This window comes from Ruegeria sp. BHSC029 (assembly GCF_059613085.1).
This window is the reverse complement of record NZ_JBXWRU010000002.1, coordinates 610,040-667,710: the sequence shown is the minus strand read 5'-3', so window position 1 is coordinate 667,710 and position 57,671 is coordinate 610,040. Positions and strand designations below refer to the sequence as shown.

Below are 57,671 nucleotides of genomic sequence, written 5' to 3'. Positions count from 1 at the left end.
TTGTAGCCCGTGGCGTGTTCAAATTTCACGTCCGGGAATTTCTTGGCCACGTTGATGGTCGGGTCCATGTAGCCGAACGAGGTGGTGAAGATCAGGTCAGCGCCTTCCAGCGCCATCTGGGTCATGACGCGCTCGGCATCCGGGCCTTCGGGCACCGATTCCACGTACACGGTTTCGACCTTGTCGCCAAAGTGCTTCTCGACGGCCTGACGGCCCTTGTCGTGTTCATAGGTCCAGCCGCCGTCGCCCACCGGGCCGACATAGACGAAACCGACCTTTGTCTTGTCCTCGGCCACGGCGCCCGTGGCAAGGCCAAGTGCCATGGCGGCGCTTGCCAGAAGTGAAGTGAATTTCATTTAGTTACTCCCCAAGTTGGTACAGTTGGCCTCTAGTGCGAGGCGTGGAAGGTCCGGCCCAGTGAGGCAGGTGCGCTGCTCTTGTCGGCCGAAAGGATCACAAGCACAAGGATCGTGATGATGTAGGGCGACATTGCCAGATACTCGACAGGTATGGCAACGCCCGCTGCCTGCAGATTAAGCTGCAAGACCGTGATTCCGCCAAACAAATAGGCACCCAGCAAGGCACGCCACGGTTTCCAGCTGGCAAACACCACCAGAGCCAGAGCAATCCAGCCGACTCCGGCGGTCATGCCTTCGGTCCACTGAGGGACCCGGATCAGGCTGATATATGCACCGCCAAGCCCCGCACAGGCCCCGCCGAACAGGATCGCCATAATGCGGATCTTGATGACCTTGTAGCCGAGAGCATGCGCGGCATCGTGGTTCTCACCCACCGCACGAAGGATCAGCCCGACGCGGGTGTATTTCAGAGTGGCCCATACCGCTGCCGTCAACGCGATCCCGACATAGAGGATCGGATCATGTTGGAACAGGATCGGGCCGATGACCGGAATATCGCTGAGCAGCGGGATATGGATGTCCCCCATGCTGGGCGGTTTGATGCCCACATAGCTTTGGCCCAGAAGTGCACTGAAGCCCAAGCCAAACAGCGTCAGCGCAAGACCGCTGGCCACCTGGTTCGCCAGCGCGAACTGGGTCAGCAGAACGAACAGCAACGACAGCAGTGCACCGCCAACGGCCGCCGCGACGAAACCCAGCCATGGCGAGCCTGTCTCGACCGAGATCGCAAATCCGCTGATTGCGCCCACGATCATCATGCCTTCGACGCCGAGGTTCAGAACGCCGGCCTTTTCGACGACAAGCTCTCCGATCGCCGCAAGCAGAAGCGGTGTTGCGGCAACCATCAATGAGGCCAGCAAAAGAACAGGATTAATTTCTCCAAGGTCCATGGTCACGCCACCTCGCTACGGGCCGCACGGATGCGGTAGTTGGTCAAAAGATCGAAGGCCAGCAGGAAGAACAGAAGCATTCCCTGGAACACCTGGATGGCCGCAGCGGGCAGCCCCAGCTGGGATTGTGCGATTTCGCCACCGATATAGGTCAGCGCCATCAGGCCGCCGGCCAGCAGGATGCCCACCGGGTGCAGACGGCCCAGAAACGCCACGATGATCGCGGTAAAGCCGTAGCCCACGTTGAAGTCGATGCTGACCACGCCGGACGGGCCCGAGACCTCGAACATTCCGGCAAGACCGGCCAACGCGCCCGACAGCCCCAGGCAAAACAGGATCAGCCGGGGGGGATTCACGCCGGCAAATCGTGCCGCGCGCGGAGCTTCGCCTGTAAGGCGGATGTGAAACCCCAGCATGTGCCGGTTCAGCAGGACATAGGCAAAGATCACCGCGACAAAGGCCGCGACGACGCCCCAGTGCATGCCTGTTCCGGCAAACAGTTCGGCATTGTGGGCACTTTCATAGGACTGCAGGTTGCGCGAGCCGGGAAATCCGAATCCTTCGGGGTTTTTCAGCAGACCCAGCGACATCGAGGCCAGAAACTGCTCGGCCACGTAAACCAACATCAGGGAAACGAGAATCTCGTTGGTGCCGAACCGAACCTTGAGCAAGGCGGGGATCATCGCCCAGATCCAGCCGCCGAACGCGCCGGCGATCACCATGATTGGAAAGACGTACCACGCATCCAGCGGGTAGAAGGCCAAGCCGGCCGCGGCGCCGAAGATAGCGCCCATGATGTACTGGCCCTCGGCGCCGATATTCCAGATGCCGGCGCGGAAGCCCAGCGACAGACCGATGGCGATCAGAACCAACGGTGCGCCCTTCACCAGAAGTTGCGGTCGGTAGTAGAATGAGAACTCGCCGAACAGGGGTTCCCAGAAGATGGTTCCGATTGCTTCGACCGGGTTCTTGCCCAGAATTGCAAACAGCAACCCGCCGAAGACCATGGTCGCCAGCACTGCGACCAGAGGGGTGGCATAAGACCACGCTTTGGACGGCTGTGGCCGTTTCTCCAACACTATCATTTGCTCATCCCCCCAAAGTCTTCGTCTTTTTTGGATTCTTGCGCCAGAGGCGGCAGTGTAGGCTACACATGGGCCACCTCCATCCCATGCGCGCCGCCCATCATCAGACCGATTTCTTCGACGGTCAGGCCCGTTGTGGGTCGCGGAGCGCTGAGGCGCCCTTCGTTCAAGGCGGCGAAACTGTCGGAAATTTCCATCAGTTCATCCAGATCCTGGCTGATGCAGACCACCGCCGTTCCCTTGGCCGCAAGGTCCAGAATGGCCTGACGGATCGCAGCGGCTGCGGCGGCGTCGACGCCCCAGGTCGGCTGGTTCACGACCAGCACTTCGGGGTTTTGCAGGACTTCCCGGCCGATGACGAATTTCTGCAGGTTGCCGCCCGACAGCGACCGCGCGGCGTTTTCCGGCCCCGGGGTCCGCACGTCGAATGCCTGAATGATCTTCTCCGCAAACACGCGGGTGTCGGCCCATTTCAAAAAACCGTTCTTCTCCAGAGACTCGCGCACCGAGCCGGTCAGCAGAGCGTTTTCCGTCAGGCTCATGTCCGGCGCCGCGGCATGTCCCAACCGCTCTTCTGGGGCCGTCAGCACACCCAATCTGCGCCGGGCCGTCGGGCCCAGTTTGCCGATCGGCTGGCCGTTGAAGCGGATCGCATCAGCGTCCGTCAGGATTTCACCGGACAAAACGCCCAGCAGTTCGTCCTGACCGTTGCCGGCCACGCCGCCGATGCCAAGGACTTCGCCCTTGCGGACGGTCAGGTGCACGTTCTTCAGCGCGGTCCCGAATTCGGAAGGGGACGGAACCGAAAGCCCGGAAACATCCAGCGCGACGGGTCCGAACTCGCGCCCGGACCGTTCAGGAGTTTGAAGGGCTGATCCCACCATCATTTCGGCCATGTCGCGGGCGGATGTTTCGCTGGGTGTGCATTCACCCACGTTCTTGCCCAGCCGCAGAATGGTGGCGTGGTCGCACAGCGTGCGGATTTCTTCCAGCTTGTGCGAGATGTACAGGATCGAAGTTCCCTCCGACCGCAGTTTTTTCAGTGTTTCGAACAGGATATCTACCTCCTGCGGGGTCAGGACCGAGGTCGGTTCGTCCATGATCAGCAGCTTTGGGTCCTGCAGCAGGCAGCGGATGATCTCGACCCGCTGGCGTTCACCGGCGGACAGGTCACCAACCCGACGATACGGATCCAGCGGCAGGCCATAGGTCTCCGAGACCTCGCGAATGCGCGATGCCAGATCACCCATCGGCGGCGGGCTTTCCATACCAAGGGCGATGTTTTCGGCCACGTTGAGCGCGTCAAACAGCGAAAAATGCTGGAACACCATGGCGATGCCGTCGGCACGGGCCGCGCGCGGCTCGGCCGGCGCATAGGGTTGGCCGCGCAACAGCATCGTGCCGCTGTCCGGCTTGACCAGCCCGTAGATCATCTTCACCAGCGTGGATTTTCCCGCGCCGTTTTCGCCCAGCAGGGCGTGAACTTCGCCCTCACCGATGTCAAAGGACACGTGGTCGTTGGCCACGACGCCGGGATAGGCCTTTGTCAGCCCCTGCAAGCTCAGTAGTGGAGTGGTCACGCGCTCTGGTCCTTCTTCAAGTCGTTCTGTCGGGCGGGGCGCAGGATTTGCGCTGCCACACCAACTGCGATCATCTGCGGGTGCTTGCCCAACGATGGGTCACCGATCGGGCAGGTGATCCGGGCGATCTGAGCCGGTGAGTGACCCAGCGCAGCCAGGCGCGAGCGGAATCGCGCCCATTTCGTAGCCGAGCCGATCAGCCCGGCAAAGTGAAAACCGTGCTTCAATAGCCGGTCGCACAGTTCCAGATCCAGATTGTGTGAATAAGTCAGCACCAAGTGCTCGGCTTGAACCGGTGCGTGGTGCACGAGGTCGGCCGGGTTTGCTGCCGGAACCACGGTTACACCTGCTGGGATGTCAGCCGGAAACCGGTCGGCGGCGGTGTCCACCCAGGTGACGGCAAGATCGGGGAGAGGCGACAGCACATCCACAAGCGCCCGTCCGACATGACCGGCCCCCCAGATCCACAATTGGCGGGTCGGTGCGTGCACCGGCTCGATCATCCAGCCGTCAAGCAATTGGGGTTCAGGCGCAATACCCTGTGCGCGTGCGGTTGCCAGTAGCCGCTTGACCGACAATGGCATGTCACCACCGGCAGTCGGGCGTGCGATGACGGTATCGCCCAGGGCCTCGATGGATTTCAGGTCATAGACCTCGCTCAACAGCGTTACGGCGCCGCCGCAGCATTGCCCGAGGTCGGGACCCAGCGCATGGCGGGACAAGCAGGTTGGGCTTTGCTGGACCCGGGCGGCCTCAGTCGCCTGATACTCCAGCGTGCCGCCCCCGATCGTGCCGGATTGCCCGCCCTTCCAGACCAGCATCGCGGCGCCGACCTCGCGCGGGGACGAGCCTCGGATTGCGGCAATGACCACGCGGGTCACCTTGCCATGCGTCTTGACCGCCTCCCTCAAAGTCTCCCGGTCAAATCCCATCAGGTACCTCCACGCATGCGTTGAATGGCGGTCCAGACCTCTTCGGCGGTGGCTGGGGCATTGATCGCCGGATACCCGTCACCACAGGCCGCAACCGCGTTCGACAGCGCCAGCCAGGCCGAGATGCCCAGCATGAAAGGCGGCTCGCCCACTGCTTTTGAGCGATAGATGGTGTCTTCGCGGTTCTGACCATCCCAAAGCGCAACGTTGAACACACCCGGTCGGTCCGAACAGGCGGGGATCTTGTAGGTCGATGGCGCATGGGTGCGCAGCCGGCCTTTGTCGTCCCAGACCAGTTCCTCGGTCGTCAGCCAGCCCGCACCTTGCACATAGCCGCCCTCGACCTGCCCGATATCCAGCGCAGGGTTCAGCGAAGCACCCGCATCATGCAGGATATCCGTCCGAAGGATGCGGTTCTCGCCGGTCAGAGTGTCCACGGCGACTTCGGTCACCGAAGCTCCATAGGCGAAATAGAAGAACGGGCGCCCGCGTCCGGCGATCCGGTCCCACTCGATCTTGGGGGTCTTGTAGAACCCGGTTGCCGACAGGCTGACACGCCCCTGATAGGCCAGCGCCGCGGCTTCGGCAAAGCTGTAGCTTTCCTCGCCCAGGCTGACCTGGCCATCGGCAAAGACGACCGCCGATGGATCGGTCTGATGCCGCTCGGCCAGATAGGCGGCCATCCGGTCGCGGATCGTGTCGCAGGCGGCCTTGACCGCCATCCCGTTCAGATCGCTGCCGGACGAGGCCGCCGTGGCCGAGGTGTTGGGCACTTTGGCGGTATCGGTCGCGGTGATCTTGACCATCTCCAGCGGAATGCCGAACCGCGCGGCCGCCACCTGCGCCACTTTCTGGAACAGGCCCTGGCCCATCTCGGTGCCGCCATGGTTCAGATGGACCGAGCCGTCCTGATAGACATGCACCAGCGCCCCGGCCTGGTTCAGGTGGGTGAGCGTGAAGGAAATCCCGAACTTGACCGGCGAAAAGGCGATGCCTTTCTTGATCACGCGGTTCTGGGCATTCCACGTCTCGACCGCCGCCTTACGGGTTGCGTAATCGCAGGACTCCAGCAAGGCTTCGGTCATGGGATGCAGCTCGAAATCGGTGACTTCCATGCCGTAGGGGGTGGTGTTGCCACCCGCGGGGACGGGGCGCAGCACCGAGCGGCCGGTTTCGACCGCGCCGCGGCTGGTCAGGTCTTCATGCGGATCTGGGTGGCCCAGCGGCTTGTCCCGCACCGGTTCTTCAACGCTTGCGTGCGCCGGTTCATAGTAATTCCGCCGCCGCAGCTCGACCGGGTCCAGCCCCAGCACATGCGCCGCGTGATCCATCACCCGCTCGATCCCCACCATGCCCTGCGGTCCGCCAAAGCCGCGATAGGCGGTTGCGGACTGCGTGTTGGTCTTCAGCCGATGGCTCTCGATCCGCGCATTGGGCAGCAGGTAGGCGTTGTCGGAATGCAGCATCGCCCGGTCGGCGACCGGCAGCGACAGGTCCTGCGCCCAACCGCAGATGGCGTAGTGCAGGAAAGAAACACCCTGAATGTGGCCGTTTTCGTCAAAGCCGACCTTGTAGCTGATGCGGAAGGCGTGGCGCTTGCCGGTGATGGTCATGTCATCATCCCGGTCATAGCGCATCTTGCAGGCTCGACCGGTTGCCCGTGCCGCAACTGCGCAGGCCACGGCCAGCGCGTTGCCCTGGCTTTCCTTGCCACCGAACCCGCCGCCCATCCGCCGGGTTTCGACCCGTACCGCGTGCATGGGAACGCCCAAAGCGTCGGCCACCTTGTGTTGAATCTCGGTCGGGTGCTGGGTCGAGGAATGCACCAGCATGTCGCTGCCTTCATTCGGCACCGCCAACGCGGCCTGACCTTCCAGATAGAAATGCTCCTGCCCGCCGATCTCGAACGTGCCTTCGACCACATGCGACGCCTGCGCGATGGCGGCTTCTGCATCGCCTTTCGCATAGATGCGGGGGCCGTCCTCGAACCGGCTGTCTGCGGCCAGAGCCTCTTCGATCGTCAGGATCGGCGTTTCCTCGGCATAGCCGATTCTGCCCAACCGCGCGGCCTTGCGGGCGGCCAAGTGGCTGGTGGCGACAACCAGAAACACGGGCTGGCCCACGTAATTCACGGTGCCGTCGGACAGCAATGGTTCGTCATGGATCGAGGGCGAGACGTCATTGGCAAAGGGCAGGTCCTCAGCGGTTATCACCATCACGACCCCCGGGGCCGCGCGGACATCTGACAGGTCCATCGCCGTTATCCGGCCCTTGGCGATCGGGCTCAGGCCGAACGCCAGATGCAACGTGCCCTTGGGCGTCGGAATGTCGTCAACATAACGGGCGACGCCGGACACATGCAGGGGTGCGGCGTCATGGGACAGCGGCTTGGTCACGCTCATGCCGACACCTCCAGCACATTGGTCAGCTCGCCCTGATCTTCCAGGAAATAGCGTTCGAGCATGGCCTTTGCGGTCTCCAGCCGGTAGCGGGCCGAGGCACGCATGTCGCTCATCGGGGAATAGTCCTCGGCAAAGGCCGGCAAAGCGCTTTGAACGGTTTCCGCCGTCCACGGGCGACCGGTTAGCGCGGCCTCAACCTGAGTCGCGCGTTTCGGCACACCGGCCATTCCGCCAAAGGCGATCCGGGCTTGCGAGACGACGCCGTCAGAAACGGTAATGTTGAAACAGCCGCATACGGCCGAAATATCCTGATCGAACCGTTTGCTCAGCTTGTAGCATTTCAGCCGATCGGGTTGACGCAGAAAGCTGACCGCTTCCACGAACTCGCCGGGCGCGCGATCCTGCTTTCCATAGTCAATGAAGAAATCTTCAAGAGGGATCGACCGGCGCTCGTCGCCCTTGCGCAGATGCAGCGTGGCCCCCAGCGCGATCAGCGCGGGCGGGTTGTCCCCGATGGGCGAGCCGTTGGCGATGTTGCCGCCCACCGTGGCCGCATGGCGCACTTGAACGCTGGCATAGCGCCGGATCATCTCGGCATAGGACGGATGCAGATCGGCCATCGCCGCGCCCAGGCGGTTCATGTCCACCATCGCGCCGATGTGGACCTCGTCTTCGGTGATCGAAATTTCCTTCAGATCGTCGCAGCCGCCCAGAAAGATCACCGGGTCAAGGTTCCGCAGCTGTTTGGTGACCCAAAGGCCGACATCGGTGGCGCCCGCGATCAAAGTTGCAACGGGATGGGCGGCAAATACTTTGGCCAATTCGTCGGATGACTTCGGCAGAAGGGGCGAGGCCGGCTTGGCCGCAACCGGCTTGTCCTTGACCCAGACCGGCACCGGCTGGTCTTCGACGGCCTTTGCCGCGCGGATGATCGGCGCATAGCCGGTGCAGCGGCACAGGTTGCCGGCCAGTTGCGTGTCATGATCCGTCGCGCCATTCGTGTGGCTGGCGACCATCGACATCACGAAACCGGGTGTGCAGAATCCACATTGCGAGCCATGAAGGTCCACCATCGCCTGCTGCACGGGATGCGGCTCGCCGTCGGGCCCGCTCGCCCCCTCGACCGTGCGCACTGCCTTGCCGTGCAGTTGAGGCAGAAAAAGAATGCAGGAATTCAGCGCCTTGGCGCCGGCCTCATCCGTCACCATGACGGTGCAGGCCCCGCAATCGCCCTCGTTGCAGCCTTCCTTCGTGCCGGTCAGACCGCGATCCTCGCGCAGCCAATCCAGCAATGTGGCCGTCGGATCGACATCCGCCAGCTCCACTGTCTCTCCGTTCAGAAGAAACGTGATGTTCATTCTTGAAACCCGTCGCCTTACCCGGTTGCGCCCATGGGTGCTCCTGTCTCGATGCGACGTAGAGAAAGAAGCGGGCTTGTAGCTTGCCTGAAGATGTTAGAAACAGCCTGTGCGCGCTGGCAAGAAAAACTGCCTGCCGAATGTACCATTCCCGATCCCATGCCTTGATATGCACCACGTCATTATTATCTAGGCATCTGAATTGAAAGAGATTTTGGTGTAACTCCGGCGGCGTCGACTGAAGCACCTTCTGGAATCTCCGAATAATGCGCGACTATTTTTTCAGCAATCAGCCCTAACTGTTCCGGCTTTTTCCCGGGTCGCGAGTGCGATAGCCTGCCTCGTATGAGCAGTACTCCTCGATTCATCCACCTCCGAGTTCACACCGAATACTCCCTTCTTGAGGGGGCGGTGCGCCTGAAGAAACTGCCAACGCTGTGCGAGCAGATGGACATGCCCGCAGTTGCGGTGACAGACACCAACAACATGTTCGCGGCGCTGGAATTCTCGGTCACCGCAAGCGGTGCGGGTGTGCAGCCGATCATGGGCTGCCAGGTTGATCTGGCGTATGTTCAGGCGCAGCCGGGGGAAAAACCCAAGCCCCCTGCGCCGATTGTACTGCTGGCACAGTCTGAGACGGGGTACGAGCATCTGATGAAGCTCAGCTCTTGCCTGTATGTGGACAAGGGCGGGCAGTTGCCGCAGGTCACGCTTGAGGAGTTGGCTGCGCATTCCGATGGGCTGATCTGCTTGACCGGCGGACCGGACGGCCCCGTTGGCCGCCTGTTGCAGCAGGGCCAGCGTCCGGCGGCCGAGTTGCTGGTAGATCGGTTGGCCGCGATGTTCCCCGATCGGCTTTATATCGAACTGCAACGTCATCCCGGCGAGGATGGCCAGCCCGAGGCCGAGCGCCTGACCGAGCGCGGCCATGTGGAAATGGCCTATGCCAAGAACCTGCCTCTGGTGGCCACGAATGACGTCTATTTCCCGACCTCGGATATGTATGAGGCGCATGATGCGCTGATCTGCATTGCCGAGGGTGCCTATGTCGACCAGCAGGAAGGTCGTCGCCGCCTGACCGCGCAGCATTACTTCAAATCTCCGCAGGAAATGGCCACGCTCTTTGCCGATCTGCCCGAGGCGATCGCAAACACGGTCGAGATTGCCAAACGTTGCGCCTTCATGGCCTACAAACGGGATCCGATCCTGCCGAAATTCGCCGATGACGAGGTCGAGGAGCTACGCCGCCAGGCCAACGAGGGTCTGCAGGCCCGACTGGCGGTGATCCCGCACGCTGTCCCACCTGAGGAATACCAGAAGCGTCTGGATTTCGAATTGGACATCATCGAGGGCATGGGGTTCCCCGGTTACTTCCTGATCGTTGCGGACTTCATCAAATGGGCCAAGGATCATGACATCCCCGTCGGTCCGGGCCGTGGCTCGGGCGCGGGTTCGCTGGTGGCCTATGCGCTGACGATTACCGACCTTGACCCGTTGCGTTACAGCCTGCTGTTCGAACGCTTCCTGAACCCCGAACGGGTGTCGATGCCCGACTTTGACATCGACTTCTGCATGGACCGCCGCGAAGAGGTGATCCGGTATGTTCAGCAGAAATACGGCCGCGACAAGGTTGGCCAGATCATCACCTTCGGCGCGCTCTTGTCCAAGGCCGCGGTGCGCGACATCGGGCGGGTGCTGCAGATGCCTTACGGCCAGGTGGATCGCCTGTCCAAGATGATCCCGGTCGAAGGCGTCAAGCCGGTGTCGATCGAGAAGGCCCTGAAAGACGAACCGCGTCTGCGCGAAGAAGCCCGCAACGAAGAGGTGGTCGACCGCCTTCTGACTTATGGCCAGCAGGTCGAGGGGCTGCTGCGCAACGCTTCGACCCACGCCGCTGGCGTGGTGATCGGCGACCGGCCGCTGGACGAGCTGGTGCCGCTCTATCAGGACCCCCGCTCGGACATGCCTGCCACCCAGTTCAATATGAAGTGGGTCGAACAGGCCGGCCTGGTGAAATTCGACTTTCTGGGCCTCAAGACTCTGACGGTCATCCAGAACGCCATGGACCTGATCTTCAAGTCCGGACGGCCATTGCACGTGGCGGCCGACGGTCGGCAGCTTTATGAGCCGGCCGAGGGGGCCGAGAACCAGATCAACGCCATCCCGCTGGATGACCCGGCCACCTACAAGCTCTATTCCGCTGCCAAGACCGTGGCGGTGTTCCAGGTTGAAAGCTCGGGCATGATGGATGCGCTCAAGCGCATGAAACCCACCTGCATCGAGGACATCGTGGCGCTGGTCGCGCTCTACCGTCCCGGCCCGATGGAGAACATCCCGACCTATTGCGAGGTCAAGAATGGCCAGCGCAAGATCACCTCGGTCCACCCGCTGATCGACCACATTCTGGAAGAAACGCAAGGCATCATCGTCTACCAGGAGCAGGTGATGCAGATCGCGCAGGTCATGGCGGGCTACAGCCTCGGCGGCGCCGACCTGCTGCGCCGCGCGATGGGTAAAAAAATCAAAGAGGCGATGGACGCCGAGCGCCCGAAATTCGAGGCCGGGGCAGCCGCGAACGGGGTAGATGCCAAGAAGGCGTCCGAGGTGTTCGACCTGCTGGAGAAATTCGCCAACTACGGCTTCAACAAATCTCACGCGGCGGCCTACGCGGTGGTCAGCTATCAGACCGGCTGGCTGAAGGCGAACCACCCGGTCGAATTCATGGCCGGTGTCATGAACTGCGATATCCATCTGACCGACAAGCTGGCGATCTATTTCGAGGAGGTCCGCAAGGGTTTGGAACTGCCCTACGTGCCGCCTTGCATAAACCGGTCGCAGGCAACGTTTGATGTGGTGGATGGCAAGCTGGTCTATGCGCTGGGCGCGCTCAAGAACGTGGGCGTCGAGGCGATGAACCTCGTGGTGCAGGGCAGGGGCGACAAGCCGTTCGTCAACCTCTTTGACTTTGCCCGCCGGGTCGATCTGAAGAAGGTCGGCAAACGGCCGCTGGAGATGCTGGCGCGCGCGGGGGCCTTTGACGAACTGGACAAGAACCGCCGCCGGGTCTTCGAAAGCCTCGAACAGCTGGTGCAGTATTCCGCCGCGATCCACGAGCAGAAGAATTCGAACCAGGTGTCGCTGTTCGGCGAGGCGGGCGACGATCTGCCCGAACCGCGCCTGTCGAAATCGCCCGACTGGCTGCCCGCCGAACGGCTGAGCGAAGAGTTCAAGGCGATAGGGTTCTACCTGTCCGGGCACCCGCTGGACGACTATATGCCCGCGCTGAAACGCAAGCAGGTGATGACGCTGGACGAGGTCACCGAAAAGGCACGCTCGGGTCCGTTGATCGCCAAGATGGCCGGTGTGGTCGCCGGGCGACAGGAGAGGAAATCGGCCAAGGGGAACCGTTTCGCCTTTGCACAGCTGTCCGACCCGACGGGGGCGTACGAGGTGACGCTGTTCTCGGAAACCCTCGAGAAATCACGCGAATACCTGGAAACCGGCGCGCAGGTCGTGCTGACGGCCGAAGCCACGATGGAGGCCGACCAGCTGAAGCTGCTGGCGCGCTCGGTCGGGCCGGCGGATTCAGTCGTGGCCGAGGCCGGCGCGACCGGGCTTCGCATCTTTTTGGACCAATCACAGGCGCTGTCGACGGTCGCCAGCGTTCTTGCGGATGCTGCGGGAGCGGCCAAGAACGCCTCGAAAGGGCCGATCCATTTGTGTCTGCTGAATCCGGGCTTGCCGGGAGAGGTCGAGATGGACTTGGGGCAGGAATTCCCGATCAATCCCCAGATCAAGGGTGCCATCAAATCACTGGATGGGGTCTTGTCCGTCGAAGAGGTCTAGGGTGGCGGTCCCGCCCAACCCTAGTAGTCACGCTCGAAGAAAATCCCGATGCCGGTATCGCCGCGCCCATCTACGGTGCCGCGCACCGTCACGCTGTCGCTGACGTCCAGGTTCAGGTTCACCTCGGTGTCGCCTTCGGTGTTCACGGTGAAATCGGTGTACAGGTTGTCGCTCAGATAAGCGCCGGCGCCCAGACGCCCGCCGCCGCCCTCGGTCGCGCCGACGTCGACGGTATCTACGCCCGTGGCGTCCCGAACGCCCTTGGTGGCATCGCCACCGGCACCGCTCAGTTGGGCCAGCGACGCGGCCATCTGGGCGATGACAAACGGGGACAGTTCGGAAAAGCGGTTGCCGAACAGCAGCATGGCCAGCGCCTCTTCGGCGGGGCGTTCGGGGTCCGAGAACACATCGACTGTCGGAGAATCCAGAGGGCCCGCGATTTCCAACGTTGCGGTTCCATCCGAAGTGCTGGCCGAGGATTCGAATTCGATATACGGCGTCAGGTCGCCCTGCAGGCTGACCACGCCTTTGGTCAGCGCCAGCCTCCGGCCAAGGATGTCCAGATTGCCGCGGATCAGTTCGATCTGGCCCGATGGGATGACGGATTTGGTGGTGCCCTTGATGAAGATCGCACCGCCCAATTCAGCATTCACACCGCGACCTCGCACGAAAACCGCCTTGGGGGCCAACAGGCTGATGTCGAGAGATATGCGAGAGTCCGATTGCGACGTTTTCTCTTTTTCTACCAGCTGCGCCCGTTCCCGAGTGACGTAGCTGGCATTGCTTTCGTTCACGTGTTCGATCTTCGGGATCGGCGCGGCCCCCACCGCGCCTGATGCCGCGGCCAGGTTGATATTGGTCTCGCCAAACGTGATCTGCCCGGCCAGCGAACTGTTCCCTGCCAGGGCGCCCGTCATTGCGATCTGGCCGTTCAACGTGGTCTCGTACAGAAGATTGTCGGTCAGGACGAGATTGTTGATTGCAGTTGTGATCTGCGCGTTGAAAGGCGGTGTCAGGTCGACCGGGCCACTGACCGTAAATCCGCCTCCGGCGCGCATGCCGCCGCGCATCGAAATCGTTGCTCGGCTGTTGGCAAGGTCTACAGTTCCGCCGATATCGGTGATGGTCTGCCCAACGCTGGGGATCGCCATCGACGTGCCTGAGGTGGTGATCCGACCACTCAGCGACTCCAGCGCCGGCTTGCCCTTCAACGCCAGGTCGAACCGGGCCGATCCGTCGATCTTGTTGGGCGTGATGAAGATGTTTGCAATGCCCAAATTGACGCCGCCCTGTGCGGAGATGTCGGCATTGCCCGAGGCTTCGTCGTAGGTTCCCTTGACTGCACTGCTGATCTCGGCCGGTCCGGCGGCATTGGCATCAATGGTCCACACGCCGTTCTGGCGCGTTGCATTGCCTTTCGCCGTCAAGCTGCCCGGAAACTCGGGCGCAAAACGTTCGACCCGATCAAACTTGGCGTCAAAGTCCAGGTCGGCCGAGCCATCCGTATTTACGCTGCCGACAAGATTGGCATAGGACGTCTCCGGGCCGGTCACTCTGACCGTGCCCTCGACACCGCTGGATGTGGGGGCCACATTCCCGTTCACCTTCAGCGGTCCCGTCAGGGTCTGTGAAACCCGGGCGAGGTCGTCCAACGCGGCGGAGAAGCTCAGCCCTCCGCTTTCGCGGCTCAAGATGCCGGATGCGTTAGCGGACAAGGCTGTCCCTGCAAGCCGGAAGTTGCGAATGTTCAACCCTTCGTCGCCGTTCGATGCGTCGACTGTCAGTGTCGTCTGTCCGGGGATCAGCGCATCCACGGCATCGATTCCGGTCAAGATGTCCTCTGCATTGATTTTGCCCTGCACGTCGAAGACTTTGCTGCCACGGGCCCCTCGACCGGTCACATCCGCCGTGACCGCGCCCGCCAACGTACGGCCTGCCAGTCCGGAAAAGACGGACAGGTCGGGGGCATTGACCTGCGCCTGACCGTCAAAGGCCAGGTTTCCGGTCGGATCGTCGATGGTTGCCGCGACTTGGGCACTCAGCGCGGCTGCGTCAACGGTTGCTTTTCGGATTTCGATCCGGTCGCCGGTGCGGGCCCCGTCGAAGTTCAGGACAACGCGGCCGGTCACAAGCGGATCCACCTGATCCAGCCCGGTTTGCAGGTCTGTAGTCGTCACCTGCGCAGTGCCATCAAACTCTAGGGTCTGCACGGTGCCTTTTCCATCCGCTTGGGCTTGAACGGCCCCCGCAAGGTCGCGCTTGGCAAGGCCGGAGAATACAGAGAGGTCCGAGGCATTGACGCGGGCCTGGCCGTCGATGGTCAGATTGCCGTTCGGAGTTGTGACCGCGCCATCCGCCTGTGCGTTCAGGGTTTCGCCGTCGATGGTGAAAGCGCGGATCAGGATGCCGTTTGCATCCCTCTTGGCGTCCAGCGTGATGTCCGTCTCGCCCGCGATGATGGGGTCGATATCGTCCCGACCAGTGGACAGGTTTTGTCCGGAAACGGCCAGCTTGCCGTCAAAACTGCCCTCCAACGGCGAGCCCGCCCCCTCGACCCGGACCGATGCCCGGCCGCCCAGATTCAATTTGGCGACCTCAGAGAAACGAGACAGATCGGACGCCTGCACTGTTGCCGATCCGTCAATCTTCAGACCGCTTTCAAGCCCGCTGACGACCGCATCGGCGGTCGCCGAATAGTCGGTTCCCCCAAGTTCGAAACCCGAGAGTCGGAGCGATTTGTCCCGTCCGTATTCGAACTGGCCATCCAGGGTAATGCGATCGCCCACCGCTGTGTTCAGAGCAGGATCAGCCAAGTCCAAACCGTCCAGAGAGGCTTGAAGGTCTCCGGTCAGGTCCAGACCGCCGATCTGAGTCAGGGTGCCCTGTGCGGTCAACCGCGTGTGCGCAATCTGGACTTGGGGTGTGACAACATTCTCGGTCGTCAGGCTCAGGTCCCAATGATTGCCGTTTTCGTGGTCGAAAAGCGCAGAGAGCTGTGCGGCTTTGACGGATGTGTCTCCTCCACCGAATGGCAGGACCACGTCGTCCCCAGCCGGTGGCGAGATCCGTGCCTGGACGGCTGCCAGTTGCAGCGCTCCGCCTGTTCCAAGGCTGAGCTGCGCTTCCAGTTTCAAAGCTTCGGACGTGATGTCCGCCTCGGTAATCTCCAGCGCACCTTCGGCTCCGGTACGGCCATCGACATACAGACGTGTATCCGTACCGAAGAAGGTATCCATGTTGGCGGCCAGAAAAGGGGTCAGGTCGCCGCCTAGGTCGGCGGTAAAGGCAATGCCTTCGTCTGCCGCCCCTTCGGTCTTCTCGATCCCGCGCAGACGCACCTGGCCCGAGACACGGTCGACATTGTCACTGCTCAGCCCGATATCCGCCGTGAAGTCGGTGATCGGACCGGACCCTTTGGCCGTCAGGCCGATGGGTGGGCTGTCCGGTATATTCAATGCGGTCGAAATCAGCCCACCTGACGCCTCGGAGACGGTCAGGTCCAGGTCGATTTGCCGGCTTTCGTTCTGGAAACCGGCCACAAGATTTATCTGATCGCCGGCCCGGTCCAACCGATTGATATCCAGCTTGGTGTCCAGCGCGCCATCGGCAAGATTCAGGTTTCCGTCCACTGAAAGGTCTGCTGCAACGCCGATCAGCGGTTCGCCCAGGGACAACTCGTCGACGCGCAGTTCACCGATCTCAATCGCCACGGGCAGTTCTGGCAGTTGAAAGGGTTCGGTCTCGGCGGTGGCGGCCGGTTCGTCCGTGGTGGTCTTGCCGGGTGCGCGTGCGATGTCGATTTCTTCGGCGGTCAGGGCGTTCACGGAAAACCGGCCGCGGATCAGGGCCAGCCGGTTCCAATCCAGCTCGGCGTTCTTGATGGTCAGCCAGACTCCTTCGTCGTCGGCCACCGTGATCTCCTGGATGCGTGCGCGAGAGCTCAGCGCGCCCTCCAAGCCGATGACCCGGATATTTCGGTTGTCTCCGGATAACGTGTTCTGCAGGAAATCGGTCAGCAGACCGCCGCTCTCTTCCTCTTGCGCGGCCACGGGGCCGGACAGGGCAAAGGCGGTTGCCCCGACCGCCAGAGGATATGAAAGGTAACGCCTCAAAATGCTTGCCCGATCCCGATATAGAACTGCAGCCCGTTGCCCGTGTCACCTTGCACAGGCACCGCCAGGTCCAGCCTTAGCGGGCCGAAGCCGCCCAGATCGTACCGAACGCCAAGGCCCGCGCCCGCGTGGTACTCGGCGCCACTGCCAATGAACGAAGACGTGTCCACGATACCGTAGTCGTAAAACCCAACAAGAGACAGCTTTTCAGTGACCTTGCCGCGCACCTCGCCCGACAGGCCAAGAAAGGACTTGCCGCCGGCAATGCCCGTGCCGACGGGGACACCAAGGCTTTCATAGGGCTGACCGCGAACGGTGCCCGCGCCGCCGGAGAAGAACAGGAAATCCGGTGTGACACCATCCGCCGGGGGGCCGAGTATCGATCCAAGTTGTACCCGCCCGGCCAGCACGATCCGGCCGCCAGTGCCCAGGCTGGTATAGGCGCGACCGTCGAAAAACAGGCGCAGCCCGGTATCCGTGCCCGAGATGCCGACAAAGGGCATGAACTGGCTGTCCAGGTAATACCCGCGGGTGGCGCTGACCTTGCTGTCGCGTTTGTCCCACTCGGACCGGAACGGAATGATGAAATATCTGAACTTGCGGCCGTCACCATAGGCGTCGTCAGCGTTCGAGATGGAAAAGCCCACAGCCGCCTCGGCATACAACTCGTCCGAGAACGTCCGCCGCGCACCATAGGTCAGCGAGGCAACCGACACGCTGTAATTGTCGGTATTTCGGCGCTCGAGCAGCGCGCTCCAGAAGGTGTTGTCGTCGGGGCCCAGTCGGCCGGGCTGATCCAGACGCAGACCCAACCGCCCGTCGATATCCTCAGACCCGCCGATATTTCGGATGGCGGCCTCAAAGCGTAGCCGCTGGGCGCGCCGGAACACGTTGCGGTGGGTCCAGGTCGCGGTCAGGTCCAAGCCATCGCGCGAGGCCAGTTCGACACCAAACGTCAGGCGGCGTTTGGGCAAGTCCTCGAAGGTGGCGTCGAAATCCAGCGTGCCGTCCGGGTTCGGCGTGTCCCGTTCCTGGATCGAGACGGTGCTGAACGTACCAGTCCGCCGCAGCCGTGTGCCGACCTTTTGCAACTTTTCGGGCGAGTAGACCTCGCCCGACGGAAAACCGGCGATTTTCTCGATCGAACTGTGGCGGACATCGGTGCCGCCTTCGATATACATCTTGCCGAACTTCAGGCGCGGCCCCTGATCCAGGTCGATCCGGGCGTCCAGCTGGGCCTGTGCGTGCCGGGCGATGATCTGTTGATCGCGCAGTTTCGCTTTGGCGTGGCCCGCGTCCTTCCAGGCCTGAATCCCGGCCGAAGTCGCCTGTTGAATGGCGCCGGTCGTGGCCAGCTTGCCGGGGGCAAACTCTTCGGGCAATTCCGTATCGGGGGCCAAAGGCTGAACGACTGCGGTTCCGAAATTGTACGCTTTGCCGGGGCGAATGGTGATCGTTGCCCGATTGATCTGCGCAGGAACGCTCAGCGAGCTGAGATCTGCCGCTTCTTTCCCGTCCAGCTTGATGCTGACCGACGGGCCGAAATATCCTGCATCATAGAGAATTTGCACGATCGTTCGGTAATCCGACAACGCGGCTGACAGAACTTCAAGCGGCGTGTCCAGCCCCCGGTTGTCGGCAGTCATGACCGAGGACGTTTCCTCAATCTGCTTTTTCAAGTCGTCCGACAATCCTGGCGCTGCAAGCGATGTTTCCAGTGCCATCGCACAGGTCGGGGCGAGGGCAAAAAACACACCCGCACACCAGTTCTTCAGACCGCCCTTACGTCTGCTCGCCTGCATCAAATGGCTCCACCTGTCCCGGGCCGCATTGATTTGCGCTGCTTGTCGCGGCGCCGCGATCCCTTGGAAAACAGTTAGACCATCTCAAACCGCTCAGGCAAAGAAATAAACGCGGTTTTCCCAGTTCCCATGCGAAGTTGTGGAAAAGCTGCCGCTACAGGCCCGCGTTTCGGAACCAGCGGATAATGGCCTCGCGGTCTTCGGGTTCCATATAGGTGACGTTGGCCGGCGGCATCGCGTGGCTGACTCCAGCCTGCAGATAGATTTGCTCGGCATTGCGTGCAATGTCTCCTTCGGTTTCCAGAAGAACACCCTTGGGGGCCCAGAGGATTCCATCCCAGACGGGCTCGCGCGCGTGGCACATCGAACAGCGCCCCAAGACTACGTCATGGGCTTCTTCAAAGCCGCTGGCCTGCACAAAGCGCTCCTCGAACTGGGTCAGAGGCTGCGCCTCGGCCTCTTCCAGCGGTTTGTACATCGGCGCAGTGGACAGCCACATGATGGCGATGAACAGCAGGGCCGTCACAAGCCAGGTCCAGGTCGGGTTGCCGGTCCGGGCGTGGCGGGTATTGAAGTAGTGCCGGATGGTGACACCCATCAGGAAGACCAGCGCCGCGATGATCCAGTTGTATTCGGTCGCAAAGGCCAGCGGGTAATGGTTCGACAGCATCAGGAAGACCACCGGCAAAGTCAGATAGTTGTTGTGGGTCGAGCGCAGCTTGGCGATCTTGCCGTATTTCGGGTCCGGGGTGCGGCCGTTTTTCAGGTCGTCCACAACGATCCGTTGGTTGGGCATGATGATGAAAAACACATTGGCCGTCATGATCGTGGCGGTGAAGGCGCCCAGATGCAGCATCATGGCCCGTCCGGTGAAGATCTGGTTGTATCCCCAACCCATCGCCACCAGCAGAACGAACAGCAGCAGCATCAGCAGGGTCGGACGCTCGCCCAGACCCGATTTGCACAGGAAATCATAGATCAGCCAGCCTACTGTCAGCGACGCCGCCGAGATCAGGATGCCCTGCCACAGCGCCAGATCGGCCTTCTGTGCGTCGATCAGATACAGCTCGCCGCCCACCCAATAGACGATCATCAACAGGGCCGCACCGCTGAGCCAGGTTGCATAGCTTTCCCATTTGAACCAGGTCAGGTGGTCGGGCATCCGCTCGGGCGCCACAAGGTATTTCTGAATATGGTAGAAGCCGCCGCCATGCACCTGCCATTCCTCGCCATCCGCAGGACCGGGGATGTCGCGGTTCAGGCCGAGGTCCAGCGCGATGAAATAGAATGACGATCCGATCCAGGCGATTGCCGTGATGACATGCAGCCACCGCACCGCAAATGCCATCCAGTCCCAGAACACGGCGAATTCATACATGCAAAGCTCTCCGATTGCTTGCCGACACACTAGGCAAACGGGGTTTTCTTCGGTATTCCCGTATATTGTCAAACTGTATCAAAAAAAACGAAAAGATGTCCTATCTCGACAATATCCGTACCTTTGTCCGGGTCTATGATCTTGGCAGCATGTCCGCGGCCGGGCGCGATCTGCGAATCTCGCCAGCGGTGACTTCGGCGCGGATTTCCCAGCTCGAAGATCATTTGGGTGTGCGATTGTTCCAGCGTACGACCCGAAACCTCAGCCCGACCGAGCAGGGCCGGGCGTTCTACCCCGGTGCGGTTGCGGTTCTGGATGCCGTGAACGAGGCCGAAGCGCAGGTCGTGCACCTGACCGAAGCGCCCCGGGGATCGCTTTTCGTAGCGGCTCCACTGGGGGTCGGGCGACGGCTGTTGGCGCCTCAAGTGCCTGAATTTCTTGCCGACTACCCCGAGATTGACGTGCGGCTGCGTCTGACGGACAGGTCTGTTGATCTCACGACCGAAGGGCTGGATCTGGCGTTCTTCATCGGTCAACCCGAAGACAGCACATTGCGGATTCGCAAAATCGCGGATTGCCAGCGTGTCCTGTGTGCTGCGCCAGACTATGTCGCGCGCCGAGGCATGCCCCGGACCGGGGCGGAGCTGATCTCGGACCGGCACGAATGCCTGAACCTGCGATTCCCCGGGGCGACCGAGTTCCAATGGCTGCTGCAGACAGCCGAAGGATCCAAACGGTTTGCGGTGTCCGGACGGTTCGAGTGCGACGATGGCGATGTTCTGACTGATTGGGCGCTGGCTGGGCAGGGGATCGCGATGAAACCCGTTTTTGAAGTGGCCGAGCATCTCAAGGCCGGGCGTTTGGTGCCTGTTGCCGTCGACACGCCACCGGTTTCGGTCCAGATGGCGTGTCTCTACACGCATCGGCGTCATCAGGACCCCAAGGCGCGCCTGTTCATGGATTTCATGATCTCGCGGATCGGCGACGTGGTGCGGACGTCGCAGGTCTGAGGGGTCAGCTGCCCCGGTAGGTCGAATACCCGAATGGCGACAGCAATAGCGGCACATGGTAATGCGCCTCGGGGTCGGACATACCGAACCGGATCGGTATTTGATCAAGGAAAAGAGGGTCTTCAACGGCTTGCCCGGAGGCCCGCAAGTAGTCCCCCGCAAAGAAGATCAACTCGTAGATACCGGTCTTGAAAGTCTTTTCCGGCAGGATCGGACTGTCGGTGCGCCCGTCCGCATTGGTTTCCATCTCAACCAGTTTCCGGTGCGAATTGCCGGACACGCGGTACAACGCGATTTTCAGCCCCTCGGCCGGACATCCCCGCGCCGTGTCCAGAACATGGGTCGTCAGATAGCCTGCCACGAGTTGCTCCTGCTGTTGTCTGCACGTTTCGTCTTCGGATGCCATTTTGAGCAATCCGGTTTGCATTGCCCACCTTGCGGCAAAGGCCATGGCGCAGGGAACGCCGAAACAACCGGAAACAGCGTTCGGATTGATTTGATAATCCATCACGGTTTTATGGGATAAACCGAATGGAAGCTTGAAATTGAAGACGGAAAGCAGAATGCAGCCCCCCCGATACCCCCGCGACATGATTGGATACGGAGCCAACCCGCCAGATGCCCAGTGGCCGGGCGGAGCCAAGCTGGCAGTGCAGATCGTGCTGAACTATGAAGAGGGCGGCGAAAACTGCGTATTGCATGGCGACGCTGCGTCCGAGGCATTTCTGTCCGAAATCGTGGGTGCCGCGCCTTGGCCCGGCCAGCGTCATTGGAACATGGAATCCATATATGAATACGGCGCCCGCGCCGGGTTCTGGCGGCTGCATCGCCTGATGGCCGACCTGCCGGTGACCGTCTATGGCGTGGCCACCGCGCTGGCGCGCTCGCCTGATCAGGTGGCGGCGATGAAATCCGCCGGGTGGGAGATCGCCAGCCACGGGCTGAAATGGATCGAACACAAGGATATGCCCGAAGACGAAGAGCGCGCCCAGATCGCCGAGGCGATCCGCCTGCACACTGAGGTGGTCGGAGACCGTCCGCGCGGCTGGTACACGGGGCGGTGCTCGGACAACACCGTGCGGCTGGTGGCCGAGGAAGGCGGGTTTGCCTATGTGGCCGACACCTACGCCGACGATCTGCCTTATTGGATGCATACCGGTGGGCGCGACCAGCTGATCGTGCCCTATACGTTGGACTGCAACGACATGCGATTTGCCACGCCGCAGGGGTTCAACTCGGGCGACCAGTTCTTTGCGTATCTCCGCGACAGCTTCGATGCGCTCTATGCCGAGGGGCAGGCGGGCGCGCCCAAGATGTTGTCGATCGGTCTGCATTGCCGCCTGATCGGCCGGCCGGGCCGGGTGATGGCGCTGAAGCGGTTTCTGGACTATGCGCGCGGCTTTTCCGATGTGTGGTTCGCGACCCGGTTGCAGATTGCCGAACACTGGGCCGCGCATCATCCGCCGCAGGACCGCCCGCGCCCCTCGCAGATGGACCGCGACGCCTTCGTGGCGGCCTATGGCGGTATTTTCGAACATTCACCCTGGATCGCCGAGCGCGCCTGCGCGCTGGAACTGGGCCCCGCTCATGATACGGCGGGCGGGCTACACAACGCGCTGGCACGGGTGTTCCGTTCGGCCTCGCCCGAGGAACGGCTGGGCGTTCTGACCGCGCATCCGGATCTGGCGGGCAAGCTGGCGCAGGCCAAACGCCTGACGGCCGAAAGCACCTCGGAACAGGCCTCCGCCGGGTTGGACGCCCTGACCGACGCCGAGCGCGACGCCTTTACCGATCTGAACACGCGTTACACCGAGAAATTTGGCTTCCCCTTCATCATCGCCGTGCGCGACCACGACAAGGCCTCGATCCTGCAGGCGTTCCAGCGACGCATCGAGAATGACCGCGAGACCGAACTCGCCGAGGCTTGCCGTCAGGTCGAGCGCATCGCCGAGTTCCGGCTGCGCGACGTGCTGCCCTCATGACGCGGATCATTCCTATCGCGCCGCTGACGGCCCAAGCCTTTGCACCGTTCGGCGATGTGCTTGAGGTTTCGGGCACGCCGGACAAGATCATCAACCAGGGTCAGTGCGGGCGATACCATGACCGGGCGGTTCTGGATTTCGCGGATGGGCGCGCGGGGATCAGCCTGTTCGATGCCAATCCGCGGGCATTGCCCTATCAACTGGACATGGTCGAACGTCACCCCCAAGGCAGCCAGGCTTTCGTTCCCATGACCAACCAGCCGTTCCTGGTGATCGTCGCGCCGGATGAGGATGGCGTTCCCGGCCGGCCGCTGGCCTTCGTGACGCAGCCGGGGCAGGCTGTGAACTACCATAGGGGCACGTGGCACGGTGTGCTGACGCCACTGCACGCGCTAGGCCTTTTCGCGGTAGTCGACCGTATCGGTTCAGGCGCAAACCTCGAGGAGCACTGGTTCGATACCCCTTACGAGGTGGTTGAACGCTAAGCCAATTTTGAAGCTGCCGGAGAAGCGGCAAGACCCCCATGAGAAAACAGGGAGACAGTTGAGATCATGGCCGAAACTTCGATAGGAACACCCGATCAGCTTCGGGATCCGAATTACACGCCTGCGCTGCACAAGGCGATACCACTTGGGATTCAGCACGTTCTGGCAATGTTTGTGTCAAACGTGACCCCCGCCATCATCGTGGCCGGTGCGGCCGGGTTTGGCTTCGGGCCGAACTCGCCCGATTTTCCCGAGCTGCTGTATCTGATCCAGATGTCGATGCTGTTTGCAGGGCTGGCGACCTTGTTGCAGACCATCACACTGGGCCCGGTTGGTGCGGCATTGCCCATCGTTCAGGGAACAAGCTTTGCGTTCCTGCCCATCATGATCCCATTGGTGGCTGGCAAGGGCGTTGAGGCCCTTGCCGCGCTGTTCGGAGGCGTTCTGATCGGCGGCATCTTTCACGCCTGCCTTGGGATGTTCATTGGCAAGATCCGCTTCGCTCTGCCGCCATTGGTCACGGGCCTTGTTGTGACGATGATCGGATTGGCACTTGTCAAGGTCGGCATCCAATATGCGGCGGGTGGTGTCCCTGCGATCGGTACGCCGGAATACGGATCGCTGCTCAACTGGTCTGCGGCACTGGTCGTCGTGATCGTCACGCTGGGCCTCAAGTTCTTTGCCCGCGGAATGCTGTCGGTGTCTGCGGTTCTGGTCGGATTGGCTGTCGGCTATGTCTACGCCCTGATGGTCGGAATGGTGACGTTTGAAGCCATTGGAACAAGCTGGTCGCGGGCCGCTGGTTTCGCGCTGCCGGTGCCCTTCAAATATGGGTTCGAATTCTCGCTGGCGGCGGTGATCGGGTTCTGCCTCATGGCTTTCGTGTCAGCGGTCGAAACCGTCGGTGACGTTTCGGGCATTACCAAAGGCGGCGCGGGTCGCGAGGCCACGGACAAAGAGATCGCGGGAGCGACCTACGCAGATGGTGTTGGCACGGCCGTCGCCGGTATGTTTGGCGGTTTGCCGAATACCTCGTTCAGTCAGAATGTCGGCCTGATCGCGATGACCGGAGTCATGAGCCGCCATGTCGTCACGATTGGTGCGCTGTTCCTGATCCTGTGCGGACTTGTTCCCAAGGTCGGCGCCATCATACGCACTGTTCCGATCGAAGTTCTGGGGGGCGGTGTGATCGTCATGTTCGGCATGGTGGTGGCTGCCGGCATTTCGATGTTGTCCGACGTGGACTGGAACCGCCGCAACATGGTGATCTTCGCAATCTCGCTGTCGATCGGGCTTGGTTTGCAGCTGGAGCCCGGCGCGGTTCAGCACTTGCCGGACACAATCCGCATCCTGATGACAAGCGGACTGCTGCCTGCGGCGCTGATCGCCATCGTGCTGAACCTCATTCTGCCGCATGAACTGGCCGAGGAGTCGACCGAAGAGGTCTCGGGCGGAATGGCCGGTCACGGCGCTGGCAGTTTGCCGCACGACTGAAACCTGTAACTCAGCCCTGCAGCGCCAAGCGCGCTGCGGGCTATTCCGTCTGAGCCATCATACCGGCGACATCGAGCATACGGGCCGAAAAACCCCACTCATTGTCATACCATCCGAAAACCCGGACCTGATTTTGCCCGACGACTCGTGTTTCCGGTCCGGCAATCACCAGCGATTCCGGTCGCGTACGCAGATCGGACGAGACCAGCGGCAAGTCGATCCAGCCGAGCACCTTTGATGCCTCGACGGCGCGGCGCAATTCGGCAGAGAACAGCTCCGGATCCATTCCATTTTGCAGGGTCACGACCAGATCGATGGCCGAGACGCTGGCAGTGGGCACCCGCACCGCCGCACCGGAAATACGTCCGGCCAGATGGGGCAGAACCTCGTCGATCAGATGGGTCGCGCTTGACGTTGTGGGTACCATCGACAAGGCCCCGGCCCGCGACCGCGCCAGGTCGCCGCGCGGGGCGTCCACCATCGGCTGGCTGTTTGTGTAGCAGTGAATCGTGGTCATGTGCGCTGAGGCGATGCCTCCGATCTCGTCGATCACCTTGGCCAGCGGCGCCAGCGCGTTGGTGGTGCAGGACGCGTTCGATACAATCCGGGCATTGCCCAGCATGTCTTCGTTGGCACCCAGAACAATCGTTGTCTCGGCGGCCGGGGACGGGCCGGAAATCAGCACCTTGCCAGCCCCTGCCTGCAGGCCCCGGATTGCGACATCCGAACTGCGCGCGATACCCGTGCAATCCAGCATCACGTCCACGCCGGACAGATCGACATCGGCAAGGTCGTCGCTGTGGCTCAGTGGAATCGAATGTCCATCCACTTGCAAGGACCCGGCGCTGGTTTCGACCGAACCGGCATAGGGGCCGAACGTGCTGTCGTACTTGAACAGATAGGCACAGGTCTCCAGCGGTGCGATGTCGTTGATCAGTACCACTTGAACATCCGAACCCGCTGGCAGGGCCATGACCTGCCGCAGGATCGTGCGGCCGATGCGGCCGAATCCGTTGATTGCGAGTTTCATGCGCAAGCTATGGCAGGCCGTTTGACCGACCTCAATGCCCGTATGGCGTCGCCGCTATCCGCAGCTGACCTGCGAGAAGAACTGGCCCGAAATATTCTGGTACATGCTTGACCGGATCACCTTGCACCCGGTTGCCTGCTGGATGGCCGCAATGGCCTGAACAGTGCGCAGGCGCGGCGGCGGGCCGAACGGGTTGAGGTTGTTGTTGTCGCGGGTCGCACGATACACGACAGGGGCATCCGCAACCTGCGTCACAGCCCATGTGCGGCTCATGACGGATACGGTTTTGGTCGCTTCCTTCGCCACGACCGGGGCGGTGTCGACGGCGACCATGAGGCCGATCATGGCCAGTGCCGTCAGAGGGGCGCGCAGTTTCATCGACCAATCTCCACGAATGAACAAAACGAAATCACCTCTAATTTCAGCAAATTCCGCCGTCCCTGTGAACCCCTGCCGACGCAAAAGCCCGTTTTCAGAACCTTTTGCTGGTCATCGTGTGGACAGTTTCAACGGCATGTGCCGATTGACGTCCTTGTAGAGCAGATACCGGAATCGCCCCGGCCCGCCCGCGTAGCAGGCTTGAGGACAGAACGCGCGCAACCACATGTAGTCACCGGCCTCGACCTCGACCCAATCCTGGTTCAGTCGATAGACGGCCTTGCCCTCAAGCACATAAAGCCCGTGCTCCATGACATGCGTTTCGGCAAAGGGGATGACCCCGCCTGGTTCAAACGTGACAATGTTCACATGCATGTCATGGCGCAGATCACTTGGGTCCGCGAAGCGCGTGGTGGCCCACCGACCTTCGGTGCCGGGCATTGGGGTTGGGGCGACGTCGCGTTCGTTGGTGATGATCGGATCGGGGGCCGGCAATCCGGGTACGGCCTCATAGGCCTTGCGTACCCAATGGAACCGGGCCACGGCGTCAGAGCGGTTGTGCAAGGTCCAATCGGACCCGGGCGGAATGTAGGCATAGCCCCCTGTGTCCAGCTCGTGGACCTGCCCCGCAAGGGTCAGGGTAACCGACCCTTCGACGACGAAGACCACGCCTTGAGCCTTCGGGTCCGTCTCGGGCGTATCGCTGCCGCCGCCCGGCTGGACCTCCATGATGTATTGCGAAAACGTCTCGGCAAACCCGCTGAGGGGGCGCGAAAGGACCCACAGTCGGGTCTGTTCCCAAAACGGCAGAAAGCTGGTCACGATGTCGCGCATCGTGCCTTTCGGGATGACGGCATAGGCGTCAGTGAACATGGCGCGGTCGGTCAGCAGCTGAGTCTGGTCCGGAAGCCCGCCGGTGGGCGCGTAGTAATTTTGATGAGCCATTCCTGTGCCTCAAGCTTGGTTTGCGATTACTATGGTCGCATCAGCGGCGGGCCGATAGCGCCGGCAGTCCGATAGGTTTGTTCGGCATTATTTGAAGGTCCGGCCGCGGGGGCTTGGCCCTGATTGCTCGGATGTATATTCTTGGTGCAGATCAATTTTCACGAAAGCGAGTTTCGCATGACTGTCCGGTTGCCTGCTGCCCTGTTTGCGCTGTTTTTGTCGGGTGTCGTGGGGGCGGTCGATGCCAAGCCTCTGTCCCGGATCATCGCCGAAATGGGGCTGAGCCCGGACGACTATCAGGTTCTGGACGCGACGACGTCTTCGATGCTGGCAGGCGGGAACCCAAGCGTCGGGCAGGAGCGGAACTGGGTCAACGAGAAAACGGGCACCAAAGGCACGGTCAGGATACGGGACGTGAAGGACAATTGCGTTCACTTCCAGCACTTTGTCCAGCCGTCCGGGGCGGCGCCCAACCCGGAAATCCGCACCCGTCAGTGCAAGGATGCCAGCGGCAATTGGATTCTGACGCCGTAATCGCGGATCAGTAGCCGCGGCTGCGATCCACCTCGTGCAGCAGGGGCTGACCTGCACTCAGCCGCAGAAAGTTCCGGGCAACATCCGCCAACGCATCACCCAGATGCCATCCCGACACATGCGGTGTGATCGTGACCGCCGAGTGCCGCCATAAGGGGCTGTCTTTGGGCAACGGCTCTTGTGCGGTCACATCGAGAACCGCGCGCCCAGGACGACCCCGGTCAAGTGCCTCGATCAAGGCTTCCTCGTCGATCAGGTCGCCGCGTCCCGCATTCAACAACTGGCTGCCGTCCTTCATCGCGCCGAGCATTTCTGCGTCAAACAAGCCGATGGTTTCGGGGGTCGAGGGCAGGATCGCGCAGACATGGTCGCAACCGCGCAGCATTCCCGGCAAAGCATCCTGCCCGTGCAGACAGGTCACATCTTCGATTTGCTTGGGCGACCGGCTCCAGCCGATGACCTGGAACCCGACATCGCGCAGCATGCGGGCAGTACGGCTGCCGATATGGCCCAGCCCCAGAACTCCGACTACGGTGTCAGATGTCAGCATCGGCGCTTTCGGCCACCACTCGGCCCGCCGCTGAGCGTCCGCGTGAAAGCCCATGTTCCGGTGAGCGTACAGGATATAGGCCAGAAACCACTCTGCGATGCCTTGCGCCGGGGCGTCCGGTTTCAGGCGGGCCACGCGGACATGCGCGGGCAGGGCGGGGTTCGACACGATTGTCTCGACTCCGGCGCCCAACTTTTGCACCAGCTGCAGATTGGGTAGGCGGGTCGCGTGATCGTCCCGCAGGCCGACAACGGCCACCATGGTGACCTCGGCCGGGTCACCAATGGTGCTTGGCGTGCGCACATCGGCCGTTGGTGCATGTTGCCGTACTTCTTCGGCAATCTCGGCATCGCTCATCCAGTCGGACAGCCCGGTATCGATCAACAACGCCATCTGCGCCCCTCTTCCGTTTCAAATTGATTGCAAGTGACGTGCCGTCACGCGGCTGGACACAGTTGCCGCAGCTAAGCCATCCTCGGCGCAAAGGTAAAGCCCGGTTCCGGGATCTACGGAGGATTCTTCATGAACATGTCATTTGTCTTGCGCGAGGAGAACCGGGCGCTGCTGGAGCGGGTCCGCGACATGATCCGCAACGAAATCATGCCCCTGGAAGAGGAATACCAGGCCGAGATCAACAAGGGCGACCGCTGGCAGTACACCGAACGCCAGGCCGAGATCCTTGAAGGCTTGAAGGCCAAGGCCAAGGCGGCGGGTCTGTGGAATTTCTGGCTGACCGACAGCGACAAGGGGTTCGGCCTGACCACGGTTGAATACGCCTATTTCGCCGAAGAGATGGGCAAGACCCCGCTGGGCGCCGAGGTGTTCAACTGTTCCGCCCCCGACACCGGCAACATGGAGGTGTTCGAGCGCTACGGCACCGAGACGATGAAGGAACAGTGGTTCAAGCCGCTGCTCGAGGGCGAGATCCGCTCGGCCTATCTGATGACCGAGCCGGATGTGGCCTCGTCGGATGCCACGAATATCTCGATGTCCTGCGTGCGGGACGGGGATGACTATGTTCTGAATGGCGAGAAATGGTGGTCGTCCGGCGCGGGCGATCCGCGCTGCAAGGTCTACATCGTGATGGTCAAGACCGGCGGCGACGACCTGCCCAAGCACAAGCGCCAGTCGATGATCGTGGTGCCCGCCGACACGCCGGGAATCGAGATCCTGCGCCCGATGGAAGTGTACGGCCATGACGACGCGCCGCACGGGCACATGCATATTCGGTTTACCGATGTCCGGGTGCCGGCCGAGAACATCCTGCTGGGCGAGGGCCGCGGGTTCGAAATCGCGCAGGGGCGCCTCGGGCCCGGTCGTATCCATCACTGCATGCGCGCGATCGGCCAGGCCGAGATGGCGCTGGAGCAGATGTGCAAACGCGCCCTGCAGCGCGAAGCCTTCGGCAAGAAGCTGGCGCAACTGGGTGCCAATTTCGACATCATCGCCGAGTGCCGGATGGAGATCGAGATGGCCCGCCTGCTGTGTCTGAAGGCCGCGTGGTACATGGATCAGGGCGATGCGCGCGCGGCGGCCCCGTGGATCAGCCAGATCAAGGTCGTGGCACCGCGCGTTGCGCTGAAGGTAATCGACGAGGCGGTGCAGATGTTCGGCGGGCAGGGCGTCAGCCAGGATACGCCGCTGGCCACCGCCTGGACCCATGTGCGCACGCTGCGGCTGGCCGATGGCCCGGATGCGGTGCATCGCCGTCAGGTGGCGCGGGCCGAACTGAAAAAGCATACCCAGGAAAAGATCTGAGATGCAGGACGCGGCGATGCAGCCAGTGGTGGGAGAGACCGCCTATTTCCGGGTCGCGCCCGACGGGGCCTTTGTCGGAAATGACCCGGCGCGCGGGCCGTGGTCGGCCGACCACTGTCATGCCGGCCCGGTTGCGGGCCTGATCGTGCGCGCGGCCGAGATCGAGGTCGGCCCCGACAAGATGCTGACCCGCCTGACGGTCGATCTGCTGCGCCCGCTGCCTCTGTCCGGTCTTCGCGTGGCCGCCGAGACCGTGCGCCACACCAAGACGCTGGCCACCACGCGCGTCACGGTGCATGACCTGGACGATACGCTGTGCGCGACCGCCACCACGATGCATCTGGCGCGCCGGGATCTGGGGCCGGTGCCGAATGTGGCGATCCAAGGCCCCGACCTGTCGCAGATCGAAGACGGCCCGTTTCCCATCGGCGAAATGCGGCATGACCTGCCCGGCTTTGCCCATCATTCCGAAGTGGCCTATCCCAAAGGCGGCAACCAGGGGGCGGGGCCGAAAACCATCTGGATGCGCACCCCGCCTCTGCTCGAGGGTGAAACCCCCTCTCCGATCCAGTCGCTGTGCCCGCTGGCCGATTGCGGCAACGGAATTTCGTGGAATGCGCCGACTTCGGAAATGGGGTTCATGAACACCGACCTGACGGTGCAGATCCACCGCGAGCCGACGTCCGACTGGCTCGCCTCGGACTCCGTGTCGCACTGGCAGCCCAGCGGCATCGGGATGTCGCAGTCGGTTCTGTACGATACTCAAGGCCCGATCGGCACGGCGCTGCAGACGCTGGTCCTGTTTCCGCCGAAATGAGCGGCAAAATCCGTGCTTACCGCCGAACCGCGTTGCCAGCGCCGGTCGGGCACCCTATCTTCGCGTTCATGCGCTGGATACCCACCTTGTTCGCCTGTTGCCTGCCGTTTACCGCGGTGGCGCACCCGCATGTCTTCATCGACACCGGGCTGGAATTCATCGTGGACGAGTCGGGCAACCTGACCCATGTCCGCGTCACCTGGGCCTATGACGAGTTCTACTCGCTGCTTGTGCTCGAAGACATGAGGTTGGATCAGGACGGCGACGGCGTACTGTCCGAGGCGGAGGAGCAGCGCCTCGCCGGTTTCGACGCGCAGTGGGTCGAAGGATACAACGGCGATCTGGTCATCCTGGCTGCCGATCAGCCGGTTGCCTTGTCCGGCCCGCTGGAGCCACGCGCCACGACCGAGGATGGCCGCATCGTGACCACCCATCTGCGCAAGGTCGAGGGCGACCCGGTGGTTGCCCAAAGCCTATCGGCCAAACCCTATGACGAGACATTCTATACCGCCTACGAGGTGACGCGCCCGGTCACCGTTTCCGGGCCTGAAACCTGCCGGATCGACAGGTTCGAGCCGGATATCGACGGCGAACTGGCCCAGATGCAGGCCTTTCTGCTGACACTGGACGCCGACTATGACCTCGAGGAGAACGACATCCCTCTGGTCGGTGAACGCTTTGCCACCGAGATCCGCGTTTCATGTCCCGCTACCTGATCCTGCCGGTCGGTCTGGCGATTGCGCTGCTGCTGTGGTTCTGGGGCAGCGGTGGTTTTGACAGCCTAGCGTCCTGGGCCGCGGGCGAGCAGCGGGAATTCCAGAACCAGATCGCCCGAGCCCTTCGGGCCGCGCGGGCCGAACAGCCCGAGGCCGTGGCCACGCTGCTGGCCGTCTGTTTTGCCTATGGGTTCTTCCATGCGGTGGGGCCGGGCCATGGCAAGGTGCTGATCGGAGGGTACGGGCTGGGCCGCAATGTCGCCTTTCTGCGCCTGTCGGCGATCAGCGTGCTGTCCTCGCTGGGGCAGGCCGTGACGGCCATCGTTCTGGTTTATGCAGGCGTTCTGGTGTTCCAGATGTCGCGGCAAAGCCTGGTCGGCGTCACCGAGCAGATCATGGCCCCGGTCAGCTATGGCGCGATCGCGGCCATCGGGCTGTGGCTGGTTCTGCGGTCGCTGCGCAGTTTCGCCCGGCGCGGTCGTGCGGACAGTGCCCCGCATGACCATCACCATCATCATGATCACGGGCATCACCACCACGACGGTGAGGTCTGTTCCGATTGCGGGCATCGTCACGGCCCCACCGCGGAAGAGGTGGCCCAGGTCGGCAGCCTGCGCGAGGCGCTGATCCTGATCGCCGGCATCGCCGCGCGACCGTGTACCGGAGCTTTGTTCGTGCTGATCCTGACCTGGCAGATGGGCATCGCGATGGTCGGTATCGCCGGGGCCTTTGCCATGGCGCTGGGCACCGCGACCGTCACCACCCTGGTTGGCTGGACGTCGTTCGGGTTGCGGGGCGGGCTCTTGGCCTCGGCCTCGGCTACGCGGTTCGCGGCCGTGCTGGCGCCCACGATCGAACTGGTGGCCGGGCTGCTGATCGCGGTGATCGCCGGTGGATTGCTGCTGCGCGCGCTCTGACGTCAGTCGAAAACAGGATCGGGGTAGCCCACCCGCGCCAGGTACAAACCTTGCGGCGGACACACCGGCCCGCAGGCCGCGCGGTCGGCAGCCTCGAGCGCATCGCGCACGTCCTGCGGTGTCCAGGCACCCGCGCCGACCCGTTCCAGCGTGCCGACGAAGCTGCGCACCTGGTTGTGCAGGAAGGACCGGGCGCGGACGTGGAAATGCACCTCGGGGCCGGAAAAGCCCTGAACCTGTTCGACGCGCAGTTCATCCAGCGTCTTGACCGGGCTGGCCGCCTGGCAGATCGAGGACCGGAAGGTGGTGAAATCGTGCCGCCCGATCAGCATGTCGGCCCCTTCCTGCATCGCGGCGACATCCAGCGGATGCCCGATCTGCCAGACCTGGCCCTTGTCATGGGTCGCGGGCGCACGGCGGACCAGGATGCGGAACAGGTATTGCCGCTCGATGGCCGAGAACCGCGCATGCCAGTCATCCGCCACCCGCGCGGCCTTGAGAATCGCCACCGGCAACGGCTTGAGGTGATAGTTCAGCGCCTCGGACAGGCGGAACGGGTCCCAATCTTTTTCAAGGTCGCAATGGGCCACTTGCCCCAGCGCGTGAACGCCCGCATCCGTGCGCCCCGCGGCCGCGATCGTGTGTGACCCGGTCTGCAGTTTCGATAGGGCTGCCTCGATGGCGCCCTGGACCGAGGGCAGCTCTTTCTGCCGCTGCCATCCGGCAAACCGTTCACCTTGGTATTCGACTTTCAACGCGTATCTGGGCATGGGCTGCTGGTACCCTGCCGGGCGCGCCCGGGCAAGGGCAGGCGGCAAAAGCGCTGGCAACCGGGGCAGCGGCTACCTATCTTGGGACAAACAAGAAATGCGGGGCGGCGGTTTGGTCATCTCATCACTGGCAGACAGTCTTGTGCGCGGCGTCGAATCCGTCGGCGACCGCGTGTCCGAGACGTTTTTCGAACCGGTCGTGCGGCTGGGCGTCACCGGTCTTGCGCGGTCGGGCAAGACGGTGTTCATCACGTCGCTGGTGGCCAACCTGCTGGACCGGGGGAGGATGCCCGGCCTGGTCGCCCAACAGGAGGGGCGCATCAACGCCGCCTACCTGCAGCCGCAGCCCGACGACACAGTGCCCCGGTTCGATTATGAATCGCACCTGTCGGCACTGACCGGGCTTCAGCCCCATTGGCCCGACAGCACCCGCGCCGTGTCCGAGCTGCGCCTGTCGTTCAAGGTCCGCCCTGCCGGGCTGCTGGCTGGCCTGCAGGGGCCACGCACCGTGCATCTGGACATCGTCGACTATCCCGGCGAATGGCTGCTGGATCTGGCACTGCTCGAAAAAACCTATGACGACTGGTCGCGCGAAACGTTGGAGCGGATCGCGCAGCGTCCGGCAGCCGCCGATTTCCTGGCCCAGGTCAAATCCGTTGATCCGGCCGACCCCCATGATGAACCCACCGCGCAGGCCCTGTCGCGGGGCTTTGCCGACTATCTGACTGCCGCGCGGGATGCGGGGTTTTATGACTGCACGCCGGGCCGGTTCCTGCTGCCGGGCGATCTGGCCGGGTCGCCGGTGCTGACCTTTGCGCCGTTGCCGGTCGAGAGCGCCGCGCGCCGCCGCAGCCTGCACCGCGAGATGGAGCGCCGGTTCGAGGCCTACAAATCGCAGGTGGTGAAGCCCTTTTTCCGGGATCATTTCGCCCGGATCGACCGGCAGGTGGTGCTGGTAGACGCGCTGGGCGCGATTCACAAGGGTCCGCAGGCGGTCGAGGACATGCGCCGCGCCATGGGCGACATCCTGTCGGCCTTCCGGCCCGGCCGCAATGCGTGGCTCAGCCAGATGTTGCTGGGCAAGCGGGTCGAACGCATCCTGTTCGCGGCCACCAAGGCCGATCACCTGCACCACCTGCAGCACCCGCGCCTGACCGCGATCATGGAGGCCCTGACCCGCGAGGCGCGCGACCGCGCCAGGTTCGCCGGGGCCGAAACCGCCGCCATGTCCATCGCCGCGCTGCGCGTGACGACCGAAGAGATCCGCAATCACAACGGCGTCGAACTGCCCTGCGTGCGCGGTAGTTTGGAGAATGGAAAACAGGCGGCCTTCTACCCCGGAGAGCTGCCCGAAGACCCCGCCCATCTGCTTAATCCTGCGCGTAAGGGGGCCGACACCTGGTTGGGCGAGGAGTACGGGTTCATGACCTTTGCCCCGGCGCATCTGTCGCTGCGCCCCGGTGACGGCCCGCCGCATATCCGGCTGGACCGCGCCGCGCAGTTCCTGATCGGAGACCGGCTGTGACCGTCACCCTCAGGCCCGCGCGCAGCCTCGACGCTGGGGCGGTCGGAGAGATCCTGCACGGCTTTGCACGCGAAAACGACTGGATGCCCGAGCTGCATTCGGGGGCTGAAGCCATCGCTTTTTGTGGGCAGATGATCGACAAAGGATGGGTCACAGTTGCCGAACAGGGCGGCAAGGTCGCAGGCTTTTTGGCCATGGACGGAACCGAGGTTCATTGCCTGTACCTGAGTCCCCCTGCGCGGAATCAGGGGATCGGCACAGAACTGCTGGACAGCGCCAAGGCAGGTCGGCGAGAACTGGCGCTGTATGCGTTTCAGGCCAACACGGGCGCGTGCCGGTTCTACGAACGGCACGGCTTTATAGAAGTGGCCCGCAGCGACGGGGCCGACAATGATGAACAACTGCCGGACATTCGGTTCGTATGGCGGAAAAAGGAGTGACGCATGGCCAAGGGTCCGGTTCTGATCGAGCTTGACGAGGATGCCCCGTCCGCCGACGTGTCGAAGGCCGCGCCGGTACCGGATATCGCGCCGCCCCAGGGGCAGGCGATGCAGGCCGCGGCCCGGCTGGCCGCGCGCAAGCCGTCGATTCTTGGGCGGTGGTTCTGGGGGCTGGCGGTTGCGGTCGTGGGGGCGGCGGTCTCTGTCGTCGCATGGAATTTCGCCACCTCGTTGATCGCCAGCGTGCCGGTGCTGGGCTGGATCGTGACCGGCATGATTTGCGCGCTAGTGCTGGTGGCCCTGCTGATCGCGCTGCGCGAACTGGCCGCGCTGGGCCGGCTGTCGCGGGTGGACGGGATGCGCCGCGCCGCCGATGCCGCGCTGGCCGATGCCGATCTGGCACAGGCCCGGGCCGTGACGCAGCGCCTGATCGCGTTCTATCGCGGGCGCGAGGATACGCGCTGGGGCCGCGACCGTCTGGTCGAACGGATCGAGGACCAGTTCGACGCTTCGGGCCTGCTGGGACTGGTCGAGGATGAATTGCTGGCCCCGCTCGACGCCGCCGCCAGCCGCGAGGTCGAGGCCGCCGCGCGCCAGGTCGCGACGGTGACGGCGCTGGTGCCGCTGGCGTTGGCCGATGTGGCGACGGCGCTGCTGGCCTCTTTGCGGATGATCCGCCGGATTGCCGAAATCTATGGCGGGCGGGCCGGATTCCTGGGGGGCTGGCGATTGACCCGAGCAGTGTTCGTTCACCTAGTGGCCACGGGCGCGGTGGCCGTGGGTGACGACCTGCTCGAACCGGTTCTGGGCGGGTCGGTCCTCAGCAAGCTGTCGCGCCGCTTTGGCGAGGGGCTGGTCAACGGCGCCCTCAGCGCCCGCGTCGGCGTGGCCGCGATGGAGGTCTGCCGACCGCTGCCCTTCTCGGACCGCCACAGGCCGTCGACCCGCGGCATGATCTCGCGCGCGCTGAGCGGGCTGTTTTCCAAGGGTTGATCTGCCGCAAAGCCAACGGGCCGCTGCGCAGGGCACAATCTCCCGGAAGGGAGACCAGCCATGGCAGATCACGGCCACAGCCAACAGGAAATCGCAGACCGGATCGACGCCCCACCCGGGCGCGGGTTCCTGCGTGACGTGGTCTATGGCGGGATCGACGGTTCGGTGACCACGCTGGCCATCGTGGCGGGCGTGGCCGGGGCCGGGCTGTCGCCCTTCGTCATCGTGGCCTTGGGCCTGGCCAACGTGCTGGCCGACGGGTTTTCGATGGCGGCGGGCAACTACTCGGGGACCAAGGCCGAGCTGGACAATATCCGACGGATCCGCGCCATCGAAGAGCGCCACATCCGCCTCTACCCCGACGGCGAGCGCGGCGAGGTGCTGGAGATCCTGTCCCGCAAGGGCTTGTCGGGCCGGGTGTTGGAACAGGCAACCGATGCGATCACCGCCGATCAGGATACCTGGATCAACCTGATGATCGAGGGCGAATACGGGCTGGGCAGCGTCGATCCGCATCCGCTCAAGGCCGCCGCGGCCACCTTCGCGGCCTTTGTCGTGGCCGGCATGGTTCCGCTCGTGCCGTTCCTGTTGGGTGTCGAGGGCGCGTTTCCAGCCTCGGTCCTGATGACACTGGGCGTGTTCTTTGCCATCGGCGCGATGAAAAGCCGGTGGTCGCTGGCGCCCTGGTGGCGCTCGGGGCTTGAGACGCTGGCGATCGGTGGTGCGGCGGCGGCAATTGCCTATCTCGTCGGGTCCATGTTCCATCCCTAGATCACTGGCGTCAGATCGCAACAGGCTGAAACCATTCGGGATTTCCCGACTGTCTTACCGCGCCTGCACAGGATAGCCTGTAATGCAGAGTTGCCCGGAGGTGCGGTTTGGAATCTCTGCTTGTTCTTGTTGGCTTGGTCGTTTTGGCGATGCCGGTATCTATTGTCGTCTTGCTGGTCGGCCATGCCCGTCTGCGGCGGCGGGTCGAGCAGTTGGAGAGTCGGTTGGGTGCCGGGCCGCAACCGGACGCGGAGCGGCCACCACAGACGCAGTCCGCGCCAATCGAAGCACCGACGCCTGAACCGCGACCGGCCCCTTGGGGCCCGCCGAAACAGGAAAGCCCACCGACGCCGGACCAACGGCCTGACGCTGAAGAATCGGCAACTGTCACTGAGAGTGCATCGCCTCCGGCCGCAGTGGTGTTCCGCGCCGAGCGGTTTGACGATCTGAGCGCGTGGCTGCGCGAGAACTGGTTCTATGCCGTATCCGCCCTATCGCTGGCGCTGGCGGGGATTTTCTTGGTGCAATACGGGGTCGAAAACGGGTTGCTGCCGCCCACCGCGCGCGTGTTGGCGGCCTTGGGTTTCGGCGCGCTGCTGATCGTGGCCGGAGAGGTCGTCCGGCGCCGATACGGCGATGACGAGTCCTCGGCGACTGCCTATCTGCCTTCGGTGTTTTCCGGCGCGGGGCTGGTCACGCTGTTTGGCGGCGTTCTGGCGGCGCGCCAGCTCTATGACCTGATCGGCCCCGAGGCGGCCTTGGCGGGCATGATCGCCATCGCTCTTGTCGGGCTGGTTCTGGGCTGGTTCCACGGCCCGCTGCTGGCGGCGATCGGGTTGATCGGAGCCTTTGCTGCACCTTTCGTCGTGGGTGGCGATTCGGCTGACCCGTCTTGGCTGTACGGATATTTCTTCGTGATCACCGGGCTGGGGCTTGGGATCGACACGGTGCGGCGCTGGGCCTGGGTGTCGGTGCTGTCGCTGGTGGGCGCCTATTTGGCGGGCCTTTTGCTGGTGACGGGTTCGCCGATCACGGAACCGGCTTTCCTCGTCTACGTGGCCGCCATTGCCGTGATCGCCATTGCCATTCCCGTGCGCCGGATCTGGCCCGATCACGACGGCGCGATGTTCAGCGAACTCCTAGTCAGAAAAACCAGTGGTCCGTGGCCCGAATTTCCGACGCGCCTGGCCTTTGGGGCGGTGCTGGCAAGCTCGGCCATTCTGGCGCTGCAATGGGCCGATACGCGCGGTGAGTTCTGGCTGGCTGTGATCCTGCTGGCCGGGCTGACTTTCGCCCTGCTGATCTGGGCAAAGGACGCGCCGGCCCTGCAGGACATGACCGCGCTGCCTGCCTTGGGGCTGGGTGGTTTCGTATTCACGCATGGATTTGATGACGGCGCGGTGGCGCGTGGGTTCTGGCAGACCTATTCCGAAACGCCCGAGGCCGATTTTCCGTTGGCCGTGACCTGGCTGGTTGCGTTGGGCGCGGTGATCTCTCTTCTGGCGGCATGGCGGTCGTTCCGGGGTGGGCGGTACCCGCTGGTCTGGGCCGGTGCCGCCGCGCTGTACGCCCCGGCGCTGGCCATCGCGCTTGAGCTTGGCTGGCGCCCGGCCAGCGTGATCGGCGCTTACCCCTGGGCCCTGCATGCGGTCGCGCTTGCAGCGCTGATGGTGGTACTGGCCGAGCGCTTTGCCCGCGTGGATGGCGAGGCCCGGATGCGTCCGGCTTTGGCCACGCTGTCGGCCCTGTCCTGCTTGACCTTCGGCTGCGTGATCGTGCTCAGCTCGGCGGCGCTGACCATCGCTTTCGTGGTCACGATCATCGCGGCGGCGGCGCTGGACCGGCGGTTCAACCTGCCACCGATGAGCTGGTTCATCTGGGCCGGAGTCGTCACCGTCACGTTCCGGCTGATCCTGAACCCGGGTCTGGACTGGGCGCTGCACGCGCCGGTTCCGGAAATGTCTCTGGTCTATGGAGCTGCGGTTGCAGGCTATCTTGCCGCATGGTGGATGCTGCGCCCGTTGGACCGCCCGGTCGCCAATGTCATGCTGGACAGCGCAGCGTGGGCGACGGGCGGCGTTCTGGTGTCTCTGCTGCTGTTGCGCTGGTTGGAAGGGCTCGGCGAAGGCGGTGCCGACGACAGCCATTGGGGGCTGGGCCTGCTGTCGGCCATTTGGCTGCTGCTGGCCTTTGCGCAGGTGCAGCGCTTTGCGCTGGGCGGGCGACTGAACTGGGTGCGGGTCGCATTGGGCGTATTCTTCGCCGCGCATGGCCTGTTGTGGCTGGCGCTGGCTGCGACAGTGGCCAACCCTGTTTTGCGTTTTGGGGCAGATCCTGTTCTGGGGCCTCCAGTCTTGAACACGCTTGCCATTGCCTATCTGCTGCCGGCCCTCGTCATCGGCCTGTCCGCGTGGCGGACCCCCAAGATGTCGGCGCAGTTGCGGCTGGCCTGTCAGGGGGTGTCCGTTGCGCTGGGCGCCTTGTGGCTGGGCCTGACAATCCGGCATTTCTGGCAGGGCGCGGCAGGCATGTATGAAGGCAACGGCGTATCCCAGCCCGAGCTTTATACCTATACGCTCGCCCTGCTGTTGATCGGCGGAGCGCTGTTCTATCAGTCGCTGGCGCGTCGGTCGGACGTGATGCGCAAGGCCGGGCTGGCGGTGATCGGGCTGGCGGTGGCCAAGGTGTTCCTGATCGACATCTCGGGGCTGGGCGGTCTGATCCGGGTGTTTTCGTTGCTGGCCTTGGGGCTGGCGCTGGCGGGTCTGGCCTGGCTGAACCGCTGGGCCAAGCTGCGCCATTCGCCGCAGGGGCCGGAAGCTCTGGACCAATAGGCGCAACCGGCCTATAAGCCCGGCCATGCAAGACGTTTTGGCCATTATCATTCGAATTATTTCCCCGGCGCTCTGAGTTTCCGAGACGCCGGGCAAAGGTGCTTGAGTTCATCGCACCGACCGCTTCGATCCAAACACGCCAAGATCATCCAAGGGACGCCTCTCCATGTGCGCCGACACGACCCAGACACCCGACTACAAAGACACGCTGAATCTGCCCCGAACCGAATTCCCCATGCGCGCCGGCCTGCCCAAGCGCGAGCCCGCATGGCTGGACCGCTGGGAAAAGATCGGCGTCTATGACCGCCTGCGCGACAAACAGGGTCGCAAGCCCTTCACGCTGCATGACGGCCCGCCCTATGCCAACGGGCACCTGCATATCGGCCACGCGCTGAACAAGACGATCAAGGACATGATCGTGCGCAGCCACCAGATGATGGGCTTTGACGCGCGCTATGTGCCCGGCTGGGACTGCCACGGCCTGCCGATCGAATGGAAGATCGAGGAACAGTACCGCAAGAAGGGCAAGAACAAGGACGAGGTTCCGGTCATCGACTTCCGCCAGGAGTGCCGCAAGTTCGCCGAAGGCTGGATCGACATCCAGCGCGAGGAGTTCAAGCGCCTGGGCATCACCGGCAACTGGGCCGATCCCTACGTCACTATGGACTATCACGCCGAGGCGGTGATCGCGGACGAGTTCATGAAGTTCCTGATGAACGGCACGCTGTATCAGGGCTCGAAACCGGTGATGTGGTCGCCGATCGAGAAGACCGCCCTGGCCGAGGCCGAGGTCGAATATCACGACAAGGAGAGCTTCACCATCTGGGTGAAGTTCAAGGTGGTGAACACCGGCGACACCACGCTGGACAACGCCTATGTGGTAATCTGGACCACGACGCCTTGGACCATGCCGTCGAACAAGGCCGTGGTATACGGCAAGGACATCTCGTACGGGCTGTACGAAGTGACCGGCCGCCCCGAGGATTGCTGGGCCCGGATCGGTGACCGGTACCTGCTGGCCGACAGTCTGGCCGCCGACGTGTTTGCGCGGGCGCGGCTGGACGATACCATGTACCGCCGCCTGTGCGACGTCACGCAGGACGATCTGGCCAAGATCCAGCTGCAGCACCCGCTGGCCGGGGCCGAAGGGTCCAACGGCGAATGGGACGACATCCGCGATTTCCGCGCGGCCGATTTCGTGACCGATACCGAAGGCACCGGCTTCGTCCATTGCGCGCCCTCGCACGGGATGGAGGAATTCGAGCTGTACCGCGATCTGGGCATGCTGGAACAGGTCATCACCTACAACGTGATGGACGACGGCAGCTTCCGCGCTGACATGCCGTTCTTCGGCGGCAAGTACATCCTGTCGCGCAAGGGCGGCGAGGGCGATGCGAACAAGGCCGTGATCGACAAGCTGGCCGAGGTCGGCGGGCTGCTGGCGCGTGGCAAGATCAAGCACAGCTATCCGCATTCGTGGCGGTCCAAGGCGCCGATCATCTATCGCAACACACCGCAATGGTTCGTGTCCGTCGACCGAAAGCTGGACGATGGCATGGACGAAATGGGCGGCACTATCCGCGAACGCGCCCTGCGCTCGATCGACGAGTTGGTGAAATGGACGCCGCCCTCGGGCCGCAACCGCCTGTATTCGATGATCGAGGCGCGCCCCGACTGGGTTCTGTCGCGCCAGCGTGCCTGGGGTGTGCCACTCACGTGCTTCACCAAGAAGGGCGCTCTGCCCACCGACCAGGACTATCTGCTGCGCAACCCGGACGTGAACACCCGCATCAAGGCCGCGTTCGAAGAATACGGCGCCGATGTCTGGTACACCGACGGCTTCAAACAGCAGGTGCTGGATGGCATCGTGAACCCCGACGATTATGACCAGGTGTTCGACGTACTGGACGTGTGGTTCGACTCGGGCTCGACCCATGCGTTCGTTCTGCGCGACCGTGAAGATGGCACCGACGACGGCATTGCCGATGTCTACATGGAGGGCACCGACCAGCATCGCGGATGGTTCCATTCCTCGATGTTGCAGGCCTGCGGCACGATCGGCCGCGCGCCGTATCGCAATGTGGTTACGCACGGGTTCACGCTGGACGAGAAGGGCAACAAGATGTCCAAATCGCTCGGCAATACCATCGTGCCGGAAGAGGTCGTCAAGCAATACGGTGCCGACATCCTGCGCCTTTGGGTGGCCCAGACCGACTATACCGCCGACCAGCGGATCGGGCCGGAAATTCTGAAAGGGGTCGCCGATAGCTATCGCCGGCTGCGCAACACGATGCGCTTCATGCTGGGCTCGCTGGCCGACTTCACCGAGGCCGACCGGATCGATCCGGCCGAGATGCCGCGTCTGGAACGCTGGGTGCTCAGCCGCCTGGCCGAGTTGGACGAGCAGGTCCGCAAGGGTTATGCCGCGTTCGACTTCCAAGGCGTGTTCAGCGCGGTGTTCAATTTTGCCACGGTCGACCTGTCGGCCTTCTATTTCGACGTGCGCAAGGATGCGCTGTATTGCGACGGGGACACCCCGCGCCGCCGGGCCGCGCGCACGGTGCTGGACATCCTGTTCCACCGTCTGACTACCTGGCTGGCGCCGATTCTGGTCTTCACGATGGAAGAGGTCTGGCTCGAGCGGTTCCCGGGCGAGGACAGCTCGGTGCATCTGGTCGACTTCCCCGACACGCCTGCCGATTGGCGCGATGCCGAGCTCGAGGCGAACATGGCCAAGATCCGCCGTGTACGCCGTGCGGTGACCGCCGCGCTTGAAGTGCAGCGCCGCGACAAGGTCATCGGCTCCAGCCTCGAAGCCGCGCCGATCGTGCATGTCGAGGATGCGGAAACCCGCGACCTGCTGGCGACCTTCGACGTAGATGATCTGTGCATCACCTCGGGCCTGACCGTCACCGCCGACCCGGCCCCGGCCGAAGCGTTCCGCCTGCCCGAGATCGAGGGCGTCGGTGTTGTGTTCGAAAAGGCCGAAGGGGCCAAGTGCCAGCGCTGCTGGAAGATCCTGCCGGATGTGGGACGCCACGCCCATCCCGGCGTCTGCGGCCGATGCGATACGGCGCTGAGCTGAAAATGATCCCTGAAACCCCCGCCATCGCGCGGGGGTTTTTCTTGCGGCTTGCGACGCACTCGCCGATCTGAAACTCTGCGCCCATGCCGATGATTGCAGTGGAAACCCAGTTCGGATGCCTCGGGATCGAAGAAGAGGACGGTGCCATCACCAGTCTGGTGTGGGACGGTCACACAACGGGTGAGACGACTCCGCTGCTGATCGAAGCGGCATCACAGATCAGGGCCTATGCCGAGGGCCGGTTGCAAGAGTTCGACTTGCCACTGCGTGTCGTTGGGTCCGAATTCCAGAAACAGGTCTGCGGCTTGATGTCCGCGATTCCTTTCGGTGACACGCGGACTTACGGTGATATCGCGCAGGATCTTGGATGTCCGGCGCAAGCTGTCGGGCAGGCCTGTGGCGCCAACCCGATTCCGGTGATCATTCCCTGTCACCGCGTTCTGGCGGCAAGCGGCCTTGGCGGGTTCTCGGGGCAGGGCGGGGTTGAGGGCAAGGTTGCCCTGTTGCGTCACGAGGGCGCTGCCAGTCTGTTGATCTGACCGCCGGAATCCGGTTGCAATCTTTCGCAAAGCGTCCCAACCTGAGACAGTTTTCGAACCCGAAGGACTGCAATTCATGACTGCGAAAATTGACCCCGCCGCCCGGAAGAAGGCCATCATTGACCAATTGATGGCGTTGGAGGCACAGGAGTTGGCGACGGCGCAGGCGCACCACGATGCCTTTCAGAAAGAGTCCCAATTGGATGACCGGGAAGGCCACGACAAGGATGATATCGCGGCATCGCGCGAAAGCGCAGATCTGGCCGCCGCGTTTGACGGGCCGGTGCATGCGCATCATGCCAAGATTGACGTGATCGAAAACACCGATTTCAGCCTGACGGATACAGTGCAGCCGGGCGCCGTAGTCTGGCTGGGCGATCGGCATTTCGTCGTCTGCGTGTCGACCACCAAGTTCGACGTGGATGGCGAAACATATATGGGGATTTCAACCCAAAGCCCGATCTATCTGGCCATGGCCGGAATGCGCAAGGGCGACGTCTTCACCCATAATGGCACCGAGTTCGAGATTCGGGAAATTCTCTGATCTGTGATTTTCGCCCGTTCGGGCCGCGTCTCAATCGCGGCTCGGCGGCATGATTTGCTGGGCGATCCCCGCCGAGACCAGATACAGGCTGGTCACCACCAGACCCCAATGCGCCCAGCTTTGCGGGTGAAAATCCACCCAAGCGGCCCATCCGGCAAAAAAAGTCCAGGCGAAGGCCATGGGCAGGGACAGGTTGCGCCAGCGTTCGGTGCGCACGGGGTGAATGAATTTCAGGGGCAGAAACATTGCAACGGCCAGCAACGCCACAAGGACGAGGCTGAACCAGAAGTCGGGCTTCAGCGCAAAGATCACCACCACGACCATGTTCCAGCAGCCCGGAAAACCGGAAAAGGAATTGTCCTTGGTCTTCATCCGCGTGTCAGCGAAATACATCGCGCTGGCGAATGTGATGACGATGATCGCGAACCAGCCGGTCCAGCCGTCCATCAGACCGGATTTGAACAGCGCATAGGCCGGAATGAAGACGTAGGTCAGATAGTCGATGATCAGATCCAGCAGAACACCGTCGAACTCGGGTGCGTTCTTTTTGACGTGATAGTGCCGGGCCAAGGGGCCGTCGATTCCGTCGACGATGAACGAAACGACCAGCCACAGAAACATCAGGCTCCACTTTTCCTCGACCGCGGCCAGCATGGCCAGCATCGCAAATACGGCTCCGGTCGCGGTGAACAGGTGAACGGCTAAGGCTTTGAATCTGAGTGTCATGACCCGTGTCATGTACGATGCGCGCCCGAGATGCAAAGCAAAAAGCCCCCGGTATCGGCGCCGAAATGTGGTTGCTGCAATTCCGCAGCGTCTCAGGCTTTGGGGTGCGCGCGGTTGTACACCTCCATGAGGCGCGCAGTGTCGACGGCGGTATAGGCCTGTGTGGTCGAAAGGGACGCGTGACCCAGCAGTTCCTGAATGGCCCGGAGGTCTCCGCCGGCCGACAGAAGATGGGTGGCAAAGCTGTGCCGCATCGCGTGTGGAGTGGCCGTTGCCGGAAGACCCAATTGCATACGCGCTTTGGCCATGACGCCCTGAATTGCCCGCGGACTCAGGGCTTTGCCTCGTACGCCGCGGAACAATGGTGCGGTCGGGCTTTGGGGATGTGGGCACAACTCAAGGTATCGGTCGACCGCCTGGCGCGCGGCGGGGATGACCGGAACGATCCTTTCCTTGTCACCCTTGCCGACAATTCTCAGCGTGTTGGGCAGGGGGGCATCCGCGCCGGTCAGGGACAGGGCTTCGGAAATGCGAAGGCCGCAGCCATACAGCAGGGTCACGACGGCAACATCGCGGGCGGCAACCCAATCTGATCCGGATTGCAGCTCGACCGTCTCGATCATGGCGCGGGCGGCGTCTTCGGCCAGCGGGCGCGGCAGTTTCTTGGTGTATTTCGGGGCGCGGGTGGACAGTACGGCGGTGGGCTCGAACCCCTCGCGTTCGGCCAGCCAGCGATAGAAGCTTTTGACGGCGGACAGTTTTCGCGCCAGTGACCGCGCCCCGACGCCGGATTCGCGTTGCTGTGCCATCCAGGCCCGCATGTCCGAAACGGTGATGCGCTCGAGCGCCGCCAGCCCCTGCCGTTCGCTGTGATGCAAAGTCATGAAAGACAGGAAATCCGAGACATCCCCGCGATAGGCGTTGATGGTGTTTTCCGAACGGCCCGCCAAAGCGGTCAACCCCTCCAGCCACAACTGCAACGCATCGCGGCAGGCTGGAGAGATCAGGCTCACGACAGCCAGTGGCGCATCGACCGTTCGAATACGCATGCAAAAAAGGCCAGCAGGTCAGTGCCCAATTGAGGCGAGAAGTGCCTTGGGTCGCGCGCCCCCATAACAATCATGCCCGGCAGACGCCCTTTGCCGAGATCCAGCTGCATACACGCCTCAGATTGCAGCTGGTCCAGCTGATCCCCGTGCACTCTGCGGTTGGGCTGGCGAATTTCGCGCAGGACAACCTCGCGTGCGGGGTGGTTCGGTGCGTTGTCCATGTAGGACTGCACGAAACCCGGTTCCGCCACGGCCAGAACACCGTCCAGCCGGTCGATGCTTGGGTCCTGCTGGACCATCGTCGTTTCCAGGACCAGCGTGATGCGGTCGACGCGAAGGATTTCGGCAACTTCCGTACCCAGCACGCGCAGAAAGTCCTCGAATTCCGTCGGCTCGAGCAGGCGCAGGATGGCGCGGTGAACCTGGTTGGTTCCGGCGAGGTTCTCGTAGGCAGCTGCGATGACCGAGCGGTGAGTGTCCTCCAGCCGGTCCAGCCGTGCCTCAAGCCGTTGCATGGCGATGCCGCGCAGGTCGATGATGTTGTCTCCGCGGGCGCGTTCGTTTGCGGCGACCAGCGCCTGCATCAAATCCTTGTCGTCCAGCACGGCGTCCGGCTCGGCCAGAATCGCGGCGCGGAGGTTGTCCTCGAGTTTGGGATTGCTGCTCATATCCTGTCCGGTCTTTTTTTGTTAGGGGCGTTATAGCACGGGTGCCCGGAAATACCTTGGGAAAAATGCACGTTTAGGTGGATTAGGCGCCGTGTGTGGGGGCGTGGCTCCCGCCTGCAGGCTTCTGATCAAAGATCAGGCCCACTGCAGTTGGGCCAGGCGCGGCCCCGGGCGGGCCGCGCGGTTGTACTTGGGATCAATGGATCACAGAATCTTCTGGCCGGTCTTGGCCCAATCCGACAGGAAGGCCTCGAGCCCCTTGTCAGTCAGCGGATGATCAGCCAGCTTCTTGATCACGGCAGGCGGGGCGGTGATCACGTCGGCGCCGATGCGGGCGCTGTCGGCCACATGGTTCACGCTACGGATCGAGGCGGCGAGGATTTCGGTTTCGAACCCGTAGTTGTCATAGACCTGACGGATGTCTGCGATCAGGTCCATGCCGTCGAGGTTGATGTCGTCCAGACGTCCGATGAAGGGCGAGATGAAGGTCGCGCCCGCCTTGGCCGCCAGAAGCGCCTGGTTGACCGAGAAGCACAGGGTGACGTTGACCATCTGGCCTTCGTCGCTGAGCGTCTTGCAGGTTTTCAGACCGGCCCAGGTCAGCGGCACCTTGACGGCGATGTTCGGTGCGATCTGCGCCAGCTTGCGGCCTTCGGCGATCATGTCCTCGGCTTCGGTGGCGACGACTTCGGCGGAAACCGGGCCATCGACCAGGTCGCAGATTTCCTTGGTCACCTCCAGAATGTCGCGACCCGATTTCAGGATCAGCGAGGGGTTGGTGGTGACACCGTCCACCATGCCCAGGTCGTTCAATTCGGCGATGGCGTCGATTTCGGCTGTGTCTACGAAGAATTTCATCGGGGCAGTCCTTTGATGGGTTGGCCTTGCTCGCGGATGCCTTTACCTCAAAGAGACCCGTGCTGAAACCCCTGCTGAAGAAAGGCGCGCATTGAGCGACCCGGTGCATTTCGACCAAGGTGAGCTGGTGGCGGTTCTGACGACCCAGCCGCTGGACCGGACGTTGGATTACAAGGCGCCCGAGGGGGGGTGTTTCCTGGGGGCCTTCGTTGAGGTGCCGCTGGGCCCGCGCAAGGTTCTGGGTGTGGTCTGGGGCGCGGGGCGCGGAGATTTCGACCGCAGCAAGATCCGTTCGGTCATACGGGTGCTGGACGTGGCGCCCATGCGCGAAGAGATGCGCCTGTTCCTGCAGCGCGCGGCCGATTACACGCTGACGCCGATGCCGGCCATGCTGCGGCTGGCCACCCGCGCGCCCGGTCTGGGCGACCCGCTGTCGATGCGCAAGATCTATCGGCTGGGCAGCGGCATGCCCGACCGCATGACCGATGCCCGGGCCCGGGTGCTGGAGGTGCTGCGTGAGTATGGCGGGCTGGCCTTTACCCTGAAGGAACTGGCCGAGATGGCCGGGGTCACCTCGTCGGTCGTCAAAGGGTTGGTCAAGCAGGGCGCCGTGCGCGAGGAGGACAGCCCGCGCGACCTGCCTTATCCGCATCTGGACCCGGACCGGCCGGGCAAGGCGCTGACCCCAGACCAGACTGCTGCCGCCGACACGTTGCGCGCGGCGCTGCGCAGCGGCGCCTATGGCACCACGCTGCTGAAGGGCGTGACCGGGTCGGGCAAGACCGAGGTTTACCTTGAAGCGGTGGCCGAAGCACTGCGCATGGGCCGGCAGGCGCTGGTGCTACTGCCCGAGATCGCGCTGACCGCCGAGTTTCTGACACGGGTCGAGGAGCGGTTCGGCGCGCGCCCGGCCGAATGGCATTCCGGTGCCACGATGACTGAACGCCGCCGGGTCTGGCGCATGGTCGGGCAGGGCGATGCGCAGATGGTGGTGGGCGCGCGGTCGGCGCTGTTTCTGCCGTTCCGCGATCTGGGCCTGATCGTGGTGGATGAGGAACACGACACCTCGTACAAGCAGGAAGACGGCGTGCATTACAATGCGCGCGACATGGCGGTGCTGCGGGCGGCGATCTGCGGGTCGCGCGTGATCTTGGCCAGTGCCACGCCGTCGCTGGAAAGCTGGGCCAATGCCGAGGCCGGCAAGTACGACCGGCTGGACCTGACCGCGCGCTTTGGGGCGGCGGTGCTGCCGGACATGAAGACCATCGACATGCGTGCCGAGAAGATGCAGCCGGGCACCTGGATTTCCCCCAGTCTGCGCCAAGCGGTGCAGGCGCGGATCGAGAAGGGCGAACAGTCGCTGCTGTTCATCAACCGCCGGGGATATGCGCCGGTGACGCTGTGCCGGGCCTGCGGCGAACAGATCGCCTGCGACCACTGCGATGCGCGCATGGTCGAACACCGGTTCCTCAAACGTCTGATGTGCCACCAGTGCGGCGAGACCAAGCCCATGCCCGAAGCCTGCCCCGCCTGCGGGGTCGAGGGCAAGCTGGCCCCGGTCGGCCCCGGCATCGAACGTCTGGCCGAAGAGGCCGAGGCGACCTTTCCCGACCCCCGCATCGCCATGCTCAGTTCCGACCTGTTCGGCTCGGCCCGGGCGCTGAAGGCCAAGATCGAAGAGATTGCCGAGGGTGACGCAGATATCGTCATCGGCACGCAGCTGGTGGCCAAGGGGCACAATTTCCCGAACCTGACGCTGGTCGGGGTGATCGACTCGGATCTGGGCCTGCACGGGTCCGACCTGCGCGCTGCCGAGCGGACCTTTCAACTGATGCGGCAGGTGGCGGGCCGGGCCGGGCGGGCCGACAAGCCGGGGACGGCGCTGCTGCAGACTTTTCAGCCCGAACACCCGGTGATCCGCGCGATCCTGTCGGGGGATGAGGAAGGGTTCTGGCGTGCCGAGGCCGCCGGGCGTCAGGCGGCCGGGGTGCCGCCTTATGGCCGGATGGCGGGGATCGTGCTGTCCGGCCCCGAGGTCGGGCCCGTCTTTGACATCGGCAACGTATTGGCGCGCAATGACGCGCCGCTGCGGCAGATCGGGGCACAGGTCTTTGGGCCTGCCCCGGCACCGATTGCCCGTATCCGCGGGCGGCACCGGGTAAGGCTGCTGGTCAAGGCGCCCAAGGGGGCACCGATCCAGGACGCCATCGCCCGCTGGATCGCACCTCTGCGCCTGAAGGGCGACATCCGCCTGACCGTCGATATCGACCCGCAGAGCTTCTACTGACTCTGCATCAGCGCAGACCCCATGTGCACGGGGGATTTCCTCTCGCCAGCCGGGCGGATTGGGCGTAGAGAACTCTCATGCTGAAACCGATGCCCCTGTCCCAGGCCCAGAGCCTGCCGTTCTGGCGCCGCCCCGTCACGTTGCTGTTCGTGATGGCGCTGACCATGCCGATCGCCTTCAACGCATGGAGCGCACTGCTGAACAACTTCGTGATCGAAGTCGCGGATTTCGACGGGGCAGACATCGGCCTGCTACACACGGTGCGAGAAATCCCGGGCTTTCTGGCCGTGGGCGTGATCGCGGTGATAATTTTCGTGCGCGAGCAGGTGCTGGCCATGATTTCGCTGATGCTGCTGGGCGTCGCCACGGCGGTGACGGCCTGGTTTCCCAGCCTCGGCGGGCTGCTGTTCGTGACCCTGTTCAGCTCGATCGGGTTTCATTACTACGAAACGGTGAATCAGTCGCTTCAGCTGCAATGGCTGCCCAAGGACCGCGCCCCGCAGGTGCTGGGCTGGCTGGTGGCGATGGGGTCGGCCTCGACGCTGGTAGTCTATGGGCTGATCGTGCTGACGTGGGATCGGTTCGATCTGTCCTACAACACGGTCTTCATGGCGGCTGGTGGGCTGACCGCGGTACTCGCACTGTTCTGCCTGATCGCCTATCCGCAATTCGATGCGCCGACACCGCAGACCAAGAAGATCGTGCTGCGCCGCCGCTACTGGCTGTATTACGCGCTGCAGTTCATGGCGGGCGCGCGGCGGCAGATCTTTGTCGTGTTCGCCGGGTTCATGATGGTCGAGCGCTTCGGCTTCGAAGTGCATCACTTGACCAGCCTGTACCTCATCAACCTGATAATCAACATGGCCGCCGCCCCTTTGCTGGGCAAGGCCGTCGCGGTGTTTGGCGAGCGGCGTACTCTGATCTTCGAGTATCTGGGCCTTGCCATCGTATTTGCGGCGTATGGCGGCATCTACTGGTTTGGCTGGGGCGTGCTGCTGGCGGCCATTCTCTACGTCATCGACCACGTGCTGTTCGCGCTGGCTCTGGCGCTCAAGACCTATTTCCAGAAAATCGCCGATCCGGCCGATATTGCCCCCACCGCGGCAGTGGCCTTTACCATCAACCACATCGCGGCGGTGTTTCTGCCGGCGCTTCTGGGGCTGCTGTGGGTCGTGTCGCCGGGGACGGTGTTCGGCCTGGCGGCGGGTATGGCGCTGATCTCTCTGGCGCTGTCGCTTCTGATCCCGCGCCACCCCGAACCGGGGAACGAGACCATCTTTTCGAAATACGCGCCCGCACCGGCCGAATGACACGCGCGACGCTTGACCTCGGCGGCTGACGGCCCTAGGCGCAAAGGCGGTTTCTGCAGGAGGTTCCCATGCCCACATTCACCGCCCTGACCACCCTGAAAGGCAAAGCCGCGGCCGACAGCCTGGGCGAAGCGATGGAGCGTCTGGAGCCCGAACCCACCGGCGTGGGTGTCTTCGAGGTCGAGGACGGCTCGGGCCTGTGGGAGGTCGGCGGCTATTTCACCGAAAGCCCCGACGAGGCCGCCCTGGCCCTGCTGGCGGCGGCCTTCGAGGCCAAGCCCTTCGTGGTGTCGGAGTTGCCGGAAACCGATTGGGTTGCCCATGTCCGGCGCGAGCTGGCTCCGGTCGAGGCCGGGCGGTTTTTCGTCTATGGCAGCCACGATGCCGACAAGCTGCCCGAGGGGCGTATTCCGCTGCTGATCGAGGCGGCGATGGCCTTTGGCACTGGGCACCACGGAACGACGCTGGGGTGTCTGCGGGCGCTGGACAAGCTGATTGAGACTGGGTTCGAGGCCAGCAAGGTCGCCGATATCGGCTGCGGTACGGCGGTGTTGGCGATGGCGGCGGCGCGGGTCTGGGACGGTGACATTCTGGCCAGCGACATTGATCAGGTCGCCGTCGACGTAGCCGAGGCCAACCTGAAGGCCAACGGCATGGCCGGGGCCGTCCGTTGTGTCGAGGCTGCCGGATTTGACCATCCTGACCTCCAGGCGGCGGCGCCTTACGATCTGATTTTCGCCAACATTCTGAAGGGACCGTTGGTGGCCCTTGCCCCGGAAATCGCGCAGAATCTGCGCGGAGGCGGACATGCGATCCTGTCGGGAATCCTCAACGAGCAGGCCGACGAAGTGGAATCAGTTTATTCACGAAACGGGTTCAATACGATGGATCGGTCAATGATTGGTGAATGGACGACGCTAGTCTTAACCAAACAGGGCGCAAATTAGACCATTTGCAGGAGTTTTGTGGATTTTTGCCACGGTTTTGACGCATTCTCTTTCTACCGTCATCCAATGAATTTGGGGGGCGGTTTTTGGAGGCTGCCATGACAGGAAAACAACTTGAATTCGATCAGCGCGTTCATCGGCTGACAAAGAAACACAACAAGATGAGCCGTGGCTATCGCGCGACCATGCGCAAAGATGGTCTGGTCGTCATGAAACCCCAGCGGGTACGCTCGGCGGTTCCGGCCAAGGTTCTGTTGCTGTGCCTGTGCGGATTTTTTGCTTTCAAAGCGTTCCTGCTGTCCAATCTCGGTCCGACCGGATACCAATATCGGGTGGATGCCCTGAACGAAGGGACATCGGTTGAACAGGCGGGCGCGTGGATCATGCAGATCGATCCATTGTCGCAGGCCCTTTCGACACAGCTGAACAAGATTCTCTACTGAACTCTCTCTCCTAAAGAGCCTTCAAAAGACAAAAACACCGCGTACCTTTCGGTCCGCGGTGTTTCTGTGCTGCCCCGAGGGAGGATAGGGGCGAGAGTGGGTGGTTTCAGTACAGACGGCGGCGGCCCGCAGCGACTTCGTCGATGTCACCGCGGCACAGGCCGATATCTTCCAGTTCACGGTTGCTCAGACCGTTCAATGCGTTGCGCGTCACGCGTGCGTCGTTCCAGGCGACAACGGCGTTCACGACGGATGCCAGAAAGGCGCCGATACGGCCGACAAGGCCAAACGAGCCAATCGAGGCGCGGGTTGTGTCAATTGCAGCCATATCCTGCTTCCTTCTGTTCAGTGTTGACGTTTGAATGTCGAATTCTCGGGCCAGTTAGTGATGTCGGATTGACCTTGCAAGTGCTGAAACTGCATGTGTCCTATGCAGTTTTTGCAATGCTTCGAAAATGATGAAAGTCCCTTAAATTATTGGTGAAAACTGCTTTGGGAATGTGTCGGTTTCAGACTTTCTAGGGTCGCAATGCGTCCGAGTTGTCGCGGACGGAACAGGCGTGTCGCATTTGGGTGCCGGATCAATTTTCTTGGAAAATGTTCACGCTTCGTGCTAATCGAGAGAAAAGACAATGAAAACCCGAGCAGGCCGAGGCACAACATGCGAATTCTGGGCATTGATCCGGGGCTGCGAACCCTGGGGTGGGGCGTCATCGAATCACATGGCAGCCGACTGAGCCATGTTGCCAACGGCCTGTGCAAATCCGACGGGGATGATCTGGGCGAGCGGCTTTTGTCGCTGCACAACCAGATCGTCGAGGTGATCGCCGAACATCAGCCCGACCAGGCAGCCATCGAACAGACCTTTGTCAACAAGGACGGCGCCGGGACGCTGAAGCTGGGTCAGGCGCGCGGAGTGGCGTTGCTGACCTTGGCGCAGGCTGGGTTGCCGGTGGGCGAATACGCGCCCAACCGGGTCAAGAAAACCGTGGTGGGCGTGGGGCACGCCGAGAAGGAACAGATTCTGCACATGGTCAAACTTCAACTGCCGGGATGCCAGCCCAAGGGGGCCGACGCCGCGGATGCGCTGGCGATCGCGATCTGTCATGCGTTCTACGGTGCGACACCGCAGGCGCGCATCAAGCAGGTGGCCACATGATCGGCAAACTGACCGGACGCATCGACTACCGCGCGGCGGATCACCTTCTGATCGACGTGCGCGGGGTCGGCTACATCGTCTATTGCTCGGACCGCACCATGGCGGCCCTGCCTGGGGTGGGCGAGGCGGTCTCGCTGTACACCGATCTGGTGGTGCGCGAGGACCTGATGCAGCTTTATGGCTTTCTGTCTTTGGTCGAGAAAGAGTGGCATCGGCTGCTCTGCTCGGTTCAAGGGGTAGGGGCCAAGGTGTCTCTGGCCATACTGGGCGCGCTGGGGCCGGACGGGGTCAGCCGGGCCATCGCGCTGGGCGATTGGGGCGCGGTAAAGGCGGCCAAAGGCGTCGGGCCCAAGACCGCGCAGCGCATCGTGCTGGACCTGAAAGACAAGGCGCCCGGCGTCATGGCGATGGGCGGCTCGGTGACCGAGGCGATGGACGGCCCCGTGGCCGAGGTGGATGAACCCGCAGACCCGGCGCCGGCCCCGGTGCGGGGCCCGAAACCCGGCGCGGGTGCGGCATCGGCGGGTGCTTTGTCGGCGCTGACAAACCTGGGCTATGGCCCGTCCGAGGCCGCATCGGCCGTGGCCGAGGCCGCCGCCAACCTGCCCGATGCCGGCGAGGCCGAATTGATCCGCGCGGCGTTGAAACTGCTGGCTCCGAAAGGCTGAATGAATGGTTGATGCCGACCCGACCCTGCGCCCGCAGCCTCTGCCCGAGGACAACGACCGCGCCTTGCGCCCGCAGGGGCTGGACGAATTCATCGGCCAGGCCGAGGCGCGGGCCAATCTGCGCATCTTCATCCAGTCGGCCCGCCAGCGGAACGAGGCGATGGACCACACGCTGTTCCACGGCCCTCCGGGCTTGGGCAAGACGACGCTGGCGCAGATCATGGCGCGCGAGCTTGGGGTGAACTTCCGCATGACCTCGGGGCCGGTTCTGGCCAAGGCCGGGGATCTCGCGGCGATCCTGACCAACCTTGAAGAGCGCGACGTGCTGTTCATCGACGAGATTCACCGCCTGAATCCGGCAGTCGAAGAGGTGCTGTATCCGGCGATGGAGGATTTCGAGCTGGATCTGGTGATCGGCGAGGGCCCCGCGGCCCGTACCGTGCGGATCGAACTGCAGCCCTTTACCCTGGTCGGGGCGACCACACGGATGGGCCTGCTGACCACCCCGCTGCGCGACCGGTTCGGCATTCCCACCCGGCTGCAATTCTACACCGTGGACGAACTGCATGAGATCGTCACCCGCAACGCCCGCAAGCTGGGCGCGCCGGCCGATGACGACGGTGCGCGCGAGATCGCGCGCCGGTCGCGGGGCACTCCCCGTATCGCCGGGCGGCTGCTGCGGCGGGTCGTGGATTTCGCCATCGTCGAGGGCGACGGCCGCATCACGCGCGAATTGGCCGATGGCGCGCTGACGCGGTTGGGCGTCGATAATCTGGGCTTGGACGGCGCCGACCGCCGCTATCTGAAACTGATCGCCGAAAATTATGGCGGTGGCCCGGTAGGGATCGAGACCTTGTCGGCCGCCTTGTCCGAGAGCCGCGACTCGCTGGAGGAAGTGATCGAGCCCTATCTGCTGCAACAGGGCCTGATCCAACGCACGCCGCGCGGCCGGATGCTGGCGCAGAAGGCCTGGACGCATTTGGGCATGGCCGCGCCCAAGGGACAGAGCGACCTGTTTGGCTGACGACTGTAGATCAGCCTTTACGCTCGCGGATTTTCACCAGCATCTCGTACTCGGGTTCGAAATGAGGACGGAATGCGGCCAATTCTTCCGCAGACAGCTTTTTGCGTGACAACGACCTGTTTTCGTGGCGCATAGGCAAGTCCACCGAGAACAACGCCTGGGCGCTTTCAAGCAAATTGCCGAGTTCGTGAAAGAAACCGACTTGATCTAGAGAGGACACAGCCTCGACAGCCTCGTCCACGTCGAAGTTTTCGCTGAACATAAGAAGCTGACGCAGCAGGTGATCGCGGTCAGCGGATGCGATGAAATCGGCAAAGTCGCCCTTCGCCCAATCGCCTTCGGATGCCAGGCAGGGGTGATCGACGCCGTTTTCAATATACCCTTTCAGCATCAAAAAGTGGCTGTAGGCCCGCTCGACCGGATCGCGGAACACAGTAAATGTGCAGGTCTTGGCAGGCACCTTTAGTGAATGGAACGGCGAATGTGAAAACGCGTAGGCAAAGCTGCCCGCCTTTATCAGCCGCTCGTTCCAGCCGACCGCAGGTCCGATCTCGCCGGCAATTCGGTGTTTGGGGGCGCCCGCAAGAGCTTTCACTGTCACACGCTTGCCGGCGAACGCCGACAGGAACGCCGCATTCACCGAAGAGCCGGCTGTTTTTCTGATGTGATAATGGTAGACGCGGTCAAATTCAGGAGTTAGCCGTCCTTTGTGCTGTGGCGGATTTCTTCTGATCCAGGAAAGCATTGGGTCGATGTTTCGTCCTTGTCAGAGATGGCCGAGACCGTCTGTTCTGGTAGTGTCGGTAACGCCTGGCAACATGGCGTTTGTCGTGGGCATATCTTTGTTTGCGACAGTAAACAACGGCCCCGAGACTGAAAAAAGAGGGAATTGCCAATGACGCCTGAGGGTGTTGCCGAGTTGTTTTGCCGCGCGGACGGGAACTATCTTTTCGCACGTTGGGGACGGCCCATCGTGCCGATCGTATTTGGTGTGGAAGACAAGACGCTAGCAACGGTCAAAGGCGCGTTCGAGGCGGTCGTGGCACTGGCCGGCCATAAGATGGCCGAGACCGACCCCGAGTTGGGCGCCAACTGCATGGTGTTCTTTTTTCGCGATTGGGCCGAGCTGCTTGAAGTGCCTGACCTTGACCGGCTGATCCCGGACCTCGCGCCACTGGTCGAGCGGCTCGATGCTGGCGGAGCCAACCAGTATCGAGCCTTCAGGTTCGATCCGGACGGCGCGATCCGTGCTGCGTTTGTCTTTGTGAGGATGGACAGTGAGCTGTCGAAAGTTTCGGCCGAAACGCTGGCGTTGTCGCAGGTCGTTCAGACCATTCTTTTGTGGTCGGATACAGCCTTCCGAGAGCGCTCGCCCCTGGCCGTGGCGGGAGACACGACGATCCTGCGGCCCGACATTGCCGCGCTGATCCGTGCAGCCTATGATCCGGTTTTGCCGGCGGTGGCGCGGGACCCGTCCCATGCGCTGCGGCTGTTCGCACGCATGGAGCCGACGCAATGAAGCATGTCTTTCCCGTCCGGGTCTATTACGAGGACACCGACATGGGGGGCGTGGTCTATCACGCCAACTATTTGCGCTATATCGAGCGCGCCCGGTCGGATTGGGTGCGCAACCTGGGCAATGACCAGAACGCAATGCGCGAGGCTGGTATCATCTGGGTCGTGCGAAGGGTCGAGGCCGACTATCTGGCGTCTGCGCGGTTCGACGACGAGTTGCTGGTCGAAACCGAGGTCGTCGCGATTTCCGGCGTGCGACTGACCATGGCTCAACTCATCCGGCGCGGCGAGACCGAAGTCTTCCGCGCGACCGTGACGGCCGTTTGCGTCAATCAGGATGGCCGGCCGATCCGGCTCCCGGCAGAGATTCGCGCATTGCTGTAACAATTTGCTCAGCCCCTGTGGTTCTGTTGGCAATTTGCCCCTAACTACGCTAGCGTTTGGCAAAACAAGGCCAATCAACGGCTGTCAGGCAAAACAAAGAGCAGGTTCATGGAAGCTGAAACGCTGGCGCTGGCGCAGGAGATCGATTTCTCCATGTGGGGGCTGTTCGCCCGTGCGACATTCATCGTGAAAGTGGTGATGCTGATCCTTGTGGTCGCATCCTTCTGGTCATGGTCGATCATCATTCAAAAGCTCATCACCTATCGCAGCGCGCGACGCGAAGCGCAGGTGTTCGACGAGGCGTTCTGGTCGGGCAACCCGCTGGACGAGTTGTTTGAACAGATCGGAACGCAGCCGGATGGCAGTTCCGAAAAGATCTTCGCAGCCGGCATGATCGAGTGGCGCCGCTCGCACCGCGCCGACGGTGGACTCATAGCCGGCGCACAGGCCCGGATCGATCGTTCGATGGATGTGGCCATCGCAAAAGAGGCCGAAGGCTTGCAAAAAGGGCTTTCGATCCTTGCGACCGTGGGTTCGACCGCGCCGTTCATCGGCCTGTTCGGTACGGTTTGGGGCATCATGAACGCCTTCATCGAAATCGCCGAACAGCAGAACACAAACCTGGCCGTCGTGGCGCCGGGCATCGCCGAAGCTTTGCTGGCGACCGGGCTTGGCCTGCTGGCCGCAATTCCGGCCGTGATCTTCTACAACA

Annotated in this window: 50 protein-coding genes (2 of these 50 running past the window's edge); 28 read left to right on the top strand and 22 right to left on the bottom strand. The window is 62.9% G+C overall.

The window, feature by feature from the left end; all coding sequences use genetic code 11:
- The 7 genes from AC2FML_RS06960 to xdhA form a co-directional block, all read right to left on the bottom strand.
- Window positions 1–356, bottom strand: partial view of a BMP family ABC transporter substrate-binding protein gene (locus AC2FML_RS06960; protein WP_170337473.1) — the start only. Its footprint begins 718 nt before the window's first position; only the first 356 of its 1,074 coding nucleotides appear in the window; the start codon lies at window positions 354–356; its stop codon lies off the left edge, out of view.
- Window positions 357–388: 32 nt separating this feature from the next.
- Window positions 389–1,309: an ABC transporter permease gene (locus AC2FML_RS06955; RefSeq protein WP_170337474.1), complete on the bottom strand. Its 921-nt coding sequence runs from the start codon at window positions 1,307–1,309 to the stop codon at window positions 389–391.
- 2 nt (window positions 1,310–1,311) lie between these two features.
- Window positions 1,312–2,394, bottom strand: coding sequence for an ABC transporter permease (locus AC2FML_RS06950; protein WP_170337475.1), 1,083 nt, complete (start codon window positions 2,392–2,394; stop codon window positions 1,312–1,314).
- Window positions 2,395–2,456: 62 nt separating this feature from the next.
- The gene (locus AC2FML_RS06945; protein WP_170370916.1) at window positions 2,457–3,974 is read right to left on the bottom strand and encodes an ABC transporter ATP-binding protein; all 1,518 of its coding nucleotides are present in this window, start codon (window positions 3,972–3,974) and stop codon (window positions 2,457–2,459) included.
- Window positions 3,971–4,906: a xanthine dehydrogenase accessory protein XdhC gene (xdhC, locus tag AC2FML_RS06940; protein ID WP_496782518.1), complete on the bottom strand. Its 936-nt coding sequence runs from the start codon at window positions 4,904–4,906 to the stop codon at window positions 3,971–3,973. Before xdhC ends, AC2FML_RS06945 begins: the two co-directional genes overlap by 4 nt.
- A complete protein-coding gene (gene xdhB, locus AC2FML_RS06935; protein WP_496782516.1) occupies window positions 4,906–7,308 on the bottom strand; it encodes a xanthine dehydrogenase molybdopterin binding subunit in 2,403 nt (800 codons plus the stop codon). The genes xdhC and xdhB overlap by 1 nt, the downstream gene beginning before the upstream one ends.
- Window positions 7,305–8,666 (bottom strand): xanthine dehydrogenase small subunit, encoded by a 1,362-nt coding sequence (gene xdhA / locus AC2FML_RS06930; RefSeq protein WP_496782514.1) that lies wholly within the window; start codon window positions 8,664–8,666, stop codon window positions 7,305–7,307. Before xdhA ends, xdhB begins: the two co-directional genes overlap by 4 nt.
- Before the next feature lie 345 nt (window positions 8,667–9,011).
- Here xdhA and dnaE point away from each other — a divergent pair, with 345 nt between their 5' ends.
- The gene (dnaE, locus tag AC2FML_RS06925; protein WP_496782512.1) at window positions 9,012–12,512 is read left to right on the top strand and encodes a DNA polymerase III subunit alpha; all 3,501 of its coding nucleotides are present in this window, start codon (window positions 9,012–9,014) and stop codon (window positions 12,510–12,512) included.
- A 20-nt stretch (window positions 12,513–12,532) separates the two neighbouring features.
- Here the strand turns inward: dnaE and AC2FML_RS06920 are convergent, their stop codons facing one another.
- The 3 genes from AC2FML_RS06920 to AC2FML_RS06910 form a co-directional block, all read right to left on the bottom strand.
- On the bottom strand, window positions 12,533–16,624 hold the full coding sequence (locus tag AC2FML_RS06920) for a translocation/assembly module TamB domain-containing protein (RefSeq protein ID WP_496782510.1): 4,092 nt from the start codon (window positions 16,622–16,624) through the stop codon (window positions 12,533–12,535).
- Entirely contained in the window at window positions 16,621–18,426 is a 1,806-nt protein-coding gene (locus AC2FML_RS06915; protein ID WP_496782508.1) for an autotransporter assembly complex protein TamA, read from the bottom strand. The genes AC2FML_RS06920 and AC2FML_RS06915 overlap by 4 nt, the downstream gene beginning before the upstream one ends.
- Before the next feature lie 154 nt (window positions 18,427–18,580).
- Window positions 18,581–19,804, bottom strand: coding sequence for a urate hydroxylase PuuD (locus tag AC2FML_RS06910; protein WP_496782506.1), 1,224 nt, complete (start codon window positions 19,802–19,804; stop codon window positions 18,581–18,583).
- Window positions 19,805–19,899: 95 nt separating this feature from the next.
- Here AC2FML_RS06910 and AC2FML_RS06905 point away from each other — a divergent pair, with 95 nt between their 5' ends.
- Entirely contained in the window at window positions 19,900–20,814 is a 915-nt protein-coding gene (locus AC2FML_RS06905) for a LysR family transcriptional regulator (RefSeq protein ID WP_496782504.1), read from the top strand.
- A gap of 4 nt (window positions 20,815–20,818) precedes the next feature.
- Here AC2FML_RS06905 and uraH read toward each other — a convergent pair whose 3' ends face one another.
- Window positions 20,819–21,175, bottom strand: coding sequence for a hydroxyisourate hydrolase (uraH, locus tag AC2FML_RS06900; protein ID WP_093963044.1), 357 nt, complete (start codon window positions 21,173–21,175; stop codon window positions 20,819–20,821).
- Window positions 21,176–21,377: 202 nt separating this feature from the next.
- Between uraH and puuE the strand changes: the two genes are divergently transcribed.
- The 3 genes from puuE (at window position 21,378) to AC2FML_RS06885 (ending at window position 24,775) form a co-directional block, all read left to right on the top strand.
- Entirely contained in the window at window positions 21,378–22,796 is a 1,419-nt protein-coding gene (gene puuE, locus AC2FML_RS06895; protein ID WP_496734357.1) for an allantoinase PuuE, read from the top strand.
- On the top strand, window positions 22,793–23,281 hold the full coding sequence (locus AC2FML_RS06890; RefSeq protein WP_496782502.1) for an ureidoglycolate lyase: 489 nt from the start codon (window positions 22,793–22,795) through the stop codon (window positions 23,279–23,281). The genes puuE and AC2FML_RS06890 overlap by 4 nt, the downstream gene beginning before the upstream one ends.
- A 66-nt stretch (window positions 23,282–23,347) precedes the next feature.
- On the top strand, window positions 23,348–24,775 hold the full coding sequence (locus AC2FML_RS06885) for a uracil-xanthine permease family protein (RefSeq protein WP_496782500.1): 1,428 nt from the start codon (window positions 23,348–23,350) through the stop codon (window positions 24,773–24,775).
- A 40-nt stretch (window positions 24,776–24,815) separates the two neighbouring features.
- On the opposite strand, the gene AC2FML_RS06880 is transcribed toward AC2FML_RS06885, so the two are convergent.
- The 3 genes from AC2FML_RS06880 to AC2FML_RS06870 form a co-directional block, all read right to left on the bottom strand.
- Window positions 24,816–25,805, bottom strand: a complete 990-nt coding sequence (locus AC2FML_RS06880; protein WP_496782498.1) for a type I glyceraldehyde-3-phosphate dehydrogenase — start codon at window positions 25,803–25,805, stop codon at window positions 24,816–24,818.
- Window positions 25,806–25,859: 54 nt separating this feature from the next.
- The gene (locus tag AC2FML_RS06875) at window positions 25,860–26,183 is read right to left on the bottom strand and encodes a hypothetical protein (protein WP_170337821.1); all 324 of its coding nucleotides are present in this window, start codon (window positions 26,181–26,183) and stop codon (window positions 25,860–25,862) included.
- 111 nt (window positions 26,184–26,294) lie between these two features.
- On the bottom strand, window positions 26,295–27,128 hold the full coding sequence (locus AC2FML_RS06870) for a bifunctional allantoicase/(S)-ureidoglycine aminohydrolase (RefSeq protein ID WP_170358122.1): 834 nt from the start codon (window positions 27,126–27,128) through the stop codon (window positions 26,295–26,297).
- Between the two features lie 144 nt (window positions 27,129–27,272).
- Here AC2FML_RS06870 and AC2FML_RS06865 point away from each other — a divergent pair, with 144 nt between their 5' ends.
- Window positions 27,273–27,662, top strand: a complete 390-nt coding sequence (locus AC2FML_RS06865; RefSeq protein WP_496782552.1) for a hypothetical protein — start codon at window positions 27,273–27,275, stop codon at window positions 27,660–27,662.
- Between the two features lie 7 nt (window positions 27,663–27,669).
- Here the strand turns inward: AC2FML_RS06865 and AC2FML_RS06860 are convergent, their stop codons facing one another.
- The gene (locus tag AC2FML_RS06860) at window positions 27,670–28,605 is read right to left on the bottom strand and encodes a 2-hydroxyacid dehydrogenase (RefSeq protein WP_496782496.1); all 936 of its coding nucleotides are present in this window, start codon (window positions 28,603–28,605) and stop codon (window positions 27,670–27,672) included.
- Window positions 28,606–28,734: 129 nt separating this feature from the next.
- Here AC2FML_RS06860 and AC2FML_RS06855 point away from each other — a divergent pair, with 129 nt between their 5' ends.
- The 4 genes from AC2FML_RS06855 to AC2FML_RS06840 all read left to right on the top strand — a co-directional run bounded on the left by AC2FML_RS06855 (window position 28,735) and on the right by AC2FML_RS06840 (window position 32,420).
- Window positions 28,735–29,970 carry an acyl-CoA dehydrogenase family protein gene (locus AC2FML_RS06855; protein ID WP_496782494.1) on the top strand — a complete coding sequence of 412 codons (1,236 nt, stop codon included), beginning with the start codon at window positions 28,735–28,737 and terminating at the stop codon, window positions 29,968–29,970.
- A gap of 1 nt (window position 29,971) precedes the next feature.
- Window positions 29,972–30,787: a thioesterase family protein gene (locus AC2FML_RS06850; RefSeq protein WP_480695159.1), complete on the top strand. Its 816-nt coding sequence runs from the start codon at window positions 29,972–29,974 to the stop codon at window positions 30,785–30,787.
- Between the two features lie 86 nt (window positions 30,788–30,873).
- The gene (locus AC2FML_RS06845; RefSeq protein WP_367648534.1) at window positions 30,874–31,503 is read left to right on the top strand and encodes a DUF1007 family protein; all 630 of its coding nucleotides are present in this window, start codon (window positions 30,874–30,876) and stop codon (window positions 31,501–31,503) included.
- Window positions 31,488–32,420, top strand: coding sequence for a nickel/cobalt transporter (locus tag AC2FML_RS06840; protein ID WP_496782492.1), 933 nt, complete (start codon window positions 31,488–31,490; stop codon window positions 32,418–32,420). Before AC2FML_RS06845 ends, AC2FML_RS06840 begins: the two co-directional genes overlap by 16 nt.
- Window positions 32,421–32,422: 2 nt before the next feature.
- Here AC2FML_RS06840 and truA read toward each other — a convergent pair whose 3' ends face one another.
- A complete protein-coding gene (gene truA / locus AC2FML_RS06835; protein ID WP_496782490.1) occupies window positions 32,423–33,190 on the bottom strand; it encodes a tRNA pseudouridine(38-40) synthase TruA in 768 nt (255 codons plus the stop codon).
- A gap of 112 nt (window positions 33,191–33,302) precedes the next feature.
- On the opposite strand from truA, the gene AC2FML_RS06830 reads away from it, so the two are divergent.
- The 8 genes from AC2FML_RS06830 (at window position 33,303) to AC2FML_RS06795 (ending at window position 43,921) form a co-directional block, all read left to right on the top strand.
- Window positions 33,303–34,715 carry a YcjX family GTP-binding protein gene (locus tag AC2FML_RS06830; RefSeq protein ID WP_496782488.1) on the top strand — a complete coding sequence of 471 codons (1,413 nt, stop codon included), beginning with the start codon at window positions 33,303–33,305 and terminating at the stop codon, window positions 34,713–34,715.
- Window positions 34,712–35,155 carry a GNAT family N-acetyltransferase gene (locus tag AC2FML_RS06825; protein ID WP_170358134.1) on the top strand — a complete coding sequence of 148 codons (444 nt, stop codon included), beginning with the start codon at window positions 34,712–34,714 and terminating at the stop codon, window positions 35,153–35,155. Before AC2FML_RS06830 ends, AC2FML_RS06825 begins: the two co-directional genes overlap by 4 nt.
- 3 nt (window positions 35,156–35,158) lie before the next feature.
- Window positions 35,159–36,148, top strand: coding sequence for a YcjF family protein (locus tag AC2FML_RS06820; RefSeq protein WP_496734374.1), 990 nt, complete (start codon window positions 35,159–35,161; stop codon window positions 36,146–36,148).
- Between the two features lie 60 nt (window positions 36,149–36,208).
- Window positions 36,209–36,919: a VIT1/CCC1 transporter family protein gene (locus AC2FML_RS06815; protein WP_170366677.1), complete on the top strand. Its 711-nt coding sequence runs from the start codon at window positions 36,209–36,211 to the stop codon at window positions 36,917–36,919.
- 107 nt (window positions 36,920–37,026) lie between these two features.
- Complete coding sequence (locus AC2FML_RS06810) at window positions 37,027–39,753, top strand: DUF2339 domain-containing protein (RefSeq protein ID WP_496782486.1); 2,727 nt, start codon at window positions 37,027–37,029, stop codon at window positions 39,751–39,753.
- A 166-nt stretch (window positions 39,754–39,919) separates the two neighbouring features.
- Window positions 39,920–42,838 carry an isoleucine--tRNA ligase gene (ileS, locus tag AC2FML_RS06805; RefSeq protein WP_496782484.1) on the top strand — a complete coding sequence of 973 codons (2,919 nt, stop codon included), beginning with the start codon at window positions 39,920–39,922 and terminating at the stop codon, window positions 42,836–42,838.
- An 83-nt stretch (window positions 42,839–42,921) separates the two neighbouring features.
- On the top strand, window positions 42,922–43,377 hold the full coding sequence (locus AC2FML_RS06800; protein WP_170449215.1) for a methylated-DNA--[protein]-cysteine S-methyltransferase: 456 nt from the start codon (window positions 42,922–42,924) through the stop codon (window positions 43,375–43,377).
- A gap of 76 nt (window positions 43,378–43,453) precedes the next feature.
- Window positions 43,454–43,921, top strand: a complete 468-nt coding sequence (locus AC2FML_RS06795) for a hypothetical protein (protein ID WP_170337856.1) — start codon at window positions 43,454–43,456, stop codon at window positions 43,919–43,921.
- Between the two features lie 30 nt (window positions 43,922–43,951).
- Here the strand turns inward: AC2FML_RS06795 and AC2FML_RS06790 are convergent, their stop codons facing one another.
- From AC2FML_RS06790 to fsa, 4 genes are all read right to left on the bottom strand, one after another.
- Complete coding sequence (locus AC2FML_RS06790; RefSeq protein ID WP_093962794.1) at window positions 43,952–44,647, bottom strand: CDP-alcohol phosphatidyltransferase family protein; 696 nt, start codon at window positions 44,645–44,647, stop codon at window positions 43,952–43,954.
- Between the two features lie 92 nt (window positions 44,648–44,739).
- The gene (locus AC2FML_RS06785; RefSeq protein WP_170370894.1) at window positions 44,740–45,660 is read right to left on the bottom strand and encodes a tyrosine recombinase XerC; all 921 of its coding nucleotides are present in this window, start codon (window positions 45,658–45,660) and stop codon (window positions 44,740–44,742) included.
- A complete protein-coding gene (locus AC2FML_RS06780; protein WP_496782482.1) occupies window positions 45,657–46,364 on the bottom strand; it encodes a DUF484 family protein in 708 nt (235 codons plus the stop codon). Before AC2FML_RS06780 ends, AC2FML_RS06785 begins: the two co-directional genes overlap by 4 nt.
- A 204-nt stretch (window positions 46,365–46,568) precedes the next feature.
- Complete coding sequence (fsa, locus tag AC2FML_RS06775) at window positions 46,569–47,222, bottom strand: fructose-6-phosphate aldolase (RefSeq protein WP_170337507.1); 654 nt, start codon at window positions 47,220–47,222, stop codon at window positions 46,569–46,571.
- Between the two features lie 91 nt (window positions 47,223–47,313).
- Between fsa and AC2FML_RS06770 the strand changes: the two genes are divergently transcribed.
- The 4 genes from AC2FML_RS06770 (at window position 47,314) to AC2FML_RS06755 (ending at window position 52,209) form a co-directional block, all read left to right on the top strand.
- Window positions 47,314–49,509 carry a primosomal protein N' gene (locus tag AC2FML_RS06770; RefSeq protein ID WP_496782480.1) on the top strand — a complete coding sequence of 732 codons (2,196 nt, stop codon included), beginning with the start codon at window positions 47,314–47,316 and terminating at the stop codon, window positions 49,507–49,509.
- A 77-nt stretch (window positions 49,510–49,586) separates the two neighbouring features.
- Window positions 49,587–50,819 (top strand): MFS transporter, encoded by a 1,233-nt coding sequence (locus AC2FML_RS06765; RefSeq protein WP_480774697.1) that lies wholly within the window; start codon window positions 49,587–49,589, stop codon window positions 50,817–50,819.
- A 68-nt stretch (window positions 50,820–50,887) separates the two neighbouring features.
- Window positions 50,888–51,766, top strand: a complete 879-nt coding sequence (locus AC2FML_RS06760; RefSeq protein WP_480774698.1) for a 50S ribosomal protein L11 methyltransferase — start codon at window positions 50,888–50,890, stop codon at window positions 51,764–51,766.
- A gap of 98 nt (window positions 51,767–51,864) precedes the next feature.
- Window positions 51,865–52,209, top strand: coding sequence for a hypothetical protein (locus AC2FML_RS06755; RefSeq protein WP_093962787.1), 345 nt, complete (start codon window positions 51,865–51,867; stop codon window positions 52,207–52,209).
- 106 nt (window positions 52,210–52,315) lie between these two features.
- Here the strand turns inward: AC2FML_RS06755 and AC2FML_RS06750 are convergent, their stop codons facing one another.
- On the bottom strand, window positions 52,316–52,537 hold the full coding sequence (locus AC2FML_RS06750) for a DUF1127 domain-containing protein (protein ID WP_093962786.1): 222 nt from the start codon (window positions 52,535–52,537) through the stop codon (window positions 52,316–52,318).
- A 333-nt stretch (window positions 52,538–52,870) separates the two neighbouring features.
- Between AC2FML_RS06750 and ruvC the strand changes: the two genes are divergently transcribed.
- From ruvC to ruvB, 3 genes are read left to right on the top strand one after another with little or no spacing between them, the layout of a single operon-like run.
- The gene (ruvC, locus tag AC2FML_RS06745) at window positions 52,871–53,368 is read left to right on the top strand and encodes a crossover junction endodeoxyribonuclease RuvC (protein ID WP_149775764.1); all 498 of its coding nucleotides are present in this window, start codon (window positions 52,871–52,873) and stop codon (window positions 53,366–53,368) included.
- Entirely contained in the window at window positions 53,365–54,036 is a 672-nt protein-coding gene (gene ruvA, locus AC2FML_RS06740) for a Holliday junction branch migration protein RuvA (protein ID WP_496734389.1), read from the top strand. Before ruvC ends, ruvA begins: the two co-directional genes overlap by 4 nt.
- Before the next feature lie 4 nt (window positions 54,037–54,040).
- Window positions 54,041–55,060, top strand: coding sequence for a Holliday junction branch migration DNA helicase RuvB (gene ruvB, locus AC2FML_RS06735; protein ID WP_149775762.1), 1,020 nt, complete (start codon window positions 54,041–54,043; stop codon window positions 55,058–55,060).
- Between the two features lie 10 nt (window positions 55,061–55,070).
- Here the strand turns inward: ruvB and AC2FML_RS06730 are convergent, their stop codons facing one another.
- Window positions 55,071–55,805: a hypothetical protein gene (locus AC2FML_RS06730; protein ID WP_496782478.1), complete on the bottom strand. Its 735-nt coding sequence runs from the start codon at window positions 55,803–55,805 to the stop codon at window positions 55,071–55,073.
- Between the two features lie 150 nt (window positions 55,806–55,955).
- Here AC2FML_RS06730 and AC2FML_RS06725 point away from each other — a divergent pair, with 150 nt between their 5' ends.
- The 3 genes from AC2FML_RS06725 to tolQ form a co-directional block, all read left to right on the top strand.
- Window positions 55,956–56,579: a hypothetical protein gene (locus AC2FML_RS06725; RefSeq protein ID WP_170362909.1), complete on the top strand. Its 624-nt coding sequence runs from the start codon at window positions 55,956–55,958 to the stop codon at window positions 56,577–56,579.
- Window positions 56,576–56,959: a tol-pal system-associated acyl-CoA thioesterase gene (gene ybgC / locus AC2FML_RS06720; protein WP_093962779.1), complete on the top strand. Its 384-nt coding sequence runs from the start codon at window positions 56,576–56,578 to the stop codon at window positions 56,957–56,959. Before AC2FML_RS06725 ends, ybgC begins: the two co-directional genes overlap by 4 nt.
- Before the next feature lie 108 nt (window positions 56,960–57,067).
- Window positions 57,068–57,671 carry the 5' portion of a protein TolQ gene (gene tolQ / locus AC2FML_RS06715; protein WP_170337879.1) on the top strand. The gene runs 92 nt beyond the window's last position, so only the first 604 of its 696 coding nucleotides appear in the window; the start codon lies at window positions 57,068–57,070; its stop codon lies off the right edge, out of view.

Excerpts from the sequence above, each read along its gene's own strand:
- AC2FML_RS06750 (WP_093962786.1), bottom strand. The coding sequence starts at position 52,537 with ATGGCTGCAATTGACACAACCCGCGCCTCGATTGGCTCGTTTGGCCTT.
- ileS (WP_496782484.1), top strand. The coding sequence starts at position 39,920 with ATGTGCGCCGACACGACCCAGACACCCGACTACAAAGACACGCTGAAT.
- AC2FML_RS06910 (WP_496782506.1), bottom strand. The coding sequence starts at position 19,804 with ATGTATGAATTCGCCGTGTTCTGGGACTGGATGGCATTTGCGGTGCGG.
- ybgC (WP_093962779.1), top strand. The coding sequence starts at position 56,576 with ATGAAGCATGTCTTTCCCGTCCGGGTCTATTACGAGGACACCGACATG.
- dnaE (WP_496782512.1), top strand. The coding sequence starts at position 9,012 with ATGAGCAGTACTCCTCGATTCATCCACCTCCGAGTTCACACCGAATAC.
- AC2FML_RS06755 (WP_093962787.1), top strand. The coding sequence starts at position 51,865 with ATGACAGGAAAACAACTTGAATTCGATCAGCGCGTTCATCGGCTGACA.
- AC2FML_RS06760 (WP_480774698.1), top strand. The coding sequence starts at position 50,888 with ATGCCCACATTCACCGCCCTGACCACCCTGAAAGGCAAAGCCGCGGCC.
- puuE (WP_496734357.1), top strand. The coding sequence starts at position 21,378 with ATGCAGCCCCCCCGATACCCCCGCGACATGATTGGATACGGAGCCAAC.
- AC2FML_RS06730 (WP_496782478.1), bottom strand. The coding sequence starts at position 55,805 with ATGCTTTCCTGGATCAGAAGAAATCCGCCACAGCACAAAGGACGGCTA.
- AC2FML_RS06950 (WP_170337475.1), bottom strand. The coding sequence starts at position 2,394 with ATGATAGTGTTGGAGAAACGGCCACAGCCGTCCAAAGCGTGGTCTTAT.
- AC2FML_RS06840 (WP_496782492.1), top strand. The coding sequence starts at position 31,488 with ATGTCCCGCTACCTGATCCTGCCGGTCGGTCTGGCGATTGCGCTGCTG.
- AC2FML_RS06915 (WP_496782508.1), bottom strand. The coding sequence starts at position 18,426 with ATGCAGGCGAGCAGACGTAAGGGCGGTCTGAAGAACTGGTGTGCGGGT.
- AC2FML_RS06855 (WP_496782494.1), top strand. The coding sequence starts at position 28,735 with ATGAACATGTCATTTGTCTTGCGCGAGGAGAACCGGGCGCTGCTGGAG.
- AC2FML_RS06850 (WP_480695159.1), top strand. The coding sequence starts at position 29,972 with ATGCAGGACGCGGCGATGCAGCCAGTGGTGGGAGAGACCGCCTATTTC.
- AC2FML_RS06885 (WP_496782500.1), top strand. The coding sequence starts at position 23,348 with ATGGCCGAAACTTCGATAGGAACACCCGATCAGCTTCGGGATCCGAAT.
- AC2FML_RS06780 (WP_496782482.1), bottom strand. The coding sequence starts at position 46,364 with ATGAGCAGCAATCCCAAACTCGAGGACAACCTCCGCGCCGCGATTCTG.
- AC2FML_RS06800 (WP_170449215.1), top strand. The coding sequence starts at position 42,922 with ATGCCGATGATTGCAGTGGAAACCCAGTTCGGATGCCTCGGGATCGAA.
- AC2FML_RS06875 (WP_170337821.1), bottom strand. The coding sequence starts at position 26,183 with ATGAAACTGCGCGCCCCTCTGACGGCACTGGCCATGATCGGCCTCATG.
- AC2FML_RS06905 (WP_496782504.1), top strand. The coding sequence starts at position 19,900 with ATGTCCTATCTCGACAATATCCGTACCTTTGTCCGGGTCTATGATCTT.
- AC2FML_RS06880 (WP_496782498.1), bottom strand. The coding sequence starts at position 25,805 with ATGAAACTCGCAATCAACGGATTCGGCCGCATCGGCCGCACGATCCTG.
- ruvC (WP_149775764.1), top strand. The coding sequence starts at position 52,871 with ATGCGAATTCTGGGCATTGATCCGGGGCTGCGAACCCTGGGGTGGGGC.
- ruvA (WP_496734389.1), top strand. The coding sequence starts at position 53,365 with ATGATCGGCAAACTGACCGGACGCATCGACTACCGCGCGGCGGATCAC.
- truA (WP_496782490.1), bottom strand. The coding sequence starts at position 33,190 with ATGCCCAGATACGCGTTGAAAGTCGAATACCAAGGTGAACGGTTTGCC.
- AC2FML_RS06795 (WP_170337856.1), top strand. The coding sequence starts at position 43,454 with ATGACTGCGAAAATTGACCCCGCCGCCCGGAAGAAGGCCATCATTGAC.
- AC2FML_RS06870 (WP_170358122.1), bottom strand. The coding sequence starts at position 27,128 with ATGGCTCATCAAAATTACTACGCGCCCACCGGCGGGCTTCCGGACCAG.
- AC2FML_RS06860 (WP_496782496.1), bottom strand. The coding sequence starts at position 28,605 with ATGGCGTTGTTGATCGATACCGGGCTGTCCGACTGGATGAGCGATGCC.
- AC2FML_RS06815 (WP_170366677.1), top strand. The coding sequence starts at position 36,209 with ATGGCAGATCACGGCCACAGCCAACAGGAAATCGCAGACCGGATCGAC.
- AC2FML_RS06955 (WP_170337474.1), bottom strand. The coding sequence starts at position 1,309 with ATGGACCTTGGAGAAATTAATCCTGTTCTTTTGCTGGCCTCATTGATG.
- AC2FML_RS06820 (WP_496734374.1), top strand. The coding sequence starts at position 35,159 with ATGGCCAAGGGTCCGGTTCTGATCGAGCTTGACGAGGATGCCCCGTCC.
- AC2FML_RS06725 (WP_170362909.1), top strand. The coding sequence starts at position 55,956 with ATGACGCCTGAGGGTGTTGCCGAGTTGTTTTGCCGCGCGGACGGGAAC.
- xdhC (WP_496782518.1), bottom strand. The coding sequence starts at position 4,906 with ATGGGATTTGACCGGGAGACTTTGAGGGAGGCGGTCAAGACGCATGGC.
- xdhB (WP_496782516.1), bottom strand. The coding sequence starts at position 7,308 with ATGAGCGTGACCAAGCCGCTGTCCCATGACGCCGCACCCCTGCATGTG.
- AC2FML_RS06890 (WP_496782502.1), top strand. The coding sequence starts at position 22,793 with ATGACGCGGATCATTCCTATCGCGCCGCTGACGGCCCAAGCCTTTGCA.
- ruvB (WP_149775762.1), top strand. The coding sequence starts at position 54,041 with ATGGTTGATGCCGACCCGACCCTGCGCCCGCAGCCTCTGCCCGAGGAC.
- xdhA (WP_496782514.1), bottom strand. The coding sequence starts at position 8,666 with ATGAACATCACGTTTCTTCTGAACGGAGAGACAGTGGAGCTGGCGGAT.
- AC2FML_RS06765 (WP_480774697.1), top strand. The coding sequence starts at position 49,587 with ATGCTGAAACCGATGCCCCTGTCCCAGGCCCAGAGCCTGCCGTTCTGG.
- fsa (WP_170337507.1), bottom strand. The coding sequence starts at position 47,222 with ATGAAATTCTTCGTAGACACAGCCGAAATCGACGCCATCGCCGAATTG.
- AC2FML_RS06790 (WP_093962794.1), bottom strand. The coding sequence starts at position 44,647 with ATGACACTCAGATTCAAAGCCTTAGCCGTTCACCTGTTCACCGCGACC.